47 protein-coding genes are annotated in these 44,161 nt (G+C 62.3%); 20 read left to right on the forward strand and 27 right to left on the reverse strand.

The window, feature by feature from the left end; genetic code table 11:
* Nucleotides 1-51 precede the first annotated feature (51 nt).
* The 3 genes from EOB49_RS36495 to EOB49_RS16345 form a co-directional block, all read right to left on the reverse strand.
* Nucleotides 52-249, reverse strand: a complete 198-nt coding sequence (locus EOB49_RS36495; RefSeq protein WP_164761799.1) for a hypothetical protein — start codon at nucleotides 247-249, stop codon at nucleotides 52-54.
* Between the two features lie 43 nt (nucleotides 250-292).
* Nucleotides 293-862 carry a DUF2569 family protein gene (locus tag EOB49_RS16340; protein WP_127381566.1) on the reverse strand — a complete coding sequence of 190 codons (570 nt, stop codon included), beginning with the start codon at nucleotides 860-862 and terminating at the stop codon, nucleotides 293-295.
* 126 nt (nucleotides 863-988) lie between these two features.
* Nucleotides 989-1,603 carry a TetR/AcrR family transcriptional regulator gene (locus tag EOB49_RS16345; protein WP_127381567.1) on the reverse strand — a complete coding sequence of 205 codons (615 nt, stop codon included), beginning with the start codon at nucleotides 1,601-1,603 and terminating at the stop codon, nucleotides 989-991.
* 92 nt (nucleotides 1,604-1,695) lie between these two features.
* On the opposite strand from EOB49_RS16345, the gene EOB49_RS16350 reads away from it, so the two are divergent.
* The 5 genes from EOB49_RS16350 to EOB49_RS16370 are packed head-to-tail and all read left to right on the forward strand — an operon-like array spanning nucleotide 1,696 to nucleotide 6,279.
* Entirely contained in the window at nucleotides 1,696-2,775 is a 1,080-nt protein-coding gene (locus EOB49_RS16350; protein WP_127381568.1) for a spermidine/putrescine ABC transporter substrate-binding protein, read from the forward strand.
* 13 nt (nucleotides 2,776-2,788) lie between these two features.
* Nucleotides 2,789-3,655: an ABC transporter permease gene (locus tag EOB49_RS16355; protein ID WP_127381569.1), complete on the forward strand. Its 867-nt coding sequence runs from the start codon at nucleotides 2,789-2,791 to the stop codon at nucleotides 3,653-3,655.
* A gap of 1 nt (nucleotide 3,656) precedes the next feature.
* Nucleotides 3,657-4,439 carry an ABC transporter permease gene (locus EOB49_RS16360; RefSeq protein ID WP_127330762.1) on the forward strand — a complete coding sequence of 261 codons (783 nt, stop codon included), beginning with the start codon at nucleotides 3,657-3,659 and terminating at the stop codon, nucleotides 4,437-4,439.
* A complete protein-coding gene (locus EOB49_RS16365) occupies nucleotides 4,436-5,500 on the forward strand; it encodes an ABC transporter ATP-binding protein (protein WP_127381570.1) in 1,065 nt (354 codons plus the stop codon). The genes EOB49_RS16360 and EOB49_RS16365 overlap by 4 nt, the downstream gene beginning before the upstream one ends.
* A 20-nt stretch (nucleotides 5,501-5,520) precedes the next feature.
* Entirely contained in the window at nucleotides 5,521-6,279 is a 759-nt protein-coding gene (locus EOB49_RS16370; protein ID WP_127381571.1) for an MBL fold metallo-hydrolase, read from the forward strand.
* 6 nt (nucleotides 6,280-6,285) lie between these two features.
* Here EOB49_RS16370 and EOB49_RS16375 read toward each other — a convergent pair whose 3' ends face one another.
* The 3 genes from EOB49_RS16375 to EOB49_RS16385 form a co-directional block, all read right to left on the reverse strand.
* The gene (locus tag EOB49_RS16375) at nucleotides 6,286-6,987 is read right to left on the reverse strand and encodes a TetR/AcrR family transcriptional regulator (RefSeq protein WP_127381572.1); all 702 of its coding nucleotides are present in this window, start codon (nucleotides 6,985-6,987) and stop codon (nucleotides 6,286-6,288) included.
* Nucleotides 6,988-7,124: 137 nt separating this feature from the next.
* Entirely contained in the window at nucleotides 7,125-8,552 is a 1,428-nt protein-coding gene (locus EOB49_RS16380; protein WP_127381573.1) for an amidase, read from the reverse strand.
* Nucleotides 8,553-8,640: 88 nt separating this feature from the next.
* Nucleotides 8,641-9,675, reverse strand: a complete 1,035-nt coding sequence (locus EOB49_RS16385) for an extracellular solute-binding protein (protein ID WP_127381574.1) — start codon at nucleotides 9,673-9,675, stop codon at nucleotides 8,641-8,643.
* Between the two features lie 67 nt (nucleotides 9,676-9,742).
* On the opposite strand from EOB49_RS16385, the gene EOB49_RS16390 reads away from it, so the two are divergent.
* The gene (locus EOB49_RS16390) at nucleotides 9,743-9,922 is read left to right on the forward strand and encodes a hypothetical protein (RefSeq protein ID WP_127381575.1); all 180 of its coding nucleotides are present in this window, start codon (nucleotides 9,743-9,745) and stop codon (nucleotides 9,920-9,922) included.
* Nucleotides 9,923-10,037: 115 nt separating this feature from the next.
* Here the strand turns inward: EOB49_RS16390 and EOB49_RS16395 are convergent, their stop codons facing one another.
* Both EOB49_RS16395 and EOB49_RS36500 read right to left on the reverse strand, forming a co-directional pair.
* On the reverse strand, nucleotides 10,038-11,009 hold the full coding sequence (locus tag EOB49_RS16395) for an NAD-dependent epimerase/dehydratase family protein (RefSeq protein WP_127381576.1): 972 nt from the start codon (nucleotides 11,007-11,009) through the stop codon (nucleotides 10,038-10,040).
* 274 nt (nucleotides 11,010-11,283) lie between these two features.
* The gene (locus EOB49_RS36500) at nucleotides 11,284-11,448 is read right to left on the reverse strand and encodes a hypothetical protein (RefSeq protein WP_164748845.1); all 165 of its coding nucleotides are present in this window, start codon (nucleotides 11,446-11,448) and stop codon (nucleotides 11,284-11,286) included.
* A 308-nt stretch (nucleotides 11,449-11,756) separates the two neighbouring features.
* Here EOB49_RS36500 and EOB49_RS16400 point away from each other — a divergent pair, with 308 nt between their 5' ends.
* Both EOB49_RS16400 and EOB49_RS16405 read left to right on the forward strand, forming a co-directional pair.
* Nucleotides 11,757-12,530 (forward strand): NAD kinase, encoded by a 774-nt coding sequence (locus EOB49_RS16400; RefSeq protein ID WP_023812117.1) that lies wholly within the window; start codon nucleotides 11,757-11,759, stop codon nucleotides 12,528-12,530.
* 202 nt (nucleotides 12,531-12,732) lie between these two features.
* Nucleotides 12,733-14,319, forward strand: coding sequence for a DEAD/DEAH box helicase (locus EOB49_RS16405; RefSeq protein ID WP_164781703.1), 1,587 nt, complete (start codon nucleotides 12,733-12,735; stop codon nucleotides 14,317-14,319).
* Between the two features lie 103 nt (nucleotides 14,320-14,422).
* On the opposite strand, the gene EOB49_RS16410 is transcribed toward EOB49_RS16405, so the two are convergent.
* The 9 genes from EOB49_RS16410 to EOB49_RS16450 all read right to left on the reverse strand — a co-directional run bounded on the left by EOB49_RS16410 (nucleotide 14,423) and on the right by EOB49_RS16450 (nucleotide 22,956).
* Complete coding sequence (locus tag EOB49_RS16410; protein WP_127381577.1) at nucleotides 14,423-15,028, reverse strand: hypothetical protein; 606 nt, start codon at nucleotides 15,026-15,028, stop codon at nucleotides 14,423-14,425.
* Between the two features lie 227 nt (nucleotides 15,029-15,255).
* The gene (locus EOB49_RS16415; RefSeq protein WP_013531371.1) at nucleotides 15,256-15,906 is read right to left on the reverse strand and encodes an OmpA family protein; all 651 of its coding nucleotides are present in this window, start codon (nucleotides 15,904-15,906) and stop codon (nucleotides 15,256-15,258) included.
* A gap of 176 nt (nucleotides 15,907-16,082) precedes the next feature.
* Nucleotides 16,083-16,451, reverse strand: coding sequence for a GFA family protein (locus EOB49_RS16420; RefSeq protein WP_024503891.1), 369 nt, complete (start codon nucleotides 16,449-16,451; stop codon nucleotides 16,083-16,085).
* A 158-nt stretch (nucleotides 16,452-16,609) separates the two neighbouring features.
* Nucleotides 16,610-16,987: a hypothetical protein gene (locus EOB49_RS16425; RefSeq protein ID WP_127321584.1), complete on the reverse strand. Its 378-nt coding sequence runs from the start codon at nucleotides 16,985-16,987 to the stop codon at nucleotides 16,610-16,612.
* Nucleotides 16,988-17,273: 286 nt separating this feature from the next.
* The gene (locus EOB49_RS16430; RefSeq protein ID WP_127321583.1) at nucleotides 17,274-17,693 is read right to left on the reverse strand and encodes a GFA family protein; all 420 of its coding nucleotides are present in this window, start codon (nucleotides 17,691-17,693) and stop codon (nucleotides 17,274-17,276) included.
* Between the two features lie 79 nt (nucleotides 17,694-17,772).
* A protein-coding gene (gene prfB, locus EOB49_RS16435; protein WP_127272597.1) for a peptide chain release factor 2 occupies nucleotides 17,773-18,904 on the reverse strand; the annotation gives its coding sequence in 2 pieces (ribosomal slippage) (nucleotides 17,773-18,837 and nucleotides 18,839-18,904; 1,131 coding nt in all).
* Between the two features lie 118 nt (nucleotides 18,905-19,022).
* Nucleotides 19,023-21,479: a penicillin-binding protein 1A gene (locus tag EOB49_RS16440; RefSeq protein ID WP_127381578.1), complete on the reverse strand. Its 2,457-nt coding sequence runs from the start codon at nucleotides 21,477-21,479 to the stop codon at nucleotides 19,023-19,025.
* 30 nt (nucleotides 21,480-21,509) lie between these two features.
* Nucleotides 21,510-21,692: a hypothetical protein gene (locus EOB49_RS16445; protein ID WP_127323273.1), complete on the reverse strand. Its 183-nt coding sequence runs from the start codon at nucleotides 21,690-21,692 to the stop codon at nucleotides 21,510-21,512.
* A gap of 1 nt (nucleotide 21,693) precedes the next feature.
* Nucleotides 21,694-22,956 (reverse strand): N-acetylmuramoyl-L-alanine amidase, encoded by a 1,263-nt coding sequence (locus EOB49_RS16450; RefSeq protein WP_127381579.1) that lies wholly within the window; start codon nucleotides 22,954-22,956, stop codon nucleotides 21,694-21,696.
* Nucleotides 22,957-23,609: 653 nt separating this feature from the next.
* Here EOB49_RS16450 and EOB49_RS16455 point away from each other — a divergent pair.
* Entirely contained in the window at nucleotides 23,610-26,552 is a 2,943-nt protein-coding gene (locus EOB49_RS16455) for a ribonuclease E/G (RefSeq protein WP_127381580.1), read from the forward strand.
* A gap of 101 nt (nucleotides 26,553-26,653) precedes the next feature.
* On the opposite strand, the gene EOB49_RS16460 is transcribed toward EOB49_RS16455, so the two are convergent.
* Both EOB49_RS16460 and EOB49_RS16465 read right to left on the reverse strand, forming a co-directional pair.
* The gene (locus EOB49_RS16460; RefSeq protein ID WP_127381581.1) at nucleotides 26,654-27,619 is read right to left on the reverse strand and encodes a glutaminase; all 966 of its coding nucleotides are present in this window, start codon (nucleotides 27,617-27,619) and stop codon (nucleotides 26,654-26,656) included.
* 4 nt (nucleotides 27,620-27,623) lie between these two features.
* Nucleotides 27,624-28,772: an aminotransferase class I/II-fold pyridoxal phosphate-dependent enzyme gene (locus EOB49_RS16465; protein ID WP_127381582.1), complete on the reverse strand. Its 1,149-nt coding sequence runs from the start codon at nucleotides 28,770-28,772 to the stop codon at nucleotides 27,624-27,626.
* 145 nt (nucleotides 28,773-28,917) lie between these two features.
* Here EOB49_RS16465 and EOB49_RS16470 point away from each other — a divergent pair, with 145 nt between their 5' ends.
* From EOB49_RS16470 to aat, 6 genes are all read left to right on the forward strand, one after another.
* Nucleotides 28,918-30,312, forward strand: coding sequence for a M48 family metalloprotease (locus tag EOB49_RS16470; protein ID WP_127271627.1), 1,395 nt, complete (start codon nucleotides 28,918-28,920; stop codon nucleotides 30,310-30,312).
* Nucleotides 30,313-30,373: 61 nt separating this feature from the next.
* A complete protein-coding gene (locus EOB49_RS16475; protein WP_127381583.1) occupies nucleotides 30,374-31,177 on the forward strand; it encodes a DsbA family protein in 804 nt (267 codons plus the stop codon).
* A 148-nt stretch (nucleotides 31,178-31,325) separates the two neighbouring features.
* Nucleotides 31,326-31,760, forward strand: coding sequence for a type II 3-dehydroquinate dehydratase (aroQ, locus tag EOB49_RS16480; RefSeq protein WP_013531359.1), 435 nt, complete (start codon nucleotides 31,326-31,328; stop codon nucleotides 31,758-31,760).
* A gap of 26 nt (nucleotides 31,761-31,786) precedes the next feature.
* Nucleotides 31,787-32,245, forward strand: coding sequence for an acetyl-CoA carboxylase biotin carboxyl carrier protein (gene accB, locus EOB49_RS16485; RefSeq protein WP_127381584.1), 459 nt, complete (start codon nucleotides 31,787-31,789; stop codon nucleotides 32,243-32,245).
* 10 nt (nucleotides 32,246-32,255) lie between these two features.
* Nucleotides 32,256-33,599: an acetyl-CoA carboxylase biotin carboxylase subunit gene (gene accC / locus EOB49_RS16490; RefSeq protein WP_013531357.1), complete on the forward strand. Its 1,344-nt coding sequence runs from the start codon at nucleotides 32,256-32,258 to the stop codon at nucleotides 33,597-33,599.
* A 12-nt stretch (nucleotides 33,600-33,611) separates the two neighbouring features.
* Entirely contained in the window at nucleotides 33,612-34,229 is a 618-nt protein-coding gene (aat, locus tag EOB49_RS16495) for a leucyl/phenylalanyl-tRNA--protein transferase (RefSeq protein WP_127269232.1), read from the forward strand.
* A 28-nt stretch (nucleotides 34,230-34,257) separates the two neighbouring features.
* On the opposite strand, the gene EOB49_RS16500 is transcribed toward aat, so the two are convergent.
* The 3 genes from EOB49_RS16500 to EOB49_RS16510 form a co-directional block, all read right to left on the reverse strand.
* Complete coding sequence (locus tag EOB49_RS16500) at nucleotides 34,258-34,644, reverse strand: hypothetical protein (RefSeq protein WP_127381585.1); 387 nt, start codon at nucleotides 34,642-34,644, stop codon at nucleotides 34,258-34,260.
* Between the two features lie 75 nt (nucleotides 34,645-34,719).
* Nucleotides 34,720-35,310: a DUF2155 domain-containing protein gene (locus EOB49_RS16505; protein WP_127381586.1), complete on the reverse strand. Its 591-nt coding sequence runs from the start codon at nucleotides 35,308-35,310 to the stop codon at nucleotides 34,720-34,722.
* 123 nt (nucleotides 35,311-35,433) lie between these two features.
* Nucleotides 35,434-35,832, reverse strand: coding sequence for an NADH:ubiquinone oxidoreductase subunit NDUFA12 (locus EOB49_RS16510; RefSeq protein WP_013531353.1), 399 nt, complete (start codon nucleotides 35,830-35,832; stop codon nucleotides 35,434-35,436).
* A 229-nt stretch (nucleotides 35,833-36,061) separates the two neighbouring features.
* On the opposite strand from EOB49_RS16510, the gene panB reads away from it, so the two are divergent.
* The gene (gene panB, locus EOB49_RS16515; protein WP_127381587.1) at nucleotides 36,062-36,904 is read left to right on the forward strand and encodes a 3-methyl-2-oxobutanoate hydroxymethyltransferase; all 843 of its coding nucleotides are present in this window, start codon (nucleotides 36,062-36,064) and stop codon (nucleotides 36,902-36,904) included.
* Nucleotides 36,901-37,752, forward strand: a complete 852-nt coding sequence (panC, locus tag EOB49_RS16520) for a pantoate--beta-alanine ligase (protein ID WP_127381588.1) — start codon at nucleotides 36,901-36,903, stop codon at nucleotides 37,750-37,752. Before panB ends, panC begins: the two co-directional genes overlap by 4 nt.
* A gap of 100 nt (nucleotides 37,753-37,852) precedes the next feature.
* Here panC and EOB49_RS16525 read toward each other — a convergent pair whose 3' ends face one another.
* The 3 genes from EOB49_RS16525 to gatB all read right to left on the reverse strand — a co-directional run bounded on the left by EOB49_RS16525 (nucleotide 37,853) and on the right by gatB (nucleotide 40,272).
* The gene (locus EOB49_RS16525; RefSeq protein WP_023812139.1) at nucleotides 37,853-38,197 is read right to left on the reverse strand and encodes an antibiotic resistance protein VanZ; all 345 of its coding nucleotides are present in this window, start codon (nucleotides 38,195-38,197) and stop codon (nucleotides 37,853-37,855) included.
* An 82-nt stretch (nucleotides 38,198-38,279) separates the two neighbouring features.
* The gene (locus tag EOB49_RS16530) at nucleotides 38,280-38,768 is read right to left on the reverse strand and encodes a GNAT family N-acetyltransferase (protein WP_127381589.1); all 489 of its coding nucleotides are present in this window, start codon (nucleotides 38,766-38,768) and stop codon (nucleotides 38,280-38,282) included.
* 4 nt (nucleotides 38,769-38,772) lie between these two features.
* Nucleotides 38,773-40,272, reverse strand: coding sequence for an Asp-tRNA(Asn)/Glu-tRNA(Gln) amidotransferase subunit GatB (gene gatB / locus EOB49_RS16535; RefSeq protein WP_127381590.1), 1,500 nt, complete (start codon nucleotides 40,270-40,272; stop codon nucleotides 38,773-38,775).
* Between the two features lie 290 nt (nucleotides 40,273-40,562).
* Between gatB and EOB49_RS16545 the strand changes: the two genes are divergently transcribed.
* Complete coding sequence (locus tag EOB49_RS16545; RefSeq protein ID WP_127280952.1) at nucleotides 40,563-40,820, forward strand: YjhX family toxin; 258 nt, start codon at nucleotides 40,563-40,565, stop codon at nucleotides 40,818-40,820.
* Nucleotides 40,821-40,867: 47 nt separating this feature from the next.
* On the opposite strand, the gene EOB49_RS16550 is transcribed toward EOB49_RS16545, so the two are convergent.
* Nucleotides 40,868-41,299, reverse strand: a complete 432-nt coding sequence (locus EOB49_RS16550; protein ID WP_027039198.1) for a CBS domain-containing protein — start codon at nucleotides 41,297-41,299, stop codon at nucleotides 40,868-40,870.
* Nucleotides 41,300-41,386: 87 nt separating this feature from the next.
* Complete coding sequence (locus tag EOB49_RS16555; protein ID WP_127322494.1) at nucleotides 41,387-42,145, reverse strand: rhomboid family intramembrane serine protease; 759 nt, start codon at nucleotides 42,143-42,145, stop codon at nucleotides 41,387-41,389.
* A gap of 388 nt (nucleotides 42,146-42,533) precedes the next feature.
* Here EOB49_RS16555 and EOB49_RS16560 point away from each other — a divergent pair, with 388 nt between their 5' ends.
* Together EOB49_RS16560 and EOB49_RS16565 are read left to right on the forward strand one after the other, a co-directional pair.
* Entirely contained in the window at nucleotides 42,534-43,166 is a 633-nt protein-coding gene (locus EOB49_RS16560; protein ID WP_023812148.1) for a PAS domain-containing protein, read from the forward strand.
* A gap of 177 nt (nucleotides 43,167-43,343) precedes the next feature.
* On the forward strand, nucleotides 43,344-43,961 hold the full coding sequence (locus tag EOB49_RS16565) for a PilZ domain-containing protein (RefSeq protein WP_127381591.1): 618 nt from the start codon (nucleotides 43,344-43,346) through the stop codon (nucleotides 43,959-43,961).
* The last annotated feature ends 200 nt before the right edge of the window (nucleotides 43,962-44,161 follow it).

The raw sequence follows: 44,161 nt of genomic DNA on the forward strand, positions 1-44,161 counted from the left end.
CAGCACCTATAAACGAAGCCGAAATAAAGACCTTCCAAAAGCTCGCAGCCGTCACGGACGACAGTTGCGGTCAATCGGCTCGGGATTTGGCCATTCCAGGTTCGATGACGAGATAGTGGTGCACGAGGTCACACCCTGATCGCCGCCACCAAAATCCGGTTCTGCCTGCGGATCGCCGCGCGCAGCTCCGGGTATCTTCGCCGCGTCGCGCTTCACGAACTCGATGAACATCATGTCACTGAAGGTCACGTCGAGCCCCGACGCTCCAAAATATCCCAAATTGGGCTGCCTTCTATGACGCGCTCGCAACCTGGGCGGATGCCCCAATCCTGGTGAACGTGTTCCGCACCCTGACAGACTTGTAGACGTAGGCGACCCAGAGCCCTGTCACCACAAACGAGACTATGGGGGCCACCAGCGCATCGCCTGCGAGCACCAGGCTCACCGGAACGCCCAGAACTGACGCAACCCAGATCGTGTCCAGGATAAACACGACGGGAATCGCCAGCCACTGGAGCAGAAACAATTGCGGAAAGCGGCGGCTACGCCGCAGCATCGAAACGAGCACAATCAGCTGAAGCGCCAGAAATGCCAGATTAAGGGCAACCTCGCCATACACCGCCAGTGGCCCGTTCGAGAGGGTCATGAGTTGCTGATAGCCGTCGGCCGAATTGGCGAAGTCGGCAAGCGTCCGCAATGGTGACACTGCCTGACCGATAGCCAGCAGCATCAGCCAGCCGCCGAAGCCCACAAGAGCCTCAGGATTCTGTGACGGCTTCGCGGCTGATCGAACGGCAAAGAAAACAGGCACGCCGATCAACAGCAGCAAGATCGCCCAATGCCAGACTGAAAACGTCCCCATTTACCCCTCCCCGTATTTATGCCCTTATAGGTTGTACCAGATTTCAAACTCAACTCAAGAGGCGACCCGCGTCTGAAAACAGGTCTTATGCGGAAGCGACGCTTTCTCCTGCCTGCTCCTGACGTCTCACACCCCAATCGCCGCCACCAATATCCTATTCTGCCTCCGGATCGCCGCGCGCAGTTCCGGTATCTTGGCCGCGTCACGCTTCACGAATTCGATGAACATCATGTTCATGTTGTTGAAGATCAGTTCGCCGAGCGCTGCACCGTCTATGTCCTGGCGCACCAGGCCAATCTCCTGCAGCCGGGCGATCAGGGCGCGGATCTGTTCGGTCAGGGCGCGGTCGAGCGCGGTGTAGGCCCGGCCGAACGGGCTGTCGGGCGCTTGCGTCGAGATTGCCATCGCCTGCCGCCACATCTCCTTGCTGAGATAGTGCAGCGAGTGCTCGATATAGATGCCGACCAGCGTGTCCAGCGCGTCGCCGACATTGGCCGGCGGCTTGGCGACGACGCCTTGCCCGGCATTGAGGACCTCGTTGACCTCCAGCGAGACGATGGCGCCGAGGATGTCGCCCTTGTTCTCGTAGTAGTTGTAGATCGTCCCGACAGAGACCTCGGCCTGCGCGGCGATCGCCTCGATCTTGGCGCCTTCGTAGCCGGCCTCGCGAAACAGTTCGGCCGCCGCCTCGATGATACGCCGGTGCCGGTCCGCCTTTTGCCTAGCCCGCAATCCGCTCATTCCCAGCCTCTTGCCATAAAAACAGAATTGACTCAATTTTAGAATTGGTTCAATTTTTTGCAAGAAGCCACAAAGGCAAGGGAGAACACTCGATGTCACACACAGCCAGCAATCCGCTTTCCATCCTGAAGACCCGTTTGCGCACAGCTGCCGCAGCCGCGGCGCTGCTGCTTTCGACGAGCGCGCAGGCCGCCGATCTCAACGCGCTGATCTGGTGCGATCATGCCGATCCGGCCTTGCTGCAGCCTTTCGAGGAGGCCAATGGCGTCAAGGTCAACGTCAAGGAATTCGAGGGCACCGGCGCCGGCCTCGCCATCGTCGAGCAGTCGCAGCCCGGCGACTGGGATGTGATGGTGATCGACAGCATCGACGTGCCGCGCGGCGTTGAGAAGGGCCTGTTCGAGCAATTGCCGGAAGACAAACTGCCGCTGGCCGATCTGTTTCCGCAGGTGAAGATGGACAGCTCCACCGTGGTCGGCGGCAAACGCTACGGTATCACCGAAAAGTTCGGTTACAACACGATCGGCTACAACAAGACCAAGGTCGACCCGGCCGACATGCAGTCGATGGCGGCACTCACCGGCGACAAGTACAAGGGTAAAGTCGCCATTTACGACTACTACCTGCCGGTCATCGGCATGGCCGCACTGGCGATCGGCAAGAAGACGGCCGATCTCACCGAAGCCGACCTGCCCGCCCTCAAGGACGAGCTCTTGAAGATGAAGGCCAATGCCAAGCTGGTCGGCGAAGTGACCGCCAGCCAGACGGCGCTGGCGACCGGCGAGGTCGACATATTGGTCGGCGGCGGCGAATGGGTGACGGCGGGCCTGGCCAAGGAAAACCCGGCGCTGGACTTCTCGGTCCCCAAGGAGGGTGCGATTCTCTGGTCGCAGTCGCTGGCCATGTTCAAGGATTCCAAGAACAAGGACATAGCGCTGAAGTTCATCCAGTACATTATGAGCCCGGAAGGCCAGGCGCGCCTTGCCACCTCCTCCTGCTATTGGGGCATGCCGGCCAACACCAAGGCCGCACTCACCGACGACCAGAAGAAGGTCCTGCGCTTCGACGAGCAGCCGGGCTTCCTCGCCCGCGCCCAGTCCTATCCGGCGCCGAACGCCGATCTCGACAAGAAGATGCAGGATATGTGGACCGAAATGCTGCAGGCGAAATGAGCCGATAGCGCTCATGAGCAGCTCGGCAAACAACGGACGTGCCCTGCCCCGGGCGGGCTCTGCTCTGCCCTGGGCGCTGGTCACGCCGGCGCTCGGCTGGACGCTGCTGTTCTTCGTGCTGCCCTTCATCGCCATGGGGTTTTCCAGCCTAACGGCGCATGAGGGCGGCGGCTTCACGGCGTCCAACTACAGCCAGTTCTTCACCAACCCGTCCTACTGGCAGGCGATGGTGAACTCGCTGCAGGTGACCGCGATCGTCACCGTGATTTCGGTGCTGCTCGCCTATCCCTTTGCCTGGATCCTCGCTGAACAGGTGCCGGAGCGCTGGCAGCGGCTGGCACTGATGCTGGCCGTGCTGCCGTTCTGGACCTCCTATGTCGTGCGCTCCTACTCGTGGCTGCTGGTGCTGGCGCAGAACGGCGTCGTCAACCGGGCGCTGACCGGCTCTGGCCTGTTCAGCGAGCCGCTGCAACTCGCCAACACGCGTTTCGCCACCGTCACCGGCTTCGTGCACTTCTTCGTCATGCTGTTGACGCTGACCATCTTTGCCAGCCTCAAGCAGTTGAGCCCGAGCTACCGCAAGGCGGCCGCCGATCTCGGCGCCGGGCCGGTGCGCACCTTCCTGCATGTCGTGCTGCCGCTGACCTTGCCTGGCATCATGGTCGGAGCCTTCCTGACCTTCGTGCTGTGCATCGGCGACTACATCACGCCGCAGATCCTGGGCGGCAACAACGAGCTGCTGATGCCGCAGCTGGTGATGATGCAGATCGGCAGGCGCGGCGATTTTCAGCTGGCCTCGGCGCTGTCGATCATCCTGATGGCGGTGGTCACATCAGCCTATCTCGCCTGCGCGCGCTGGCTGAAGATCGAGCGGGCCTGAGATGCGCCGGATCGTCCGCATCGCCTCCTGGCTCTACGCGCTCGCCGTCTACGGCTTCATCTTCCTGCCGGTCGTCGTGCTGGTGCTGTTTTCGCTGCAGGCGACGTCGTTCCCGATCCCGCCCTTCACCGGCCCGTCGCTGCGCTGGTACGATGCGGTTCTTTCGGACACGCGGCTGACTTCGGCGCTGGTCAACTCGCTGCTGGTGGCATCCATCTCCTCGCTCGCAGCCGTCACGCTCGGCTTTCTCTCCGCCTGGGGCTTTGCCCGCTTCGTCCTGCCTGGCTCCGGCCTGCTGCGCGGGCTGATCACCCTGCCGCTGACGGTCAGCTATCTCATCATCGGGATGGGGCTGCTGGTGCTGTTCAACTGGGCCGGCGTGCCGAAATCGCTGCTTGCCGCCGGCATCGGCCATGTCGTGATCAACCTGCCGCTGTGCTTTGCCATCATCTACAGCCAGATGGGCGACCACCAGATCAACATCGAGCGTGCCGCGCGCGACCTCGGCGCGCCGGAGTGGAAGGTGCTGCTGCTGATCACCGTGCCGGTCATGGCGCCGGCCATTTTCGCAGCTTTCTTCCTGTCGATGACCTTCTCCTGGGACGAGTTCGTGATCTCCTTCCTGCTCACCCGATTCGACACCACGCTGCCGGTCGAAATCTGGAACCTCTTACGCTCCGGCCTTAACCCCAAGACCAACGCCGTCGGCTCGCTGGTTTTCGCCGTCTCCATCGTGCTGGTGGTGCTGTTCGAACTGACATTGCTGCGCAGGAGAAAGGCATGACCGCGCCTTTGGTCGATATTCGTGCCGTCTCGCATCGCTTCGGCCAGCACACCGTGCTGAATGACGTTTCGCTGCAGATCGAGCCCGGCAGCTACACCATCCTGCTCGGGCCGTCCGGCTCCGGCAAGACGACGCTGCTCTCCATTCTGGGCGGCTTCGTCACCCCCAGCGAAGGCAAGGTGTTCATCCGTGGCGAGGACTGCACCTCGGTGCCGCCGGCCAAGCGGCCGACGACGACGGTGTTCCAGGACTATGCGCTGTTCCCGCATATGAGCGTCGGCAGCAATGTCGGCTTCGGCCTGCGCATGCAGGGCGTCGACGGTACGACGCGCGCTGCAAAGGCGCGTGAGGCGTTGGCGCTGGTCGGATTGGCTGCCGCCTTCGACAAGAAGCCGCACCAGCTCTCCGGCGGCCAGCGGCAGCGCGTGGCGCTGGCGCGGGCGCTGGTGATCGAGCCGGCGGTGCTTCTGCTCGACGAGCCGCTCGGCGCGCTCGATCTCAAATTACGCCGGCAGATGCAGGACGAGTTGAAAGCGATCCAGAAGCGCGTCGGCACCGCCTTCATCCACGTCACCCACGACCAGGAAGAAGCGATGGCGCTGGCCGACCATTGTGTGGTGATGAATGACGGGCGCATCGAGGACGAAGGTCCGCCCGAGCGAGTCTACGCACGGCCGGCGACGCGCTTTTCCGCCACCTTCATGGGCGAAAGCTCGATCCTTGCCGGCACGGTCACGGAAGCGAAGGAGAGGACAAGCACCGTCGCCACGCCCGTCGGGCCGGTCTCGCTGCCCGGTGCGCTGCCGGTGGGCTCCGCCGTTGCGCTGGCCATACGGCCGGAGCATCTTGTCCTCGGCGAGGCCAGCGGCGGTGTCAGGCTCGGCACGGCTGAGGTGAGCGATGTCGTCTTCCAGGGCAGCTTCAAGCGCGTGCTTGCGGTTTCCATCGAGGACCCCTCGCTTCACTTCATCGCCAAATTGCCAGCGACGGCGGCCGTCCAGCCGGGCGACACGGTCGCGATTTCCTGCAATACCGACCAGATTATTCTGCTGACGGACTGAGCTTTTCTGACGGATTGAACATGGCAACACTTCCGCTCATTGAGGCACCCGACTGGTACGAAACCATCCGCATGAGCGATGGCGTGACCTTGATCCACGAGCCGTGGATAAAGCCGTTCTTCCGCTGCAATATGTGGCATGTGCGCGGTCGCGATCGCGATCTCCTCTTCGACACCGGCCTCGGCCATTTCAGCCTCCGGCGCCATGTACCGCTGGTGAGCGAGCGCAAGCTGATTTGCGTCGCCAGCCACACGCATTTCGACCATATCGGTTGCCACCACGAATTTCCCGAGCGCTGCGTGCACGCCGCCGAGGCCGGCATCCTCGCCGATCCGCGCAATGAATGGACGGCAGCCGGCACCTATGCGACCGACGAGATGTTCGATCGCATGCCGCAAGGCTGGGACACGGCGCGCTACGGCATTTTGCCTGCGCCCGCCGGCCGTTTGCTCGGCCAGGGCGATGTCGTCGATCTCGGCGACCGTGCCTTCGAGGTGATCCACACGCCCGGCCATTCGCCCGGCGGCATCGCGCTCTACGAAAACAGGACGGGCATCCTGTTATCCGGCGACATCATCTATGACGGCCCGCTGATCGACGACGTCTACCACTCAGACATTCCCGACTACGTGGCGACGCTGATGCGCCTGCGCGACCTCCATGTCTCGGTCGTGCATGGCGGGCATTTCCCAAGCTTCGGCAAGGTACGCTACCGCCAGCTTGTCGACGAGTATCTGGAACAGAAGCGGCAAGCCGGCTGCCATCTGCGGCAGCCCTGAAAGCGGTCAGCGCATCAGTTCGAAATGCCGCGGGAACGCCTGATGCAGCAGGAGCAGCATGGTCTTGCGCAGCACGTTGGTGTCACGGCTGGACGGATTGAGATGATCCCAATACCAGGCGCCATGAACCAGATAATTCAGGCTCTCCGACAGCATATCGATGTCGACGCCGGTATAACCGCCACTGCGCGAAATCTCGATCAGCAGCTCGCGCGCCTCGGCGGTGTAGGCAAGGTCGCTCGGCAGGCCGATTTCGTTGTAGATCTGCATGCTCTTGCGGTCGCTGGAAAACACGACAAAAACTGAAACCCATTTCGGATGCTGGCGGGCGAAACGTTGCGCGCAATCGACCGCGCCCAGAGCCCGCTCAACCGGCGACAGGCCGGGCGCCCGCACCAACGTCACCCACAGCTCATCATATCGATCGCTGAGATACTGCAGGACGGCGCGAAACAGGTTCTCCTTGCTGCGGAAATGGAAGACGACCAGGGCGTTGGACGAGCCGACATGTTCGGCGATGCGCTGCATGGTGACGCTTGCCAGCCCTTCCTCCGCGATGAGCTCGATGGTGGCGTCGATGATCCGCTGTACGCTGGCTTCGCCGCGCTCGCGCCGACGGTCCTTGGGCGGCGCGGCATCGTTTGCCGCACGTCCATTCTTCGCCGTTGCGCCTTTGCGTTTTGCCGCCGCAGCCTTTTGTTGCGCCATCTTCGTCCAGCTCCTTTCGGACCTTCTGGCGCGATCACCGGCGCCACCACAGATCCGTCTATTCCAGGTGTCCGGCGTCGGCTCTCCAACCGAGACCGCAGATCAACCACCATCGCGGCAAGGGCCGCATTGCCCTGTTATAGCGACGGACGCGTTTCGGCGTTTGTGTACCATCGCCCGCTGGCCGTCTCATAGGCCATGGCCGCTCGGAAAACATCGGCATCGCAATAGGTGCGGCCGACGATCTGGATGCCTGTCGGCACGCCGCTTGCCGCCCGACCCGAAGGGATGGACAGAACCGGACAACGGCTCATCATGTTGAACGGCGTCGTCATCACCCAGCCAAGCGACGGATTCACCTGCTTGCCGTTGATCTCGACCGTGCCCGTGGTCTGATCGAACTCCGCCGGCACGGAGGGAAGCGCGTTGGTCGGGCAGATCAGCACATCGTAGGTCTCCAGCAGCGGCCCCAGCGTCTGGTACATCCTGGCCGCCACGTCGAGTGTTCCGACAAAGTCCGTCGCCTTCGACTTTTGCCCGTCCTCGGCGAACTGCCTGGCATAGCTCGTCATGTCCTTGCCGTGCTTCTTGAGCAGCTGCGACAGCGATGCGCCGAACAGATGCTCGAGATAAGCCATGCCCGCCCTGAGCACTTCGTCGCCCCAGCCCAGATCGACTTCCTCGACCGTGGCGCCGAGCGAGCGGAACACATCGCAGGCGGCAAGCGTGTTCTTGCGCACGTCCGGGTCGACTTCGAAAGAACCGAGGTCCATCGAGAAAGCAATCTTCCAGCCCTTGATCGGCTTGTAGTCGAGCGGCAGGCGCAGTTTCGGGCGCAGCGTGGTGATGTCGAGCGGGCTCGGTCCGGCCATCACATTCTGCAGCAGGATCGCATCCCCGACGTTTCGCGCCAGCGGTCCGGTGTGGCAGTAGAAGTCGAGGTTGAATGGCGGCTCGTCCGGATTGCGCCCGTAAGGCGGCTTGAAGCCGACAAGACCGCAGGCCGACGCGGGAATCCGGATCGATCCGGCAATGTCCGAACCGGTGGCGATCGACGACGTGCCGGATGCCAGCGTCGCCGCGGAGCCTCCCGACGAACCGCCGGGCGTGAAATCCGGGTTCCACGGATTGCGCGTCACGCCCCAGCGTTTCGACCAGGTGTAGCCGGCGCAGCTGAATTCAGGCGTCGCCGTGCGGGCATGGACAATGCCTCCGGCCTTGATGATGCGCTCGTTCATCGTCGAGGTATGGCCACCGATAGGATCCCCGGACAGCAGCGAGCCGTGCGAGGTCGGCTTGCCCTTGATGTAGCTCTCGTCCTTGATGCCGATCGGCAGGCCCTCGAGCGCCCCGGTCTTGGCACCGCTGGCGTATTTCGCCTCGGCTTTCCTGGCCAGGTCCATCGCCTCGTCGAAATGCGTGAAGGTGAGGCAGTTGATCGTCGCCTTGGTGGCTTCGGCGCGGCGGATGGTGGCCTGCATCAGTTCGACGGGCGAAAGCTTCTTCGCCTTGAACAGCCGCAGCGCCTCGCTGGCCGGCATGTAGCAAAGGTCGAGATCGGTCATGGGAAGTCTCCTGCGATCTGCGCATCGCGTTTGGCATGGACGGAAGATGACCGCGCCGCGTGCGGCGGCGCGGGAAAGCCTGGTCAGGTCATTTCTGCAGGTCGGTCCAGATCTTCGTGTAGAGCGCCTGCACGTCGGGCGGGCAGGCCAGCATGAACTGGCCCTTGGCGGCGAACTCGGCGGGGATGTTGACTTCCGGCGCGGTCTTCATGTCGTCGGGCATGAAGGCTTCCGAGCCCTTGATGCCGTTCGAATAACGCGCAAAGGCTGAGATCAGCGCCGCATTCTGCGGATCCATGATGAAGTTCTGGAACAGCTTGGCGTTGTCGACATTCTTGGCGTCCTTGAGGACAGCGACATTGTCCATCCAGATCGGATAGCCTTCCTTGGGATAGCCATAGACGATCTTGTCGTTCTCAAGCCGCTCGCGCAGCGATATGCCGTTCCAGTTGACGCCCGCGGCGATGTCGCCCCTGCCCAGGCCATCGACGGCCGCATAGTCGAGCGAAAGCCATTTCGCCTTCGCCTCCACCAGCTTGTCATGCACCTTCTTCAGCATCTGCATGTCGCTGCTGCAATATTTGCCACCCTCGTAAGCGATGGCGAGGAACATGATGTCACCCATTTCGGGTACGACATTGATCTTGCCGACGAGTTCGGGAGGTGGGTCGAGGAAGATCGCCGATGTGTTCGGATCGCCGGCATAGACCGACTTGTTCACCGAAATGCCGGTCGTGCCCCACTGCCATGGAACGGTGTATTTACGGCCTGGATCGAATGGAACATCGACCCACCTGGGATCGACGGTCTTGAAGTTTTCCATCTTGTTGGGATCGGTCTCCAAGAGCAGACCTTCGCTGATCCAGACCGGCACGACGCTCGCCGAAGGCACGACGATGTCATAGCCGGAGGCGCCCTGCCGGACCTTGGCCAAGGCGGTATCGTTGGAGTCATAGTCGGTGACGGTGACCTTGACCTTGTAGGTCTCCTCGAACTTCTTGATCAGGTCGGGGCTGGTGTAGTTGCCCCAATTGTAGATGTTGAGCTCGCCGTCGGCACGGGCCACGCCCGTGACAGTCAGCAGCGACAGGCCGATGGCCGTCGCGGTCAGTTTCCAGTTCATGCTGCATGCTCCCATTGTTGGGACCGGCGGCACTACGGCCCCAGGTCCGTTTCCTGCTGACGAAAAGATGGCCGCGGCAATGCCGACCGGCTCGAGCCCGGCCGTCGACATCGCAGTTGCGGCATGCGGCGCGCCGGCAACGGCAAGCCGCATCGTGGTCGAGATATTCCCCTCTTCATTGTGGCCATTCACCGGCTGGCGCCGGCTGTCCAACTCAATTCGCGACCTCAGGAGTAACTATGACTAAACATACAGTCAATATCTTTCCGCGGGTACGGCCATTGCTCGGCGTTGACGATGCGCCCGATGAGATGGTGACTGAGTGAGCAGGCAGAAAAGGTTTAGCCGCGATACCGGACGCGTCAGGCCGTGGAGGCCGAAATGCTCGCGGCCGCAATTCGCTGGCGGAACCAATCGAAGGTGCGCCCGATGCCTTGCTGATAGCTCGTCCTCGCTTCCCAGCCAGGAAGGACATGCCTCTCCAAAGTCAGGTCCGGACACCGATTTGTCGGATCCTGGGGAGCTGGAGGGTGGTGCTCGATGCGGCTGCCGGGGACAAGCGATCTTACGAATTCCGCGATGCGCAGGACCGAAACCTCGTGGTCGTTGCCAATGTTCAGAGGACCGCGATGCGAGATGCCGTCGCGCCAGAAGTAACGTTCCAGCCCCTCGACGATATCGTCGACATAACCCCAACTGCGCGATTGGGAGCCGTCGCCATAAACCGTCAGAACCCCGGTTGTCAGTGCCTGGATGGCAAAATTCGAGACGGCGCGTCCATCGTCGATGCGGGTTCGTGGCCCATATGTGTTGAAGATCCTGACGACGCGAATGTCGAGCCCGCCGACCCGCTGCTGCTCGAACAGCAATGCCTCTGTGCAGCGCTTGCTTTCATCATAGGAAGCCCTGGGACCGGTGCAGTCCACCGATCCCCTGTAACTCTCGGGTTGCGGTGAAACCAGGGGGTCGCCGTAGACTTCCGAGGTCGAGGCGAAGCAGAAGCGACCGCCGGGCTTGAGCAGCGTCAGGAGATTGAGCGCGCCGCCGATATTGGCCTTGATCGTGCGTACCGGCTCGCGCATGTACCAAAGCGGCGACGCCGGCGACGCGAGATGGATGATCTCATCGAAGCGCTGAAGGGATGAAAAGCTTTCGGCGTCGGCAATCTGCAGATCGAAACGCGGATCGGCGACATGCGCGATGTTGTCTCGCGTCCCGGTCCAAAGATTGTCGACGACGACCAGCTTTTCCAGATCGCTTCGCCGCAACAGACGGTCGACCAGATGCGAGCCCAGGAAACCGCAGCCGCCAGAGATCAACACGCTGCGTGACATGGAAAACCCCCGCTCCAGACACCGGCCAGTCAACGAGCCCAGGGCTTGTTTCCCAACAACAGCGGATGCGAGCTACCCAAAAGCCTTTCCGCCAATCGATGCACCCATCTACACCGCCAAGCGCCGCGAGTGCAAACAGCAAGCCTTCACAAGTGGAACGTGCGGCGGCCGACCGGCCTCTGCTTTTAAGCAGAGAAACTGCCGCGCGATGTCGCGCATCGAAGCGACCGCCGATGCTGCCCGTCATCGCGAGGATGATCAGGACATTTCAGGGCTACAGCGCCCTTTGCGGGCATGGCGCCCCGGCTGCATCACCACAGCGCGACGCCGTGGGCTGCGGCCGGAAGCTCGTCTCTTCGGACTGGCGCACCAGTTCGGCAAAGAGCAGCGCGAAGCTTCCCAGCATCAGGAAGACGATGATCAGGCGTGTTACCGGCAATATGTCGGCCTCGACTGGCTAGCCCCCACGCCACCCATCCACTGCCGGCTAACATGACCGATCCGGCTTTACGAGACTTTAAGGCCCGTCTTAACCATCACATTCGCGTAGCCTTTGACATGATACGCGAACGGCATGCCCGCATCCGCCGACCGGCATGGCCGTACCATCCGGAATGGCGTTGCCATCCGGAATGGCGTTGCCATCCGGGATGGCACCTCCCTTTGCAGACGTGCCCCGCCCATGCTACCCCGGCGCTGGCGCGGCCCAGCAACCGGCCGCTGCCAATCGGTCGTCATCGGGGAGCCATGAGCAAAGCCGCCAGCCGCATCGCCTTCGTCTCGTCCGACACCGCTGACGCCAAGACGGCGCTGGAAAGCCTGTCGGCGCGCTATGGCCAGTCTTCCGTCGAGGAGGCCGGGATCGTCGTCGCGCTTGGGGGTGACGGTTTCCTGCTGCAGACCCTGCGCGACACGATGGGGACCGGCAAGAAGGTCTACGGCATGAACCGTGGCACCATCGGCTTCCTGATGAACGAGTATCGTTCCGGCGGCCTCACCGAGCGTCTCGAGGCCGCCGTCGCCGAAACGATCCGCCCGCTGGAGATGCTGGCCGTGACCTCGGAAGGCGAAACGATTTCAGCACTGGCGATCAACGAGGTGGCGCTGTGGCGCCAGTCGTACCAGACGGCCAAGATCCGCATCACCGTCGACGAACAGGTCCGACTTGAGGAACTGAACTGCGACGGCGTCATGATCGCAACCCCGGCCGGGTCCACCGCCTACAATCTTTCGGCGCATGGACCGATCCTGCCGCTCGACGCGCCGCTGCTGGCGCTGACCCCGGTCAGCCCGTTTCGCCCGCGCCGCTGGCGCGGCGCACTGCTCTCCAACAAGGCGACCGTCCGCTTCGACATCCGCGAGCCGGAAAAGCGGCCGGTAAACGCCGCCGCCGACCATACCGAGGTCAAGGCCGTGACCTCGGTGACGGTGCGAGAATCACCAACGGCGACAGCAACGTTGCTGTTCGATCCCAATCATTCCTGGAACGAGCGTATTCTCGCCGAACAGTTCCGCTATTGAGCCGGCGCTGCGACCGACAGGTCGATTAAGCATCCCGATTAAGGTTACAACTTCACAATCGTGCCATTGCTGCCCGTTTCTGTTGACAAATCGAGGGCTTGCTCCTAATTGCAATACCAATCTTGCAGGCGCGTGGCGCTTGCCGCGACAGACGCCATTAGACGCCGTTGCGCTTCCCCGAACCAGCCAAAGACAACAACACTTGTCCTCAGACACCACGACCGCTCCAGAAGCGTTGACCTTTTCAGACCTCGGCCTGTCGCCGAAGGTCCTTTCCGCAGTCACCGACGCCGGCTACACCGAGCCGACGCCGATCCAGGCGGGCGCCATTCCGCATGCCCTGCTGGGCAAGGACGTGCTGGGCATTGCCCAGACCGGCACCGGCAAGACGGCCTCCTTCGTGTTGCCGATGCTCACAAGGCTGGAAAAGGGCCGCGCCCGCGCTCGCATGCCGCGCACGCTTATTCTGGAGCCGACGCGCGAGCTCGCCGCTCAGGTCGAGGAAAACTTCGTCAAATACGGCAAGAACCACAAGCTCAACATCGCGCTTCTGATCGGCGGCGTGTCGTTCGACGAACAGGACAAGAAGCTGGAGCGTGGCGCCGACGTGCTGATCGCGACACCCGGCCGGCTGCTCGATCACCGCGAGCGCGGCAAGCTGTTGCTCAACGGCGTCGAGATCCTCGTCATCGACGAAGCGGACCGCATGCTCGACATGGGCTTCATTCCCGACATCGAGCGCATCTGCGAAATGATCCCGTTCACCAGGCAGACGCTGTTCTTTTCGGCGACGATGCCGCCCGAAATCACCAAGCTCACCGAAAAGTTCCTGCACGCGCCGGTCCGCGTCGAGGTTTCGAAGGCAGCATCCGCCGCCACCAACATCATCCAGCGGCTGGTCAAATCAGGCTCCAAGCCGTGGGACAAGCGCGAGACGCTGCGCAATTTGATCAAGGCCGAAGACGCAGAACTGAAGAACGCCATCATCTTCTGCAACCGCAAGGTCGAAGTGTCGGAGCTGTTCCGCTCGCTGCTGAAGCATGATTTCGACGCCGGTGCGCTGCATGGCGACATGGACCAGCGCGCGCGCATGCAGATGCTGGCCAATTTCCGCGACGGCAAGCTGCGCTACCTCGTCGCTTCCGACGTTGCCGCGCGCGGCCTCGACATCCCCGATGTCAGCCATGTCTTCAACTATGACGTGCCGATCCACGCCGAGGACTATGTCCACCGTATCGGCCGCACCGGACGCGCCGGACGCTCCGGAAAATCCTTCACCATCGCGACCAAATCTGACACCAAATACATTGATGCCATCGAACGTCTGATCGGCAACAAGATCGAGTGGCATGACGGCGACTTGTCGACGGTTGTTGCCAGCGAAGGCGAGGACGATGCTCCGCGCCGTGGCAAGGGCGCGCCGCGCCGTGCCGGACGCAAGGACGACGACCGCAGCAGGGAAAAGAGCGGCGAGCGCAAACCGCGCGAACGCCACGCCAAGCGCAGCGAAGATGCCGCACCGGAAACAGTCCGCGAGGATCAGCCGGTGGCCGAGGCCGCAGCCGCCGACATCGGCGAACGGCGTTCGCGCAAGGAAGCGATCCGTTCGGAAAACACCGAGCGCAAATCATCCGATCGCAATGAACAGCGCGCACCCGAACGCGGCGACACCCGGCCGCAGCGTGACAACAGCCGCCCTGCCCGCCAACGCCACCAGGAAGACAACGATTCCACCGTTGGCTTCGGCGACGACATGCCGGCCTTCATGCGGATCGTCGCCAAGGTCTGATTCCCGACCGCTTCGAAGGCGAGCCGGCCACTCGGCTGCCTTCTGGCAAAGCTTGCCGGCCACTCGGCTGCCTTCTGGCAAAGCTTTCAGCCTGGCTCGCCCGTTACATCGGCCCAGGCATCATCTTGGTCGGTTTTTCCAGCATCGGAAACTCGGCCTTGTTGCATTTCACGTTCGGGTTCGTCGGACTGAACATGCCGTTCGGGTTGTCCCCGAGCCAGGCATGAAGGTCGTAGTGGACGAACTCCTTCGGGATGAGAGGGTAGTGCCCCTCCATAGGTCCCATGAAGGTTTGGCCAAACAGCTTGGGCGGCTCCTTGGTGTCCGGCGTCAGCGGCACCAGCCATTCCACTCCGACCAACTTCAGGCCTTTCTTGGTCGGCTCGTAGATCAGCACGTTTGGCCTCATCGGATCGAGCTTCTGGCCGACACTCGGGACATTGACGAAGTGGATGCCCATGGCGCCCTTCGGGTAGTCCATCGCGCCCGGTATCTTTTCTCCGCTGTAGTGGACGCAGCCGACCGTCGACAGATAGAGGTCGCGGACGGCAGCGGTGTAATCCTCATATTTGGCGAGCGACTTCTTCAAGGCTTCGATGTCGGCCTTGTTGGCGTCCTCGGCGCGAGCCGAAGCAACGTTCAGCCACGCGCCTACCAAACCTGTCAAAACGAGGACGCCGCAGCGCCCAAGGCTGGCTGTTCTTGTCATGCATTCCTCCCAGATTTCTGATCTGGCCGTGCAAGACCGAGGCGGAAAAATGCTGATTGCGCGGCCAGTGACACCGCCTCATCCCCTCAGGAACAGCGATGATGCTATTCCTTTCCATCGCTGCGGGAAAGATGTATTTTAGCAATAACTAATTGAATAACACCAATATCCGCTCAAACAAAAACGGCCCCCCATGGGAGCCGCTTCGCATTGGTTTGCCGTACAAATCAGGTGAGCGGCGAAAGCTGGATCTCGACGCGGCGGTTCTGGGCGCGACCTTCGGCCGTGGCATTGGATGCGACTGGGCGTGTCTTGCCGAAGCCGGTGACTGCGAAGCGCCGCTGATCCACGCCCTGACCGGACAGATAGTTCGCCACCGCCAAAGCACGGCGCTGCGACAGATCGAAATTGTGCTGGTCGCCACCGGTCGAATCGGTGTGGCCGAACACGTCGACCGTGGTCTGCTTGAACTTCTTCAGCACCAGCGCGACAGAGTTCAGGACCTGGTAGAAGCCGGGCTTCACCGCATCCTGATCCGAGTTGAAGGTGATGTCGGACGGCATGTTGAGGATGATCTGGTCGCCGCTGCGGGTGACGCTGACACCGGTGCCCTCGAGCTGCCGGCGCAGTTCGGCCTCGTTCTGGTCCATGGTGGCGCCGATGGCGCCGCCGGCCAGCGCGCCGATGCCGGCGCCGATCAGTGCGTTGCGGCGGTCATTGCCGCCGGCTAGCAGGCCAAGGCTTGCACCCGCCAGAGCACCAAGGCCGGCGCCGGCCGCCGTGTTGGAAATCTTCTGGTCGCCCGTATACGGATCGGTGGTGGTGCAGGCGCTCACGAGCACAGCCGTCGCCACGACGACGAGCACAGTCTTTTTCATAGGATCGTCCCTCTCCAAGTCACGCCTTGCGGTGGCGCCAAATCAGCCCTTCCCGCGACTTGTACCACGAATTGCGGCGAAAAGCGGAACGGCAAAAGCGCCGCTCACGGCTTTTCCCGAGGGACCGATACTCGGCGATAGCGCCGCATCGCCGGGCCGCAATCGTTCGGATCAGGCTACCAGAGGTTCTTGCCGTCTATGACCACCACTTCGACCTTGTCGAGATCGAAATCGTCGAACAGTCGCGAGTTGACGCTGATCTTGGGATTGTCGAAATCCGGCTCGCCGGTCGACCAGTCCGGCGTTTCAGTAAAGGTGCCGCAGCCGCAGGTGGCGCAAAAACCGTGCTTTACGGTTTTCGATCCCCAGCGGTAGAAAGAGACGTTCTCCATCGGGCTGGTGAGCTTGAATTGCGAAGGCACATAGTAGGCCCAGAGCGAGCCGCGTTTCGAGCAGAAAGAACAGGTGCATTGCGTCACCGTCTGCGGTGCCTGCGAAACCTCGAATGTCGTCGCCTTGCAATGACAGCTTGCCTTGATGGTCATCAACGAACTCCTCCTGTCGCCCGCCACCCTGTGCGGCAAAGGCAGCATAAAGAGGTGCTCCTGACAACTGTCTGTCAGCAGGCATCACCCGAACCGCGCAAACCCGGCCTGCGGCCCCGGCCACACGCGACCGCGGACCTCCGACCGCCGTCCTGTCGTCAATAAGAGCGCGGCGGCACGAACAGGCAGATTGTCTTGCCGGCGTCGAGGCCCGCCTGGTGCGCACACCAATGGAACTCGCCGTCCGGGCTGTCCTTGACACGCTTGTCGGTCATTGGAACGATCTCACCCGTTCCGGCGATGACATAGCCCTCGGGTTTCTCCAGCACTTCGCCTGTATGGGTCGTGCGACAATCATAGTTGGCGCAGCATGCGAACGGATAACTCCAGCCCTGTGGCCTTGCCGCCGTGGGTGTGGCGTCATGCGCGAAGGCGGGTGCCGTCAGCATTGCCATCGCGCCGATCGCGAACAGGGAAAACAAAAGTCGGCCAGCCGGTTGAACGGCATTGGCCGATCTGAGTGTGGCAGCAGACATGACGCGTTCCTTTCAAACGAGCTCAAGCGTTTCGCTTGCCCGTTCCCGGAACGTATCTTCCCAGTGGCCGGATCGTCGGGTCGCAGATATGCCGCGTCCGGCCATAAATGCTTTTTCTCTCCCAGCGTTTGGATGCTGGGCTGATTCCTTGGTCGGCGCAAGAAGATGCATTCCCGACGTCGTTCTATAAACGTCAGGTATCCGCTACCGCCGACGAGATGAGGCCAAGGTCAATTCCCGGCAAACGGGCGTCGAATAAACGGAATTGGCCCGCTGTGGTTCCAGCCTATTGCTGGTCAGAGCCGGCAATCACGTGCTCTTGATGCTGCGGCAGGTCATCGGTGATGGTGAACCAGCCCGCCTTCGAACCGACGAAGATGTGCTCGGTCGGGCGGATGGACGGGTCGTTGACGAGCGTTCCCATGGCGACATGGACGTAGGCGCCGTCGCGCACGAGCGAATAAAGCAAGGAGCCGCACCGGCCGCAATGCGCGTTATGGCCGCTTTCGTCGCCGAAGATCAGAAGCTTGTCCTCGCCTTCGGTGAGGACAAGCTTTTCACGCTCGATACCGGCGAAAGACTTGAAGGCCGAACCGGTGGTGCGCCGGCAGTCCGAACAATGGCAATTCGCGGCATAGAGGAATTCGTCGGCGACCTCGTAGTGAACCGCGCCGCAGAAGCACTTTCCGGTGAGCTTGGTCGGCAATCCTCTCCTCCGTCGCTGTGGTGCGCAGGGGTATGTTCAGATTGAGGTCAGGCTAGCCTCACCTGAACATGGACATATCCTAATCCAGGTCTGCTACGGCTTCGCCCGCACCGCCTTCGATGCGCTGCGACAACGAGGCTTCCATGAAATCGTCGAGGTCGCCATCGAGCACGCTCGACGGGCTGGTGCTCTCGACGCCGGTGCGGAGATCCTTCACCAGCTGGTAGGGCTGCAGCACATAGGAGCGTATCTGGTGACCCCAGCCTATATCGCTCTTCGACGCTTCGGTGGCGTTTGCAACCGCCTCGCGCTTCTTCAGCTCTTCCTCATAAAGGCGCGAGCGCAGCATCTCCCAGGCCTTGGCCTTGTTCTTGTGCTGCGAACGTTCGGCCTGGCAGGCAACCGCAATGCCGGTGGCCAGATGCGTGATGCGCACGGCCGAATCGGTGGTGTTGACGTGCTGGCCGCCCGAGCCGGACGAGCGATAAGTATCGATGCGGACATCGGATTCGGAGACGTCGATCTCGATCGTGTCGTCGATGACCGGATAGACCCAGACGCTGGCGAAGGACGTATGCCGGCGCGCATTGCTGTCATAGGGCGAAATACGCACCAGGCGATGAACGCCCGATTCCGTCTTCATCCAGCCATAGGCATTGTGGCCTTTGATCATCAACGTGGCCGACTTGATGCCGGCCTCTTCGCCGTCATGCATTTCCAGCACTTCGACCTTGAAGCGACGACGCTCGGCCCAGCGCGTGTACATGCGCAGCAGCATCGAGGCCCAGTCCTGGCTTTCGGTGCCGCCGGCACCGGCATGGATTTCGAGATAGGTGTCGTTGGAATCTGCTTCACCCGACAGCAACGTCTCGACCTGGCGGGCCTTCGCTTCGCCTTGCATCGAGCGGATCGCGGCTTCGGCCTCGGCAATGACCCCCTCGTCGCGCTCTTCCTCGCCGAGCTCGATCAGGCCGATATTGTCTTCCAGCGCCTGCGTCAGACCTTTCACCGAGGCGATGCCCTCTTCGAGGCCCTGGCGCTCGCGCATCAGCTTCTGCGCTTCCAGCGGCTCGTTCCAGAGGCTGGCGTCCTCGGCGCGCACATTGAGGTATTCAAGCCGCTTTATGGCCTGATCCCAGTCAAAGATGCCTCCTCAGCAGGGTTATCGCCTGCCTGATCTCGTCGACAATATTCTGCGTTTCCGCGCGCATGGCTGGCTGTTCTGTCCTGTTTGCTGAAGTCGGTCGGCGCGATACATAGGCAGGCCGCCGCCGGCTGTAAAGCAAAATGGGCTGGCGCCAAGGCCAGCCCATCCGCTCATGAAAATCGTCAGTAGAGGCCGCCGCCGCCGGACTGGATGGCCTGATTGGCCTGCGGCGACAGCGCGCCGCCGGTGGCGTTCGAGCCGTCGGCGCCCATGCCGATCACCCAATAGCTGTCGGCGGGACCGGTACCCGGCTTGAAGGCTTCGATGATGGTGCCGGGATCGCCCGATGCGGCACGCATGCCGGTCTTGCGGTTGATGGCGACCAGGTTCATGCCTTCGGGCACCTTGAAGTCGACATTGGGCGTGCCGTCCAGCGCCACCCGCATGAAGTCCTTGAAGATCGGGGCCGCGAGGCCGCCACCGGTGGCGCCATGGCCGAGGCCGCGCGGCGTGTCGTAGCCCATGTAGAGGCCGACGACGAGGTTGGGCGTGTAACCGATGAACCAGGCATCCTTTTCGTCGTTGGTCGTTCCGGTCTTGCCGGCGATGTGACGGCCGAGTTCACTGATGGTGGCGCCGGTGCCGCGCTGCACGACACCTTCCATCATCGAGGTGATCTGGTAGGCCGTCATCGGATCGAGCACCTGCTCGGAATTGTCGACGAGTTCCGGCTCCGGCTGGTTCTGCCATTCGGGCGCATTGCAGCCCTGGCAGCCACGTTCGTCCTGCTTGAACACCGTCTTGCCGTAGCGGTCCTGGATGCGGTCGATGAGCGACGGTTTGATCGACTTGCCGCCATTGGCCATGATCGAATAGGCCGACACCATGCGCATCACGGTGGTTTCGCCGGAACCCAGCGCCATCGGTAGATAGGGTGCCAGATGGTCGTAGACACCGAAGCGCTCGGCATATTCGACGACCAACTTCATCCCCATGTCATTGGCAAGCCGCACCGTCATCAGGTTGCGCGACTTCTCGATGCCGGAGCGCAGGGTCGCCGGACCGGCAACGGTGCCGTCGTAATTCTTCGGCGTCCAGCTCGTGTTGCCGCTCTGGATCGTGATCGGCCCGTCCATGATCACCGAGGCCGGCGTATAGCCATTGTCGAGTGCGGCCGAATAGACGATCGGCTTGAACGAGGAGCCCGGCTGGCGCATGGCTTGCGTGGCACGGTTGAATTCGGACTGCGCATAGGAGAAGCCGCCGACCATGGCCAGCACGCGGCCGGTGTGCGGGTCCATGGCGATCAGGCCGCCTTCCACTTCGGGCACCTGGCGCAGGCTGTAGGCGCCATCGGCACCATCGTTTTTCTGCACGAAGATGACGTCGCCCGGCTTCAGCACCTCCGCCGGCGACTTGGCCTTGACGGTCTTGCCGGCAACCACATGGCGCATGGCAAAACCCATGTCCTCCTTGCTGATGGTGCCTTCGACGCGCTCCTTGACGATCTCGCCCGACGCCTGCCGTGCGGGCTGCAGGCCGATCGACAGCCCGGTCGCCGAACTGTCGAGCACGACGGCGAGCGACCATTCGGGAACATCCTCCAGCCCCTTGACGGCGCCAAGCGGCACGCCCCAGTCGCCCGACACGTCGATCGATGTTACCGGCCCGCGATAGCCGCGCAGCGTGTCGTATTTCATCAACCCGTTCTGCATCGATTTGCGGGCAATGAGCTGAATCTTCGGATCGAGCGTGGTGCGGACGGAGAGGCCGCCTTCGTAAAGCGCGTTCTCGCCGTAGCGGGCGATGATCTGGCGGCGCACCTCTTCGGTGAAGTACTCGCCGGCAAACAGATAGGTGCCGCTGCGGCGCGGCGTCACGCCCAACGGCTCGGCCTTGGCCTTGTTGCCTTCCTCACGCGTGACGTAGCCGTTCTCGACCATCTGGTCGATGACCCAGTTGCGGCGTTCGATCGCGCGATCGGCATGCTTGAAAGGGTGGTAGTTGTTCGGCCCCTTGGGCAGCGAGGCCAGGTAGGCGGCCTCGGCCACGGACAGTTCGTTGACCGACTTGTCGAAATAGGTCAGCGCCGCACCGGCGACGCCATAGGCGCCGAAGCCGAAGAAGATTTCGTTGAGGTAGAGTTCGAGAATGCGATCCTTGGGATAGGCCTGCTCGATGCGGAAGGCGAGGATCATCTCCTTGATCTTGCGCTCGTAGGTCTGGTCCGAGGACAACAGGAAGTTCTTCGCCACCTGCTGGGTAATCGTCGAGGCGCCGACCTGACGCCGGCCCGAGCCGAGATTCTGCAGGTTGACGATGATGGCGCGGCCGAGGCCGGTCACATCGATGCCTGGGTGATTGTAGAAATTCTTGTCTTCGGCCGACAGGAAGGCCGCCTTGACGCGGTCCGGTATGGCCTGGATCGGCAGATACAGGCGCCGTTCGCGCGCGTATTCCGCCATCAGCGCGCCGTCAGACGCATGGATGCGGGTGGTCACCGGCGGCTCGTATTTCGCCAGCACCTCGTAATCGGGCAGATCTTTCGACAAATGGCCGATGTAGATGGCAACGGCCGCCGCGACCAGAAGGGCCAGCGTCGTGCCGATGCCGAAAAAATAGCCAATGAGACGAATCATACCCGCTCCAGTCCTTGGTTCGGGAATTTCCTAAACGAAGCCGCCTTTCGCGCAAGCTTTCGAGCCGGTCCCAATCCGTAATCGAAAACCCTTGTCGCCGCCATGTGGACAAAATACGGCAATGCCTGATTTCGCGGTCGCGAGCCGGAAATAAAAAGCATTGGGTGTTGTCGTCGCGCAACGCCGCCTCTGGTTGCAGGCGCCGCCGGTCATGTCAACCTCCGGTTCCCGGTCCGGCCTTGGCCGACGCGAACAGCGCGACGGCGTTGGTTATACTCTGGGCCGCCTTGCCGCGCCAGTCGGCGTTGAGCAACTGCGCCTCGTCCTTGGCGTTCGAGAGATAACCGAGTTCGACCAGCACCGACGGCACGTCGGGTGCCTTGAGCACCTTGAAGCCCGCCGAACGCTGCGGATTGTTGATGAGGCCGACGCTGGTCGACAATTGGCCAACCAGCGTGTGGGCGAAACTCATCGAGAAATTGTGCGTTTCGCGGCGGATCAGGTCGATCAGGATGTCGGTGACTTCCTTGTTGTCGTTCTTGATTTCCATGCCGGCGAACTGATCGGAGAGGTTTTCTCGGTCGGCAAGCGCCTGCGCCTCGGGGTCCGAAGCCTTGTCGGAGACGGTGTAGACGGTGGCGCCGCGAATGCCCTTGACGCTGATCGTGTCGGCATGGATCGAAATAAGCAGGTCGGCCTCATGCTGACGGGCGATGCGCACGCGGTCATCAAGACGCAGGAATTCGTCTGTGTCGCGCGTCATGAACACATTATAATTGCCAACGGCTGCGAGTTTGTCGCGCAGCTCCGTGGCGAAGGCCAGCGTGACATTCTTCTCGATGGTGCCGTTCAGGCCCTCGGCACCGCCGTCGATGCCGCCATGGCCGGGATCGATGACGACGGTGAACCGATGACCCGGATTGGAAACCGGTCCGGTGCCGACCCGCCCTCCCTTGTCGGTCGAAACGGTCGATCCGGTGGTCAGCGCCTGATTGGCCAGCGCCACATCGAACTCGCGCTCGGATGCGGCCGACATGTCGATGGCAATGCGGTAGCCGGTTCCGTCCTCGTTCTTGAGCACGTCGAGCTTGTCGACGGCAAAGGGACCCTTGCCGGTGAGGATCAGCCGCGAAACGCCCTCGCTAAGCGCGCCCAGACGCACGCCCTTGACCAGGCCCCGCGCCTTCAAATCCTTGGCATCAACGGCGAATCTCGTATTCGCGAGATCTATGACAAGACGGTTGGGACCGCGCAGCAGGAACCATTTGATATCGGGTTCGCGATCGAAGTCCATGACGATGCGCATCTTGGTGGCATCGCCGGCCATCTTGTAACCTTTTGCCACGAGCGGAGCGTCGGCGGCATTGGCTTTTGAGGACAAGGCAGATGAGACCGCCAGCAGCAGCAAGAGGGCGAAAGCGGCCAGGATCCGGCCGCCGACACGACATCCCTTGTCTGTGAAGTCCGCCAATCCCATCTCTCTTCCAGTCGCTCCCGGTTTGGCGCCCGGCGCCGGTCGTTTCGTCGAAATGCCGGTTAGGCCGCGAACTCGATTAACGATTGGTATCCAGAGAAGGTTAACCAAGCCTTTTCACGCAAGGGCCGCAAGCCTGGCTTACGCTACGGAACGGCTTTTTGCCGGCATCGGAAATCGGGGTTGCCTTCCACCCCGCCAAATCATAAAAGCGATGGTGGATCACTGCAATCCTGGAACCGCCCTCCTCCGCAGCTTCTTGCTACAGGGTCAGACGTAAAGGCGGCTCCTTTCGCTTTAGGCGAAAAGGGTTCAGGTGATCGCGACGAATTTCGCAGGCGTGCTCCCGTGGCGGGGGAATCGCCTGCGTGAGGAAAACGGCCGGGTTTGTTCCCGCGCCGGCTCTGTAGGAGCAAACAAGCTGGTCCGGTTCATCCGGGCTTTGGTTCAAAAGGTTCTGTTGGTGACGATGGCTTCAAGCGCAATCATGGAAAGGTCCGCATCAAACCGCGCCATTATGGCTGCGGGCGGCACCGCCATGGCGCTCAAGCGGCGGCCGACGGACGTTCAAATATCCGGCACCCACACTCCAGACACGCAGCAGCAGGCTTTGCCTCGCAAGCTGCGGCTGACGGCTGCCGGGGGGAAACGAAATAATGCCCAACAAAATGCTGATAGACGCCTCCCACCCGGAGGAAACACGCGTTGTCGTCATACGCGGTAACCGTATTGAAGAATTCGACTTTGAATCCCAGGACAAGAAGCAGCTCAAAGGAAACATCTACCTAGCCCGCGTAACGCGCGTAGAGCCCTCCCTTCAGGCAGCCTTTGTCGAATATGGCGGCAACCGTCACGGTTTTCTCGCCTTCAGTGAAATTCACCCCGACTACTACCAGATTCCGGTCGCCGATCGTCAGGCACTGCTGCGCGCGGAAGCGCAGGAGGCTGAGGACGAAGAGAACGAGGACGGCGACGGCGATGATCGCCAGAGCCGCGATCGCGGACGGCGCGGCCGCAGGCGCGGCGGCAAGCCCCGCGACCGGGGCGAGCACAAGCGTGATGCTGCCGATTCCAGCGAGGCAAGCGACGCTGCCGACGAGGCGGAAGAGGGCGCCGACGCTGGTTTCGAGGAGATCTCGCACACGTCCGAGATCATCGAACATGCGGCCGATGCGTCCGAACATGCCGATGCGTCCGAACATGGCGAGGATTCCGCCGAGCAGGACGAAGGCGAAACCCGCGAAGGCGGCCCGACGTCGATCGCCGCCTCGGTCGAGGCCGATGTGATTTCCGAAGCCGTCCCGCAGGCCGAACAAGGCAGCGAGGCGACCTCCGGCGACAATGATCGCGGCATGCTGGAAGAAGTGCAGTCCTCGCATCCGGACGATCACGAGGTCGAATCGGTCGGCGCCGAGGACGCGCTGGAAGAAGTGCGCAACCGCCGCAAGCCGGTGCGCCGCCAGTACAAGATCCAGGAAGTGATCAAGCGCCGGCAGATCCTCTTGGTGCAGGTCGTCAAGGAAGAGCGCGGCAACAAGGGTGCGGCACTGACCACCTATCTGTCGCTTGCCGGCCGCTATTCGGTGCTGATGCCGAACACGGCGCGTGGCGGCGGCATTTCGCGCAAGATCACCAGCGCGGTCGATCGCAAGCGTCTGAAGGAGGTCGTTGCCGATCTCGAAGTGCCGCAGGGCATGGGCGTGATCCTGCGCACCGCCGGCGAGAGCCGCACCAAGGCCGAGATCAAGCGCGATTACGAATATCTGATGCGGCTTTGGGAAAATGTCCGCAATCTCACCTTGCAGTCCACGGCCCCTGCCCTGGTCTACGAGGAAGGCAGCCTGATCAAGCGCTCGGTGCGCGACCTCTACAACAAGGATATCGACGAGATTCTTGTCTCCGGCGAGGAAGGCTATCGCGAGGCCAAGGACTTCATGCGCATGCTGATGCCGAGCCACGCCAAGGTGGTTCAGCCGTTCCGCGACACGACGCCGATCTTCGTGCGCAACGGCATCGAGGCACAGCTTGACCGCATGCTGCAGCCGCAGGTGACGCTGAAGAGCGGCGGCTACATCATCATCAACCAGACCGAGGCGCTGGTTGCCATCGATGTGAATTCGGGCCGCTCCACCAAGGAGCACTCGATCGAGGACACCGCACTCCACACCAATCTGGAAGCGGCCGAGGAAGTCGCGCGTCAGCTCAGGCTGCGCGACCTTGCCGGCCTGATCGTCATCGACTTCATCGACATGGAGGAGAACCGCAACAACCGCTCCGTCGAGAAGCGGCTGAAGGATCACCTCAAGAACGATCGTGCGCGCATCCAGGTCGGCCGTATCTCGCATTTCGGCCTGATGGAGATGTCACGCCAGCGCATCCGCGCCAGCGTGCTGGAATCGACCATGAAGCCCTGCCCCCATTGCGGCGGCACCGGCCACGTACGCTCCGATTCGTCGGTCGCGCTGATGGTGGTGCGGGCGATTGAGGAATTCCTGCTCAAGGATTCCCGCAGCCACATCACGGTGCGGACGCCGGCGGCGACCGCACTCTACGTGCTCAATCACAAGCGCGGCACGCTGGTGGAACTCGAAAGCCGCTTCGGGCTGACGATCACCGTCGAGGCCGACGATTCGGTGGGTTCGCAGCACTATGCGATCTTCCGCGGCGCGCTGGCTGAAAAGCCGGAAGGCTTCGTCGAGGCGCGCAGCTTCCCGGCCTATGCCGAGCCGGAAGAGCCCGAGGACGAGATTGTCGTCGTCGAGGAAGATGACGAGGCGCCGGTGCAGGCCGAACAGCCGCGCCAGCAGCCGCAGCAACAACCCCGCCCTGCTGCCGCCGGTGGCGAGGAAGGCGAAGGCCGCGACCGCAAGCGCCGCAAGCGCCGGCGTCGGCGCGGCGGCAAGGATCGCGATCGCGAACATGGCGCCCCTGCGGACGGTGCTTCCGTCTCGGCTCCGGCCGGCGAATTTTCGGACCCGGACTCGGCCGCCAGCGATGGCGACACGGAAGCGGACGACAACGCCCCTGTCGGTGTTGCCGAAACGTCTGAGACAGCTGAAGCTTCGGACGAAGGCCAGGGCAAAAAGCGCCGGCGCGGCAAGCGCGGCGGCAAGCGCAACCGTCGCGAAGACGGTGAAGGCGAGGCTGAGGCAAGTGCTGGCGAAACAGCAGACGCTTCTGAAGGCGAAGTCCGGGCAACCGAGGTGATCGCCAGCGAGCCGGTCGTTGCTGCACCAGCCGAAGAGCCGGTGGCGCTTGCCCCGGCAAATGACGACGCGCCGGCCACGGAGAAGCCGAAGAAGCCACGTCGCGCGGCCAAGCCAAAGAAGGCCGCGGCCGAAATTGTCGCCGATGAGCCGGCTGCGGAGGTGGAAGCACCGGTCGACACGCCGGTCACCGCATCCGACGAGGCAGCTATCGCTTCTGTCGAGGAGGCACCGAAGGCCCGCCCGTCGCGGCGCAAGCCGGCGGCGGCGAATGCGCCGGTCGAGCCGGTCGTGTCTTCGATCGTCGCGGAAGAGCCCGCGGCCAAGGCCGAGGACAAGACCGAGGACAAGCCGAAGCGCGGCGGCTGGTGGCAGCGGAAGGGCTTTTTCTAAGCCTTTCAATCGCATGAGCTAGTTCTTTGACAAAAAAATCCCGCGCCGTCTCGAAGACGGCGCGGGATTTTCTTATCTGGCGCTATGGCGGATCGCGAAGGCTACGGCGCGAAGATCGACCAGTTCATCATCCTGGCAAGCTTTTCCAGCGCGATCGACCCCAGCTTGGAGTTGCCGTTGGCATTGAGACCTGGCGACCAGACGGCAAGCGACGCCACGCCCGGCACGATGCCCAATATGCCTCCGCCGACACCGCTCTTGCCGGGGATGCCGACGTGGAAGGCGAAATCGCCGGAGCCGTCATAATGGCCGCAGGTCAGCATCATGGCGCCGATGCGGCGTGCCCGCTCGGCCGACACCACGGAATGCCCGGTCGCCGGGTTCTTGCCGCCATTGGCGAGGAAGCGGCCGGCGAGCGCCAGTTGCCGGCAACTCATGGCGATGGCGCAGTGGTGGAAGTAGACGCCCAGCGCCAGTTCCGGCGCATGGTGGAGATTGCCGAAGGATTTCATATAGTTGGCGAGTGCGAAGTTGCGGTAGCCGGTGGCCCGTTCGGATGCTGCGACCTCGCGGTCGATGATGATGGTCTCGTCGTCGGCGAGGAACTGGATGAAGCGCAGGATCTCGCCGATCGCCTCGCGCGGCTGGTGGCCCGCAAGCAGGATGTCGGAAATGACGATGGCGCCGGCATTGATGAACGGGTTGCGCGGGATGCCGTTCTCATGCTCGAGCTGCACGATCGAGTTGAATGGATTGCCTGACGGTTCGCGGCCGACCCGCTGCCACAGCGCGTCGCCGACATTGCCGAGCGCCAGTGTCAGGGTGAACACTTTCGAGATGCTCTGGATGGAAAAGGCCTGGTCGGCGTCCCCCGCCGTCAGCACGCGCCCGTCATTGGTGACCGCTGCGATGCCGAATTTCTTCGGATCGACCTTACCCAACTGCGGAATGTAAGAAGCGACATCACCGCGATCGGTGCGATCGGCCATTTCGGCAGCGACTTCGGCCAATGCCTGATCAAGTGTGGAGGCCTGATCAAGTCTGAGGGCCTGTTCGAGTTCCGGCATGGCGCTACCTCAACCAGCGTTCGATGCGCGCCATTGCCTCGACCATGTCGTCGTGGCTGCCGGCATAGGAGAAACGCATCGTCCGGTGCCCGGCCTGGGTGTCGAAGTCTTGGCCGGGTGTTGCCGCGACATGCGCCTCGGCCAGCATCTTTCGCGCGAAGGCCATGCTGTCATTGGTATGCCTGGTGACGTCACAGAAGGCATAAAAGGCGCCGTCCATCGGCGCCGCCAGCGGAAAGCCGAGCTCGGGCAGGCGTTTCATCAAAAGCTCGCGATTCCAGGCGTAGCGGCCTTTTACCGCCTCCAGTTCCTCGGTCGCCCTGAACGCCTCGATCGCGGCGATCTGCGATAGCTCCGGCGGCGAGATGTAGAGGCTCTGGGCGACGCGCTCGACCGGCCGCACCAGGTCCTGCGGCAGCACCATCCAGCCGATGCGCCAGCCGGTCATGCAGTAATATTTGGAGAAGGAGTTGATCACGGTCACGTCGCCTCCATAGGCAAGCGCCGTGGTGTCGGGGGCGGCATAGGCCAGCCGGTGATAGATTTCGTCGGAGATGACGGCGATGCCGAGGTCTTGTGCCGTCCTCACCAGGGCCGCCAGTTCATCGGCCGGTATGACCGCGCCGGTTGGATTGGCGGGACTGGCGAAGAGAACGCCTTTCAGCGGCTTTTCACGATGCGCGGTCTCGAGATGGCCGGCATGCAGGTAGGCGGCGTCGCCGAGCTCGATCTCGACCACCTCGATGCCGAGCGCGGCCATGATGTTGCGATAGGCGGGATAGCCGGGTGCCGCGATGGCGACGCGGTCACCCCCATCGAACATCGCCAGGAAGGCGAGGTTGAAGGCGGCCGACGATCCAGTGGTCACCGCGATCCGGCCGGGCTCGATATCAAGCCCGTAGTGATCGGCGTAGTGTCCGGCGATCGCCTTGCGCAAACCTGCCAGTCCCAGCGCGTCGGTGTAGCCGATGCGTCCGTCCTGCAGCGCCTTGGCGGCTGCGGCGCGAACCAGAACCGGTGCGGGATCGGAGGGCTGGCCGACGGCCATCGAAACAACCGGCACGCCCTGGGACTTCAGCCGGTTTGCCTCTGCCAGAATGTCCATCGCATGGAAGGGCTCGACATTGCCACGGCGTGAGAGCGAAACGACCATGCAACCAGTATTCCCGATGACTGACGGCGCCAGGCACTGGCGCATGTGCCGCACAAATGCCCGATTGATGTGAGGATCACAAGTTGAGGAAGTTTCCGGCGCCGACTTTTCATCTTTCGCCCGCTCGTCTACCAGTGGAGCCATCATGTTGAGCCGACCCAGATCGACGATTGCCCAGGCAGCGCGCGTCTTCGCGACGCTTTCGCTTGGCGTTGCCGTTGCAATGGCGAGTTCGGTCAGCGCCTTTGCCCAGAACGTGCCGGTGGTGCGCGACGCCGAGATCGAGGCGCTGGTTCGCGATTACGCGCGGCCGATCTTCAGGGCGGCTGGCCTGGCGAATGACGGCATCGACATCGTTCTGGTCAATGACCAGAGTTTCAACGCCTTCGTCACCGGGCGCCGGCTGTTCATCAACACCGGCGCGCTGATGACGGCCGAAACGCCCAACGAGATCATCGGCGTCATCGCGCACGAAGCCGGTCATATCGCCGGCGGCCACCAGCAGAAACTCCGCGACCAGCTTGAACGCGCCAAGACGATGGCCATCATCGCGACGCTGCTGGGTGCCGGTGCCATGGTCGCCGGCGCGACAACCAATAGCCGCGGCCTTGCCGGTGCGGGCGTGGGCGTGGCCGCCGGCGGCGGCGAGATGGCACAGCGCAGCATCCTCGCCTACCAGCGCACCGAGGAGATGACGGCCGACCGCTCGGCTATCACCTATCTCAACGCCACCGGCCAATCCGGCATGGGCATGCTGAAGACGTTTCACCGCTTCCAGACTGCGCTGTCGCTCTCGGGCGCGCAAGTCGATCCCTACCGGATCAGCCATCCGATGCCGCGGGATCGCATCTCCAATCTCGAAGTGCTGGTGAAACAGAGCCCCAATGTCGACAGGCCGGACCCGCCCGCGCTGCAGCAGCGCCATGACATGGTGCGGGTGAAGATCGCCGTCTACATGGAAGGCCAGGCGGCTGCGTCGCGGCTGATGCGAAAGATGCAAGGGACCCTCGCCGCGCTATATGGCGACGCCCAGTCGACCTACCTGTTCGGCAACATCGCCGCCGCGCTCGCCAAGACCAATGCACTGATCAAGGCGCAGCCCAAGAACGCTTACTTCCAGGAACTGCGCGGCGATATTCTGATGAAGGCAAACAAACCCAAGGAAGCCGCGGACGCCTACGCAAAGGCGGTCAGCCTCGATTCGGCGCGGTCCGGTCTGCTGCCGGTGTCCATGGGCCAGGCGCTGATGGCCGTCGGCACGCCCGACTCCCTCAAAAAAGCCGTCGTGCAGATCAACAACGGCCTCGGGCGCGACAAGGAAAATTCAGCCGGGTATCGCTATCTGGCACAGGCCTACGGTGAGTTGGGTGACATACCGGGCGCTGAACTTGCCACCGCCGAAAGCCATTTCTATTCCGGCAACTACAAGGATGCGAAGATTTTCGCCATGCGGGCGCAGCAGCAGATGAAACGCGGCGAGCCGCGCTGGCTTCGCGCCCAGGATATCATAAACTACAAGCCGTCAACCAAGATCAAGTGAACCTTCCGGCCGCGCGCCACGACATAGCTAGACCGGAAAACAGGTAGAAGGAACAGGAACGATGAAAAAGGCACTGCTGCTAGGCACCACGGGGGTTGCGGTCGCCCTGGCCATGCTGGCTTTCGGATTCGTTGCCGGAAACCCGCAGATCGCCAAGGCCGGTACCGCACAGCCGGTCGAGACCGCGGCGGCCGATACCAAGATCGACCGCACCGAGGTCGAAGGCATCATCCGTGACTATTTGTTGAAAAACCCGGAAGTCCTCCTGGAGGTCCAGGACGCGCTTGAGGCCAAGCAGAAGGAAGAGCAGCGCATCGCTCATCTCGGCGTGATCAAGAATGCCAAGGACCAGATCTTCAACTCCGCCTTTGACGGCGTCGTCGGCAATCCGAACGGCAAGGTCACCATCGTCGAGTTCTACGACTACAATTGCGGCTTCTGCAAACGCGCCATCGACGACATGCAGGCGTTGACCAAGACCGATCCGGACCTGCGTTTCGTGCTCAAGGAATTCCCCATCCTCGGACCGGATTCGCAGAAGGCGAGCGTGGTCTCGATGGCGTTCCATCTGATGCACCCGGAAAAGTACGGCGAGTTCCACAATGCGTTGCTCGGCGGCCAGGGACGCGCCACCGAGGCGGCGGCCATCAAGGTCGCGCTGTCGCTCGGCGCCGACGAAGCGGCGCTGCGCGAGAAGATGAAGGACCCGACAATCAACGAGGCCCTCGCCAAGACCTACGATCTTGCCAACAAGCTGGCGATCACCGGAACGCCGTCCTATGTCGTCGGCAACGAGGTGGTGTTCGGAGCACTCGGGCAGGAAGTACTGGCAGAAAAGATCGAGGCGGCGAAAGCCGCGCTCTGATCTTGCTCGCCAGCTATTTCTCACGGGCACATTTCCGCCTGTTGTGGACAGTGAAAGAACGCACTTGCGCTCTTTCCGCGGGCGGCTATGCCCATTATAGAGGGCCCAGCGCGCTGGCTTGATGACGGCGCCGGGAAAGGTCGGCTTTTTGAAAACGGTTTTCGTCCTGAACGGTCCCAATCTAAACGCGCTCGGCAAGCGCGAGCCGGGCATCTATGGCGGCAAGACGCTTGCCGCGATCGCCGACGACTGCAAGCAGGCAGGCACGGCGCTGGGGTTCGAGATCGATTTCCGCCAGTCGAACCATGAGGGCGACCTTGTCGACTGGATTCAGGAAGCTGGCGACAAGGCTGTCGGCATCGTCATCAATCCGGGCGCCTACAGCCACACCTCAATTGCCATCCACGACGCCATCCGCGCCGTCGCACCGTTGCCGGTGGCCGAAGTTCATCTTTCCAACATCCATGCGCGGGAACCATTCCGCCACGTCTCCATGGTCGCGCCGGTCGCCGTCGGCATGATCTGTGGCTTTGGGCCGCTCGGCTATACGCTGGCGCTACAGGCGCTGGCCGCACGCCTATGACCGGCCAACAAACAGAAGGCTCGAAAATGTCGATAAAGAAGACCGGTGTTGACCAGCAACTGATCCGCGATCTGGCGGGCATACTGAACGACACCAATCTCACCGAGATCGAGGTTGAACTGGGCGACCTGAAGGTGCGCGTCTCGCGGCAGGCGCCGGCTGTTCATGCAATCGCAGCGCCGCAGCAGGCCTATGCGCCGGCAGCAGCGCAAGCTCCCACCGCAGCTCTGCCCGTTGTGGCAGATATTTCCAAGAACGCAGTCACCTCGCCGATGGTCGGCACCGCCTACCTAGCGCCGTCGCCGGACGCCAAGGCATTCATCGAAGTCGGCCAGAAGGTCAAGGAAGGCCAGACGCTGCTGATCATCGAAGCGATGAAGACGATGAACCAGATCCCCTCGCCACGCGCCGGCACGGTGACCGCGATCCTTTTCGAGGATTCGCAGCCGGTCGAATATGGCATGCCGCTCGTCGTGATCGAATAGAGCGGGCCTGATGTTTCAGAAGATCCTCATCGCCAATCGCGGCGAAATCGCCCTCCGGGTGCTGCGCGCCTGCAAGGAACTCGGCATCCAGACGGTGGTGGTGCATTCGACCGCCGATGCCGACGCCATGCATGTGCGGCTCGCCGACGAGAGCGTCTGCATCGGTCCGCCGCCATCGCGCGACAGCTATCTCAACATCCATCAGATCGTTGCGGCCTGCGAAATCACCGGCGCCGACGCCGTGCATCCGGGCTACGGCTTCCTGTCGGAGAACGCCAAATTCGCCGACATACTGGCCGCGCACAACATCACCTTCATCGGTCCGTCCGGCGACCATATCCGCATCATGGGCGACAAGATCGAGGCCAAGCGAACCGCCAAGCGCCTCGGCATTCCGGTTGTGCCCGGTTCGGATGGCGCCGTCACCGATCAGAAGGAAGCCAGGCGCATTGCCGCCGAGATCGGCTATCCCGTGATCATCAAGGCATCGGCCGGCGGTGGCGGACGCGGCATGAAGGTCGCCCTCACCGAGGCTGACCTGGAGGTCGCCTTGCAGACGGCGAGCACGGAAGCCGGTGCGGCGTTCGGCGACGATGCCGTTTATATCGAAAAATACCTGGAAAAGCCGCGCCATATCGAAGTCCAGGTGTTTGGCGACGGCTTTGGCCGCGGCGTGCATTTCGGCGAGCGCGACTGTTCCTTGCAGCGCCGCCACCAGAAGGTCTGGGAAGAGGCGCCCTCGCCCGCCCTCAATGCCGAAGAGCGCGCCCGCATCGGCGGCATCTGCGCCAAGGCGATCGCCGACCTCGGCTATTCCGGCGCCGGCACGATCGAGTTCCTCTACGAGAATGGCGAGTTCTACTTCATCGAGATGAACACGCGCCTGCAGGTCGAGCATCCGGTGACGGAAGCGATCACCGGCATCGATCTCGTGCATGAGCAGATCCGCGTCGCCTCCGGCGGCGGCCTCTCGGTGAAGCAGGAGGACATCAAGTTCAACGGCCACGCCATCGAATGCCGCATCAACGCCGAGGACCCGCGCACCTTCACCCCCTCGCCCGGCACGATCACCCATTTCCACACACCGGGCGGCCTGGGCATCCGCGTCGATTCCGGCGTTTATTCCGGCTACAAGATCCCGCCCTATTACGACAGCCTGATCGGCAAGCTGATCGTGCATGGGCGTAATCGCGTCGAGTGCATGATGCGCCTGCGCCGCGCCCTGGACGAGTTCGTCGTCGACGGCATCAAAACGACGCTGCCGCTGTTTCGCGATCTCGTCGGCAATGCCGACATCGCCAATGGCGACTACGACATCCACTGGCTGGAAAAATATCTGGCCAAGGAAGAGTAGCGCGGAGACGCGATGACCCGCCCCTACGCGCCCGGCTATCGCATCCCCACCGACCTTCTGCTCAAGGCATACGCCTCGGGCGTCTTCCCGATGGCCGAAAGTGCCGGCGACCCGGAGGTGTTCTGGGTGCGGCCGGAGACGCGCGGCATCATTCCGCTCGATGGTTTTCACGCGCCGAAAAGCCTCAGGAAAACGATCAGGAAGAACCCCTTCGACATCCGTTTCGATTTCGATTTCGAAGCGACCATCGACGGCTGCGCCGAAAAGCGCGTGGAACGGCGCTCGACCTGGATCAATGCGCCGATCCGCGAAGCCTATGTCGAGTTGCATCGGATAGGCCATTGTCATTCGGTCGAGGCGTGGCGCGAGGACCGGCTGGTCGGCGGCCTCTATGGCGTGTCGCTCGGCCGGGTGTTTTTTGGCGAGAGCATGTTCGCCAGGGAGACGGACGCTTCCAAGACCTGCCTTTTCTATCTCGTCGAGCGCTTGAAGGCACGCGGCTTCGCGCTGCTCGATACGCAGTTCACCACCGAGCACCTCAAGCGCTTCGGCGCCGTCGACGTGCCGCGCGGCAAATATGAAAAGATGCTGGCCGACGCACTGAAGGGCGAGGCCGTATTCTATCCCTGACGCCCAATTCTATCCCTGAAGATTGAGCCTACTTCCCATTGGCGGCTTCCAATGGCGTTTGCGAATGGAACATCATCTTCCAGCCGTTGACGCGATGGACATAGCCGGTGCTGACCAGCGCGGCGTAAGGTTCGCCGTTCTCGCGTGTCGCATGTGCCTCGTAGGTCAGCATGATGATGTCGCTGCCCGGCTCGATAATACCCTTGAGGTCGATTTTCAGGTCGCGCCAGCGGTTGGGCTTGGTTGCGGTCTTGGCGAGATCCGCATTGTCCATCGCCTGTGCCATCTGCGGAAACGCCACCAGGCATTCGGTGTCGACATTGGCCGCATAGTAGGCCGCGTCGCCCGTCCAGAATCCCTTTTCAAGTTCCAGCAACTCTGCCTTGCCGGCCGTGATCCGCTTGCTGTCTGACATCGGAAGATCCTCCCTGCGCATAAATGCGCGCTCATCCGTGCCCCAACGTATGGTGGCAAGGACGGTTCCGGAGGATCAGTTGGTGTCGGTCGTATCGGGGTCCGAAGCGTCCGGCTCCGTCACATCTGGCTCTGTCACGTCCGGAGCAGTCGCGGCTTTCGGCTTGGCCGCGGCGGGCTTGGGCGCCTCGGCTTTGGTCGAGTCTGCCTTGGCGCCATCGGGCGCCGGCACATCCGACTTCTGCTTGCAAGCCTTCAGCCAGACGTCATAGACGGCATGCTCGACGGCATTGAGGCCGGGGCTTTCGGCAAACATCCAGCCGGTGAAGATGCGGCGGATCTTGCGGTCCAGCGTGATCTCGTCGACCTCGACGAAGGAATCGGTCTTCGGCTCTTCGGTCTGTGGCCGCGAATAGCAGACGCGCGGCGTCACCTGCAAAGCGCCGAACTGCACCGTCTCGTCGATATAGACATCGAAGGTGATGATGCGGCCGGTGATCTTGTCGATACCGGCAAACTCGGCAACGGCATTGGTGACCCGGTCCGCTCCCGCGGGCGGCGCCGGCGCGGGTGCCGCGGGCTCAGGCGAAGCGGCGAAGGCCACGGTGCTGACGGCAAGACCGGCGGCTAGCGCCAGACTGGCCGATATTGAGTAAGAAAAGCTCATGCAAAGATACCGGTGGTTCGCGCCCGGGTGATTCTGTCGATCGCCAAGGCTAGTCGCCGTTTTCTGATCAGCAAGCAGCTAAACACCAATTGTGGCGATAAAGGACCGGCTTGCACCCTGTCGCTACGACCCGGGTGTCCAGGCATCGTAGTCGCCGGTGACCTGCGGGCGGTGCTGATTGGTCAGCACCGAGCCCTTCGGGCGATAGGCCGCCGGGCTGCCGGTCAGATTGGGCTGATGCGGCTTTTGCCAATCGCGCGGCTTGTAGTCCTCGCTGGACGGCGCGACGTCGACGCGGTGGTGCATCCAGCCGTGCCAGCCGGGCGGTATCGCCGAAGCCTCCGAATAATTGCGGTAGATGACCCAGCGGCGCGTGCGGCCTTCCGAATCGATGCCGCCTTCGTAATAGAAATTGCCGGTCTCGTCCTGGCCGACCTTCTTGCCGTACCGCCACGTGTGCAGGCGGGTTCCTATCGTCTGGCTGTTCCACCAGGTGAAAAACTGCGTAAGGAAAGTCTTCATTTCAAAACCCTCGCGCCGGCAGCGCCCGTTTTCCTGCTTATGGCGTCAGGCCTTGCCGAAGGCAAGGCTTTTGCCACGGCGTGCGCGCAAATGGCTTGCCTAAAGCCCGACACAAGCCTGTGATCCTGCCGGTCGCTGCATGCACGCTTGCCAAGCCTTTACGGTATTTCTAAAGCTCTGCGCGCCCATGCCTGCATCCAGCCCGGCTTGAGGCCAAAGGAGGTGACGATTGGCCACGGAATTGCCGACCACCGACATTCGCATCAGCGCCGAGGCGATTCGCCACCGCAAGGGCGGCACGCCGATCGTTTGCCTGACCGCCTATACCTATCCCATCGCCCGTCTGCTCGATCGCCATGTTGATCTGCTTCTGGTAGGCGACAGTGTCGCCATGGTCCTGCATGGCCACAAGACGACTCTGGGCGCCTCGCTGGAGATGATGATCGCACATGGGCAGGCCGTGATGCGCGGCTCGGCCAAGGCCTGCGTCGTCGTCGACCTGCCGGCCGGCACCTATGAGGCAACGGCAGCGCAAGCCGTCGCCTCGGCGCGGCGGGTCGTCGACGAAACCGGCTGCCAGGCGGTGAAGCTCGAAGGCGGCCTCGACATGATCAGCCAGATCGAGGCCATCGTCGCCGCCGGCATTCCGGTGATGGGACATATCGGCCTGCAGCCGCAATCGGTCGAGAAGGACGGCGGCTACAAGATCAAGGGCCGCACCGAGGAGGCTGTTGCGGCATTGCTTCGCGATGCGCTCGCCGTCGAGAATGCCGGCGCTTTCTCGGTGGTCATCGAAGGCACGGTCGAGAGGGTCGCCGCCGATATTAGCCGCCGCCTCGCCATTCCAACCATCGGCATCGGTGCCAGCGGTGATTGCGACGGCCAGATCCTGGTCATCGACGACATGGTCGGGCTGACCGTCGATCGCGTGCCGAAATTTGTCAAGGAATACGCCGACCTGCGCAGCGTGATCTCGCATGCGGCGGAAACCTATGCAGCCGAGGTGCGGGGCCGGACATTCCCCGGCCCCGGCCATGTCTTTTCGGCGACAAACAGCAGGGACGATGCATGAGCCAACCCGTCGTCGTTGACAGCGTAGCCGCACTTCGCGCGCAAATCCGGGACTGGCGCCGCGACGGCCTTCGTGTCGCCATGGTGCCGACCATGGGTGCTTTGCATGACGGGCACATCTCGCTGGTCAGGATCGCACTCGCAAGAGCCGAGCGCTGCGTCGTGTCGATCTTCGTCAACCCGACGCAGTTCGCGCCGAGCGAAGACCTCGACAAGTACCCGCGCCAACTCGCCCGCGACCTCGACCAACTGGGCGCGGCAAAGGCCGACCTTGCCTTCACACCGACGGTTGGCGAGATGTATCCCGCCGGCTTCGCCACGAAAATCTCGGTCGGCGGCCCCTCCGGCGGGCTCGAATCGAACTTTCGGCCGACCTTTTTCGACGGCGTCGCCACCGTGGTGGCAAAGCTCCTCCTGCAGGCAACGCCCGACTGTGCGGTCTTCGGCGAGAAGGACTACCAGCAGCTTTGTGTGGTGAGGCAACTCTGCCGCGACCTCAACCTGCCTGTCGAGATCATCGGCGCACCGACGATACGCGACGCGCATGGTCTCGCCATGTCGTCACGCAACGCCTATCTCGATGAGGCCGAACTGAAGATCGCCCGCCAACTCAACGTCATATTGCGCAATACGGCTGCGGCGCTGGCGGCAGGCGCCGGCCAGAGCGACGCAACCGAAGAGGCCAGCCGCGCCCTCATCGCCGCCGGCTTTCAGAAGGTCGACTATGTCGAGGTACGCCAAAGCCTGACGCTTGCGCCATGGCGCCGAAACCGCGAAGGGCGTCTTCTCGCGGCAGCATGGCTCGGCAAGACCAGACTGATCGACAATGTGGAGGTTCCCGCTGTCTAGCGCGAAGGCTCGATCCTTCGGCCAGACAGACACGGGCCGACCACAGTCGATGGTCCCGTACTCTTTGGGGTCGACGTATCGCGGCGGATTGCTGCCGCGCCTAGCTCTCGCTCTTTTGTCCGCCGGCCCTGACGATCAGGTGTCCCGCCACGATCCCAACCACCCCGGCAAGGGCTTTCACCAATGCATCGATGAGGCGTGCATGGCGACCGGGATCAATGAGCTGAAGCAGTTCCAGCATGCCGGCGGTCACAGCCACGAAGATCACTACCTGATACAGTCGATTGGGGAAGCCGATCGCCAGGGCGAAGCCCAGCAGGACATAAGCCAAGGCACGCTCGACATTCGCTTCAGCGAGGTGCGGCCGCATCTGGATCGGCGACAAGGTCGCGAAAATGATGATGGCGAGCAGCGCCAGCGCTGTAATGCGGGACAGTTTGGTCATGCCCTTGCATATCCGTCGTGAGCCGGCACAGCAAACGCCGCGATGACGCATGGCCGGATTGCTCTATTCATCCGGTGGCAATCTATCCGAGCGACTTGTCGAAACTCAGCGTCGTCGGCCTTGCGGTATCACTGGACTCCTCCGCGGCACTGACAAGCAAGAACCCTTTCGACCGATAGAAGGCGATGGCGCCGCCATTGGCCGCCTCGACCTCGACGCGCAGCGTTCGCGCTTCCGGGAAACTGGCCTCGACCTCGTCGAGCAGTGCTTGCCCGATCCCGCGCCTTTGGCAGTCCGGATGGACGTAGAGCTGGTTCAGCAGGATGATTTTCGCATCGGCGGTGGCGGCGGCGAAAGCCATGCCACCGATCCGCTTGCCGTCATCGGCCACCAGGAATTCCGAATTCGGCCGCGTCAGCCGCGAGCGGAGCGAAGCGATCGAGTGCCATTCGTCGGTGATCTCGGTGACTTTGGCAGCGCCATAAATGGCGTCATAGGTCGCATGCCACGTTTCCACCAGCAGCGTCCGCACAGCGGCAAGGTCGCGTTCACCTGCGGTGCGGACGAACACGGCGCTACTCGATGCCCAGCTTGGCCTTGACGAGGTCGTTGACGGCTTGCGGGTTGGCCTTGCCGCCGGTCGCCTTCATCACCTGGCCGACGAACCAGCCGGCCATGCTCGGCTTGGCGCGCGCCTGTTCGACCTTGTCAGGGTTGGCGGCAATAACGTCCTCGACGGCCTTCTCGATGGCGCCGGTGTCGGTGACCTGCTTCATGCCACGGCTCTCGACCAGTTGGCGCGGGTCGCCGCCCTCATTCCAGACGATCTCGAACAGGTCCTTGGCGATCTTGCCGGAGATGGTACCATCCTTGATCAGATCGATGACCGCACCGAGCTGCTCGGGCGAAAGCGGAGCGTTTTCAATGTCTTTTCCGGCCTTGTTCAATTGCCCGAGCAGATCGTTGATGACCCAATTGGCGGCAAGCTTGCCGTCGCGGCCGGCGGCCACCTTCTCGAAATAATCGGCGATCGGCTTTTCCGACACCAGGATCGAGGCGTCATAGACGGACAGGCCGAGCGACGCGATCAGCCGCGCCTTCTTGTCGTCTGGCAGTTCCGGCAATTCCTTGGCCAGCGCATCGACATAGGCCTGGTCGAATTCCAGCGGCAAAAGGTCGGGATCGGGGAAGTAGCGGTAATCATGCGCCTCTTCCTTGGAGCGCATCGAGCGCGTCTCGCCCTTGACGGCGTCGAACAGCCGCGTCTCCTGATCGATCTTGCCGCCATCCTCGAGAATGGCGATCTGCCGGCGCGCCTCATAGTCGATGGCCTGGCCGATGAAGCGGATCGAGTTGACGTTCTTGATCTCGCAGCGCGTGCCGAACTCGCCGCCCGGCCTGCGCACCGAAACGTTGACGTCGGCGCGCATCGAACCTTCGTCCATGTTGCCGTCGCAGGTGCCGAGATAGCGCACGATGGTGCGCAGCTTGGTGACATAAGCCTTGGCCTCGTCGGCCGAGCGCATGTCCGGCTTGGAGACGATCTCCATCAGCGCCACGCCGGAGCGGTTGAGATCGACATAGGACATGGTCGCATGCTGGTCGTGCATCGACTTGCCGGCATCCTGCTCCAGATGCAGCCGCTCGATGCCGACCTCGATGTCCTCGAATTCGCCCTGGCGGTCCGGGCCGACCGAAACGATCACCGTGCCTTCGCCGACGATCGGCTGCTTGAACTGCGAGATCTGGTAGCCCTGCGGCAGGTCGGGATAAAAGTAGTTCTTCCGATCGAAGACCGACTTGTGGTTGATCTGCGCCTTCAGCCCCAGGCCGGTGCGGATCGCCTGCTTGACGCATTCCTCGTTGATGACCGGCAGCATGCCCGGCATCGCCGCATCGACCAGGCTGACATTGGCGTTGGGCGGCGCGCCGAAGGCCGTCGAGGCGCCCGAAAACAGCTTTGCTTCCGACGTGACCTGCGCATGGACCTCGAGGCCGATGATGATCTCCCAGTCGCCGGTTGCGCCGGGGATCAGGCGTTTTGCGTCAGGAGTACGGGTGTCGATAAGGGACATGGCGGCCTGCGAATTGCGGTGAGTGATTTCACGTTTGAACGTGAATTTCACGTCGAACGTGAAATCATTCGCTAGTGCAAACCGCCAAAAGAGACAAGCGCAAAGCCACGGACTGGCCTTTTCAGCCGCTTTCGCCTATAGGACGCTCATTCCAATGGAGAGTGGATGTCCACTTACGCTCAGTCCCGGTAAGGCCCTGACCTCTTGGCGAGGCAGGGCAGAAAACCTGAAACCCCGTGCCGCGAAGCTTCGCGGCGGCGGCATTTTTTGTTTTCCCGGAAAACTCTCACATGGATATTTCGCGCACTGAACAGCGCATCCTGCACCTGCTCGCGCAGGGCGGACGCATTGAAATCGAAAAGAACGACAAGAAGCGGATCGCCTCCGTCAAATGCCTGACCCGCGACGGCTGGCACTATCCGGACGTCGATCTCGACCTGTTTCGAAAGCTGAAGCGGAAGAAGGCGGTTTCTTCGTCGGGAGGCGGCCCCTACCGCATCACCCGGCGCGGGCTCGCACTCGTCCGCTCCGAACTCGACAACAGGTAGCCCGCGGTTCCGCCGGTCGTTCTCCGGCCGGCGGTTCGCCTCACCGTTCAGGCAGTGGCGATATAGGCCCTGATCTGGTCGGCCTCGCGCTCGACATCCTCGATGCGGCGCTTGACCACGTCGCCGATGGACACGATGCCATCGAGCATGCCGTCCTTTTCCACCGGCAGATGGCGGAAACGGCCGCGGGTCATAATCTCCATCACCTCGTTGACGGTGTGATTTTCGTTGCAGATCTTCACCTTCGGCGTCATCGCCGAACGCACGGCGATATCGAGCGCGGCTCCACCTTCCCGGGCAACAACCCGGACGATGTCGCGCTCTGACAGGATGCCGACGATCTTGCGATCGCCATTAGTGATGACCAGCGCACCGATCTTGTGCTCTGCCAGGATGCGGATGGCTTCGCTCAGCTTTTCGTTCGGCCCGAGCGTCAACACGTCATGGCCTTTTCTCTCGAGAATTGCCTTCACCGTCATGGCGTCCTCCTCTGCTTTGCCTGCCGGTTCCTGCCCTGACCGGCCTTCACGTAAGAGTGAACATCGTGCGCCGTGATCGGTTGCATTTCAAGTGCGGTGGTCAGTCGTCTCCCACTCGGGCGCCTGCCATCGCCTGTCGAACCAGCGCAGGCCGAAGAAGCCCGCGACAAAGCCGCCAATATGAGCCTCCCAGGCGATCTGACCATCTACCCCTGGGGCAAACCCGAGCAGGCCGGTGGCGAGATTGATGACCATCCACATGGCGAGGAAGATCACGACACCGCGCAGGCGCAATACGAATGCGATCGGCAGCACAGGGCCGGCGAAGGCGGCCTTGCCGGCCGAACGGTCGGTGCGGAAGCCGAAACGCGCCGCAGCCCCCATCATGCCCGATATCGCACCGGAAGCCCCGACCAGCGGCGCCTCACCATAAGGATGCATCGCCCAGAAAAGCGCGACCGAAGCCAACCCGGTTGCGGCAAAAAACAGCGCGAACCACAGCGTTCCCAGACGGTTTGCCAATGGTGAACCAAACGCGGCGAGCCACACCATATTGATGGCGATATGGGCAAAGCCGCCATGCATGAAGGCATAGGTGAAGGGCCGCGAAAACAGGAACCAGTCGAAGCCGTATTGCCCGGTGTAGAGAACGGGGATGAAGGCCCCGTCATACAGCAATGTCATCTGCTGGGATTCGCTCAACACATATTGCTGCAACAGGTAGACGACGACGCAGATGCCGATCACCGCCAGCACGACGGGCGGCAGGTTGAACACCGGCTCGCGTCGCGGTTCAGGTGCGCCCTCGACCGGGTCGACTTCCGAGGGAGATGCCGGTTCACTCATTTGAAATTGCACTCTGCGGGATTCGGGGTTCGAGCATCTAGATCACCACGGACCGAACCGCAAACCGCGAATCGCCGCGGCGCGAATCAAAAAAGAAGCCGTTCAAGGTTTCCCTTGAACGGCTGGTCGAGCCCCCTGCTCCCCTAAAACTCTTGACTGAAGTGCTGCCGATCGTCGCGAAACGACCGCTTCTGGAGTGGTTTTTGTGTGCCACGGGGCTCGCTTCGATGCAACGTAAACCACTTGTTAACCTTAACGGCCCCGACCCGTGAACAAGTGTTAACGACGCTGGCACGCTTCCTGCTCCGCAACGCATGTAGGTCATCGGAGGGCGCCCTTCTGTTCACCGATGGGACATCAGACGACAGAATGCGCGGAGCAGCATAGCATGAACCAGAATGGATCGATCACGCTGTTCCAATATTGGAATCGCCTGCGTGACGGACGTCCTGCCCCGAAGCGTTCGGAGGTCGAGCCGGCCGACATCAAGTCGCTGCTGGCCGACACCTTTATCCTGGAGCGGGACACGCGCGGACAGGCGGTATTCCGGCTGGCCGGCACCAGGCTTTGCGCCTGCTACGGCCGCGAACTCAAGGGGTTTTCCTTTCCATCGCTGTGGCGCGAGAAGGATCAGCGGCTCGTCTCGCGGCTGATCCATGGCGTCTTCGAGCAGAAGTCGGTCGTGCTCATCAGCTATGAGGGTTTCAGCCGCAACGGGCGTTCCAACAAGTTCGAACTGCTTGCCCTGCCGCTGGACGGCGGCGTCGAAAATCCGCGCTGCCTGGGCGTCATCAGTGCCGTGGAGAAGCCCTTCTGGCTGGGTGCCGATCCGATCACCGACGCGTTGATCGATTCGATACGCGTCATCGATCCGGAGAAGGAGCTTCTCAACAATCGCCCGGCGATCGATGTTCCCTCGCTCGTTCCCGATGAACTTGGAGCACCCGAGACGATCTCGGCACTCGGCCGGGCGCGCCGCATCCGCCATCTCGTCGTGTTCGATGGCGGGCGCGAGGAATAGTCCGTTTGCGGCCTGATGCACGTCGCCCAAAACTGCGCGGCTGTTTTGGCACCGCGACCTGCAAAAAGGAAACCCCTGGAGCGCCCGCTTTTTCCCTTTGTTAACCCGCTTTGTTGTACTTCTCTGATGAAGTTCCTCGCATCAGCGCGCGGGATGCCAAACGGGGTGTAGGCAGTCATGAGGTCAGCGGCGGTCGACTATGCGCCGTCCCAAGCTGAAAGGCGTAACTTTCAGCGCGTCCGGGTTAAAATTTACGGACGCTTCATGCTGGAAGACCGCACCGAACACCCCTGCCAGGTCGTCGACATGTCACCGGGCAATGTCGCGTTTCGCACCGACCGCATCGGCATGCCCGGCGAAAAAATCATTGCCTACATCGATCATATCGGCCGCATCGAAGGTGTCGTCACCCGCACTTTGCAGGACGGTTTCGCGATGACCGTCATCGCGTCGGATCGCAAGAAGGACAAGCTGGCCGCGCAATTGACCTGGCTCGCCAACAAGCATGAGCTCGACCTGCCGGAAGATCGCCGCCACGAGCGCGTCGCACCGCGCAATCCGACCAGCGTGCTGCAGCTCACCGACGGCCGCCAGTACCAATGCCGTATCATCGACCTTTCGCTCTCCGGCGCCGCGGTCGAGATCGACGTCAAGCCGGCGATTGGCATCCAGGTCATGCTTGGCACCATGCGCGGGCAGGTCGTGCGTCATTTCGAGGACGGCGTCGCCATCGAATTCGCTGTGATCCAGCGCCCCGAAACGCTCGATTCCGAATTCAACACGCCAAGCACCTGAGCAGACCCGATAGCAACACTCCAGGAACCGGCCCTTGCGGCCGGTTTTTTGTTTTCGACGCCATGACATGCTTCGGCCGCTCTTGGCGGGATCTGGGAGCCGTCCGCGCCCGAGGTGGAAGCCTCAATATCCAAACGAATTAATACTCAAATGATTCAAATTTTATGTTTATTCTACTGGAGTTTTACTCAATATCTACT

Origin of the sequence: Mesorhizobium sp. M7A.F.Ca.MR.148.00.0.0, assembly GCF_003997735.1 — a bacterium.
In the GTDB taxonomy this organism is placed as follows: Bacteria; Pseudomonadota; Alphaproteobacteria; order Rhizobiales; family Rhizobiaceae; genus Mesorhizobium.

Bases quoted from the DNA above. Each gene is read 5' to 3' on its own strand.
- EOB49_RS16395 (WP_127381576.1), bottom strand. From the start codon at position 11,009: ATGTCACGCAGCGTGTTGATCTCTGGCGGCTGCGGTTTCCTGGGCTCG.
- EOB49_RS16400 (WP_023812117.1), top strand. From the start codon at position 11,757: ATGAGCAAAGCCGCCAGCCGCATCGCCTTCGTCTCGTCCGACACCGCT.
- EOB49_RS16545 (WP_127280952.1), top strand. From the start codon at position 40,563: ATGGATATTTCGCGCACTGAACAGCGCATCCTGCACCTGCTCGCGCAG.
- EOB49_RS16450 (WP_127381579.1), bottom strand. From the start codon at position 22,956: ATGGGATTGGCGGACTTCACAGACAAGGGATGTCGTGTCGGCGGCCGG.
- EOB49_RS16425 (WP_127321584.1), bottom strand. From the start codon at position 16,987: ATGTCTGCTGCCACACTCAGATCGGCCAATGCCGTTCAACCGGCTGGC.
- EOB49_RS16460 (WP_127381581.1), bottom strand. From the start codon at position 27,619: ATGCCGGAACTCGAACAGGCCCTCAGACTTGATCAGGCCTCCACACTT.
- EOB49_RS16560 (WP_023812148.1), top strand. From the start codon at position 42,534: ATGAACCAGAATGGATCGATCACGCTGTTCCAATATTGGAATCGCCTG.
- EOB49_RS16500 (WP_127381585.1), bottom strand. From the start codon at position 34,644: ATGTCAGACAGCAAGCGGATCACGGCCGGCAAGGCAGAGTTGCTGGAA.
- accC (WP_013531357.1), top strand. From the start codon at position 32,256: ATGTTTCAGAAGATCCTCATCGCCAATCGCGGCGAAATCGCCCTCCGG.
- EOB49_RS16550 (WP_027039198.1), bottom strand. From the start codon at position 41,299: ATGACGGTGAAGGCAATTCTCGAGAGAAAAGGCCATGACGTGTTGACG.
- EOB49_RS16475 (WP_127381583.1), top strand. From the start codon at position 30,374: ATGAAAAAGGCACTGCTGCTAGGCACCACGGGGGTTGCGGTCGCCCTG.
- EOB49_RS16365 (WP_127381570.1), top strand. From the start codon at position 4,436: ATGACCGCGCCTTTGGTCGATATTCGTGCCGTCTCGCATCGCTTCGGC.
- accB (WP_127381584.1), top strand. From the start codon at position 31,787: ATGTCGATAAAGAAGACCGGTGTTGACCAGCAACTGATCCGCGATCTG.
- EOB49_RS16355 (WP_127381569.1), top strand. From the start codon at position 2,789: ATGAGCAGCTCGGCAAACAACGGACGTGCCCTGCCCCGGGCGGGCTCT.
- EOB49_RS16340 (WP_127381566.1), bottom strand. From the start codon at position 862: ATGGGGACGTTTTCAGTCTGGCATTGGGCGATCTTGCTGCTGTTGATC.
- EOB49_RS16505 (WP_127381586.1), bottom strand. From the start codon at position 35,310: ATGAGCTTTTCTTACTCAATATCGGCCAGTCTGGCGCTAGCCGCCGGT.
- EOB49_RS16415 (WP_013531371.1), bottom strand. From the start codon at position 15,906: ATGAAAAAGACTGTGCTCGTCGTCGTGGCGACGGCTGTGCTCGTGAGC.
- EOB49_RS16345 (WP_127381567.1), bottom strand. From the start codon at position 1,603: ATGAGCGGATTGCGGGCTAGGCAAAAGGCGGACCGGCACCGGCGTATC.
- EOB49_RS16470 (WP_127271627.1), top strand. From the start codon at position 28,918: ATGTTGAGCCGACCCAGATCGACGATTGCCCAGGCAGCGCGCGTCTTC.
- gatB (WP_127381590.1), bottom strand. From the start codon at position 40,272: ATGTCCCTTATCGACACCCGTACTCCTGACGCAAAACGCCTGATCCCC.
- EOB49_RS16510 (WP_013531353.1), bottom strand. From the start codon at position 35,832: ATGAAGACTTTCCTTACGCAGTTTTTCACCTGGTGGAACAGCCAGACG.
- EOB49_RS16360 (WP_127330762.1), top strand. From the start codon at position 3,657: ATGCGCCGGATCGTCCGCATCGCCTCCTGGCTCTACGCGCTCGCCGTC.
- EOB49_RS16370 (WP_127381571.1), top strand. From the start codon at position 5,521: ATGGCAACACTTCCGCTCATTGAGGCACCCGACTGGTACGAAACCATC.
- EOB49_RS16380 (WP_127381573.1), bottom strand. From the start codon at position 8,552: ATGACCGATCTCGACCTTTGCTACATGCCGGCCAGCGAGGCGCTGCGG.
- EOB49_RS16525 (WP_023812139.1), bottom strand. From the start codon at position 38,197: ATGACCAAACTGTCCCGCATTACAGCGCTGGCGCTGCTCGCCATCATC.
- EOB49_RS16410 (WP_127381577.1), bottom strand. From the start codon at position 15,028: ATGACAAGAACAGCCAGCCTTGGGCGCTGCGGCGTCCTCGTTTTGACA.
- EOB49_RS16565 (WP_127381591.1), top strand. From the start codon at position 43,344: ATGAGGTCAGCGGCGGTCGACTATGCGCCGTCCCAAGCTGAAAGGCGT.
- EOB49_RS16375 (WP_127381572.1), bottom strand. From the start codon at position 6,987: ATGGCGCAACAAAAGGCTGCGGCGGCAAAACGCAAAGGCGCAACGGCG.
- EOB49_RS16440 (WP_127381578.1), bottom strand. From the start codon at position 21,479: ATGATTCGTCTCATTGGCTATTTTTTCGGCATCGGCACGACGCTGGCC.
- EOB49_RS16390 (WP_127381575.1), top strand. From the start codon at position 9,743: ATGGCCGCGGCAATGCCGACCGGCTCGAGCCCGGCCGTCGACATCGCA.
- EOB49_RS16465 (WP_127381582.1), bottom strand. From the start codon at position 28,772: ATGGTCGTTTCGCTCTCACGCCGTGGCAATGTCGAGCCCTTCCATGCG.
- EOB49_RS16385 (WP_127381574.1), bottom strand. From the start codon at position 9,675: ATGAACTGGAAACTGACCGCGACGGCCATCGGCCTGTCGCTGCTGACT.
- EOB49_RS16445 (WP_127323273.1), bottom strand. From the start codon at position 21,692: ATGACCGGCGGCGCCTGCAACCAGAGGCGGCGTTGCGCGACGACAACA.
- EOB49_RS16420 (WP_024503891.1), bottom strand. From the start codon at position 16,451: ATGACCATCAAGGCAAGCTGTCATTGCAAGGCGACGACATTCGAGGTT.
- aat (WP_127269232.1), top strand. From the start codon at position 33,612: ATGACCCGCCCCTACGCGCCCGGCTATCGCATCCCCACCGACCTTCTG.
- panC (WP_127381588.1), top strand. From the start codon at position 36,901: ATGAGCCAACCCGTCGTCGTTGACAGCGTAGCCGCACTTCGCGCGCAA.
- EOB49_RS16350 (WP_127381568.1), top strand. From the start codon at position 1,696: ATGTCACACACAGCCAGCAATCCGCTTTCCATCCTGAAGACCCGTTTG.
- EOB49_RS16555 (WP_127322494.1), bottom strand. From the start codon at position 42,145: ATGAGTGAACCGGCATCTCCCTCGGAAGTCGACCCGGTCGAGGGCGCA.
- EOB49_RS16455 (WP_127381580.1), top strand. From the start codon at position 23,610: ATGCCCAACAAAATGCTGATAGACGCCTCCCACCCGGAGGAAACACGC.